Raw genomic sequence first — 57,671 nt, forward strand, 5'->3', positions numbered from 1 at the left:
CTCTCGGCGGGTTTGCTTGCGCTTGCCGGCGTACTCAAAGTCGGAAAAGCTCATCTGGCTCATGGGCGGCTCGGATCAGGTGTTGCGGGGATTCTCGCATAACTGAAGGCTTGTTCGGAGATTCCCTAGGACGAGTCGAACTGGGGGTCTACCAATAGTCATTTTCATGCTCCAAGGCTCCAATCGGCTGATGTGGCCGAACCTAACGCGGAACAGGCAAGACTGCGTCAACAGTGCATCCCTGCACACCAGACACCAGGCAGATCTTATGCCTCTCAATCTGGTGGTAGCCAACGATGTACTTCTGCCCTGCCCCTTTTGATCACGCCGAACCCTCAAAGACCTCCATGCCAAGCGATGGCATGCGCTCACTCATCCCGGGTTCGGCGATAGGCCCTAGCGCGTCATTGAGAGAGGTCTTAGAAAGAGCTCATCTCGGCCAATTCATCTTTGATTGTCTGAAAAAGACCCTCAACATCCAGGTCGGCGTCCCGCGTGACGTATGTGGCTACGAGGATGGTGAGCGGGTGCACGTCGAGCGTACCTGCTAGCTGATTGATTTTCTCCAGCGTAGGGCTTTTCAGGCCTCGTTCCAGCGAGCTGAGATACGTACGGCTGCTCACGGTAGAGAAATCCTCTTGGGTGAGATTTCTGCTGTTTCGAACCTTTTTGAGCGCAAGGCCGAACGCGATGCTGAGTTCCAATTTTACGTTCCCACAAAAGGAACGATGAAGCGCTATCGAATCCTATAGGGCTACAATCTATAGTGTTCATTTTAGGGAGGTTGCCATGTTCACTACCTATCCGCGCGCGGAAATTGCGTTCGACCTGCCAGATGAGCCCGCGTCACCCGCCGGACAAAGGGTGTGGAGCTTCGTTGAGCAGGAACTGATAATGCCGTGGTTTTATATGCAGGTTGTGCATAGGTCGGGGCGTGAAAATTTTGCCAGCATGCTAATGATGTACCATGCACATGAACTGAAACAGTTCATCGATGCGCAGTCGGATCGTGTGTGGGTTGAAGAGGTTCAACTGGTAACCCCTCCCCACGTCAATAAACAATCAAGCTGGCTCATGGAGCCACTGACGATGGCAGGGATCGCTACCGACCCCCAGGACGGATCAAACTTTCTCGTCTATCAAGTGGCAAGCGGGACCATTTATTCGCTGAGGGACGATCTTGATAAGAATCTGGCGCCCTATAGCATTCTGTTTTCGTCTGAGCGTGACCTCCAGCGCTAGTCAGCTCTTGGAGACGAGATAGGAAGGTCAAAGAGTATTCCATCATTTTGTGGAACCTGTGCCGGGATCGGCGATGACGGAGATATTATGAAAGGGCGCCGTAAGATCAAAACCTCGAAATGGAAGCTCCAAGCGCAATTTATTCAAGAGGCCAAATCTATCTTAGAATCTGAATCCTATGCGTGCCGGAGTGGAAGATTTCTCTCAAAAGCAGTAGCTGCTGGTCGGGATGCCGAACCAGTAGGGTTATTGGCAGGACCCACAGAAAAGATGCGGTGAGCTAAGCCTGGTAAATGCACAGAAGCGCTGTGACCGCATCTGTGGCTGATCATTCCCGTGAAAACCGGCCAATACCTTCCGCATCCAGTTGGGCATCTTGCAGGCCATGAGCTCGCTGTATTCTTTAGCGCTAAGCGAGCAAAGGATCTTACCGATGACTTGGTCAGTCATTCCTTCTTTCCCAAGATAAAACAGCGCAGTCAAGGCTAAACCCGCTTGGGTCCCAGCTTGCTGGAGACGTTGCCAAGACGAATGACGCAGCCGAACTACCGCGTTACCCATCTTGATTTCTCGTGTCGACCCGCTGGTGTAGTAAGTTGGTAGAACCTGCATCTGGGTGCTAAGTCCCAGTCTTCGTACAGCTTCCACGCCATGAATCTGAATTGTCTCGCCGCTGGCCTTTGCAACCGTTTCCATGACTGTAATCGGATTAGCTCGGACATTCCTACCAGTGTACTCACTTATCTTGGGCCGCATGTAAATGCCGCGAGCCACGCGCTCCAATAAGCCGCTGCGCGTCATCCGAGACAGTGCTTTATTAACCGAAGTGCGAGAGCCCTCCTCTGCAAAAAGAGCTTTGTTAAAGGGTTTTCCCTTCCTCATGTGCTTGACCCGTTTAGCAATAGACTCAGCGACAGACATGGATGGCTCCAACTCCCGAATTTCTGTATGGACACGCTAAGCGATATGCAGGCTACTGTTTGGGCTAGGCACTATTCCATCAGAACATTAACTGCAGTTTAGGTGCGCCTGCACATGGGCAAGCGACGAATCACCTTCTTCAAAGGTGATCTGGCATACGACCTTCGGTGCGGGACGTGATAACTGATTCACACCTCCTTTTCGCTAGTTGGTGCGCAGCTTATTATCCAATTGTAGAGGTCCTGAGCGCCGGCGCTGAGGCAGCGGCTGAAGCTGCTTTTGCGTGCTTTCAATTCCGTACTCAGCCAGCAGGCTCTTCACGGTGGCGCCCTTTATGAAAAGGGCATGCATCTCGCAAATCTGATCAATCGAGAGGTGCGAGAGTGCTGGATATGGCGCGGCGTATGATATCGATGCCGACATTTGACGCGTGATGAGAATACCTCCAATCCATCCCACCGGATGTTCTTTTTCGGGGGATCTCCATTGGTATCTCTTTACACCCCTGAGCGTGCAACGACATCGCGCTTGATATTGTGTATCCTGAAAAAGGTTGCTCCGAGATTTGTTGGCGATCAGCCTCCCCTTGGAGGCATTCGATAGCCCGCCTTTCAAGGCGGGCTTTATTTTTCAATCGCTGTGCAGGCCTAAGCTCTGGCGCGAGCTCATACAATGGGATTTAGGTGCTCAGCGCGTGAGCCCAAAGGCGCCTCGAAAAGGTGGCCTACTGCAGCTTAGAATCGCTCTCCCACGCAGCCAGCGAGAGATGAGCGTTGACCAAAGCATCGACCACAGCTCACCCTTCTACGAAAGATCGCCTATTCGCGCCACCATGCATAAATTGGAACTTGCTGTGCCGTCGCGGTCAACGGCATAACCTCCAGTCGGCCCTGATGCATCTCTGTTGCCTCCGGCCAGTTGGTCAGCCATGCGATACCCAAACCGCTGAGCGTGGCATCTAGCATGGCTTCCCCATGAGCCACCGTATGCCGCGGCTGAATTACGACCCTTTCAAACGAGCCTTATGAATCAGTGACCTGACACGTCAGTGCCCACTCAAGCGCCCATTTCGGCGCGTAAGGTCAAGAACCGGATCCTAGTTGGCTACTTGGAGTACATAAGCATCGTTCGCAACCTTCACTTTGAGCTGTTCCCCGATCTTGACGAATTCTCTCTGAGCGAAAGTATCGATGATGATCTCCCCCGCCAATGCTTGTATTTGCTCTAGACCAGCGGGAGTTAACCATATGAAACACCCTTCCCCCCAGGTTGCCACGCTGTTCAAATCGAGGGGGCCAGCGTCTTGCCACCATGCAACCCCAGCCATGAGTGCCGACGCGTTATCAACGTAAGTCCAAGGGGACTTTGACGAAGCCGACCATCCCAGGCGCAGCAACCAATTGGGGCACAGGGTCAAATTGTGTTCGAATTTATCTGGCGAGTGCGAAGAACTACAGTAGCGTCGAATGAAATTCGGCGAGCATTCATTGTCGAGCGCGACCTCCTCACCCAGCCAGACGACCCCAGGCAGAGAGGCGAACAGCTCCTCAAATCGTGGTTGACCGTCGAGTACTGCCGCGCGGAGCCGCAACTGACGGAGCCGGTACTGCCGCGGTTGCTGCGTTACGAACTTAGAAACTTCGGCGAGAACTAGCAGGTCCTGATCCGCGGGCCAAACTGCTACATCATGCTTTACTTGGTCCAACCACAATTGGTCTCTAACCCGCCAATCTAGGTGTTCAGCGCTAAGCTGTCGGGCAATTCCTCGTGGCCGAACGCCGATCGGTCTCATCGGCAGCACCGGCACCGAGGCATTGAGTTGCTCCAGTAAAGCGGGTACCCGAGATCCTGCTATCAACCCCGCCTGGTACAACTCCCCAGCCACGTATCGTAAGGCGGTTATGCCGGCCCACGCCTGCGGTTTGACATAGGGAATCCTCATTTCCAAATCTTGCAGGTGGCTACGCGAGGCGGTGTCTGCTGCTTGCCCAAAGCTGCCCAGGCCGCCCCACTCAGTAATAAACATCGCCGCCCGATGCCTAATATTAACCTCCTCAATCCCCGTGACTTTAGACAGCATTTTAACGACCGAGATAAATGGCAAGGTCCACCCCATCGGATCCTCAATCCGCATTGTTCCGGCCATCTTATCGATCAGCGTCAAGCTGTCGTCGGCATCATCGTCCAAGGTCAATTGATAAACCAGTGGAAGGGTGACCCGGGGCACGGATACCGACAGTCCCCATTGCAATGCCAACTGCCTGGCCGCAATAGCGACGCCTAGGTCACCGTGGTGCGCCAGCGCCGCGACTCTCGCACCCAGTGTGGCAGCTAATCTGGACTCGTTAGCCAACAGTAATGTCTGCATGGCTTGCCATGGCTCATCCAGCGTACCTGCCAGCAACCGATCCATTGTCAGGCAGAATGCTTGCTCACCACTTCCTGATTGCGCGGCCAGCCGCAACGCGCAAAGCTGAGCCTGACGCCTCACACAGGTGATGGGCAGTCGCAGCGCCTGATGCAACAGTTCGGCAAGCACTTGGGTGTCATCCAGTGCAGTTTGTGAAGGTTCAAAGGGCTGTCCGAGTTGGAATTCGCGGGTGCTTTGCAGTTGTTCAGCGACCAAGTCCCAAATAGCGGCCCAGTCGGGCTGCTCACTGATGATGGGCAGAATATCCTCGATTTCGGCGAGCAAGATCATGCTGCCATCCTCGCCCGTAATCAGTGAATCGACGAAGCTGGCAAACGCGACAGGGTGCGTGGAAACTCCATCCAAGGTGAGGCGCGCCTTGAAGTAATAATACTGCTCTCCGCCCATCCATTGACTCCACGAGCGACGCTGCGTCTCGACCGCCTCGTCACTATTCAGCAGGCGTCGAGCATGCCCAGTATTACCAGCTTGTACGAGGCGCTCTACCATCATGTAACGGCAGCGCTCCTTCGATCGAAGCAGTTCCCATTGCTCGAACATCGCGACAACCTGATCAAGCGGGGCAGCCTCGGCGAGCGCAAGGAACCGATACGGTGCTTCATAGCTGAGGTTTGCAGTTTCGGCCTCAAAGGCCTGTTGTAGTTCATCGAGACTGCATGCGTCATCGTATCGCTGCCGACTACTGTGATCGCGCGAAGGAGGCGCATCGGCTTCCCAGCGTTGAACCGCGAGATCCAGGATCTCACTCGCATAACCGTAGTGCTTAGCTCGCTCATGCAAGCGCTCGATCAAGGTAAGGCGCAAGTGAGCTGCGCTGTTCCGCTCGATCGCCTGTTGCAACTGGGCTACGGAGTCCGCAAGCAATCCCGTTCCGCCGGCCATCAACGCGACATCGAGAAACGCTCCGATTTTTGTGGCCGGACGATAATGCGGCTCTTCGTAGTAGGGTAAGACCAACTCACACCACGCGCTTATCGCTGCAGGCTGCAGCTCCGGCGAACGACGCAGCATTTCGGTCAAGAGCACGTCCATTCGATTCGGCCAGCCGATCAGGCTCCACGACCCAAGTGCCTGCGAGATCTCGTAACCCAATTGCGGACTGTCGCGCATACCCTCCTCAATCAGGGTATGAGCTATACGACAGGCGGCGCTGAACCCTTCGGTTTCACTCATACCTTGCACTTGCCGCATGAGCAGTTGAGTGCGTGCAGCGCGCTGCTCCGGCGCTGCCGCATTGGCGCGGGCCAGCACGGTGCTCCACAGCGCATACTGGGGATCCTTCCGCGCAGCGAGCGCATAACCCAGCGAATGTGCTGAAAGGTTCGCCAACAACTGGCGGGCGCTGTAGTCGTCATCAATCCTGGCGAAGGCTGCCACCAAATCAGCCAGTACATCCAATTGCTCGCTAGGTGTGTTCTCGACCAGTTCATTCACCAAGCGATGCAGGCGCTCTGATGCGCCTTGTCGATCGCCATCGACCGCGTAGGCGGCAACGGCAATCTCTCGCCTGAGCAGAGAGGTCGGATGCGTTGTTATGTCTGCAGCCAACTGATCGAGTGCGTCAAGCATCTCGCGAAACTCGCTTTCTCGGCAGACCGCCCCAATTCGGATCAGTTTTCGCGCCATCACCGGCGCCACGGTAATGGCTAGGTGAGTCAAGGAGTAGTCGGCGCCATCGCGTGACGGCAGACGCAGGACGTACTCCATGGCACGCCGGCACAAGTTCAGCGCCCGGCCCGGTGCAATCGGCGCGATGTTGCGTTGAACTTCACCTGACAACTCGCCCACCTGGGTTGCAAGACTCTGCAGGGGACGTAGCAAGGCGTGCCTGGAGGGGGCAACCGGAGACAGAGGTTTGCCTAATAAGCTTGCGAGCTCAGCATGCTCAAGCACAGCCTCCACTAGCCAGGAGGCGGCATGATTGTGCAGCTCATCATCGCCCATCGCCATGGCGGGGGGGACGAGACGCTCGAATAGAACGCTTGCTCGGGCGAGATCACCCGCTTGAGCCGCTAGCAGCGCCATGGTCCGTAAATGCGCATTGGGCAGCTCGGAAAAGTCACGTTGCAGCTCGGCCAGGCGGAAGAGCGTCAGGGCTGCACATTCATCCCCTTGCTGCAGACAGCTCAATCCCGCATCGACCATTAACGCCGCTGGCATCGACACGGTGAAATCCAATTGCTGTTGCAGCTCAACGAAATCGATGTCCGGTTGATGCTGCATTACCGCCTGTGCTAACTGCAGTTTTAGCCTGACACTGATCGACTCTTCGAGGGCAACGGATGCAACGTAAGTGGCGTCAGACTGACTTTCAGCCTCAAGGTGCGTAATTGCGTGGCGTATTTGCTCAAAATCGCGGAAATGAAAAACCCGCCGAGCCCACTTTTCGAATTCCGCCACATTGTGAGCATGCCCGTAGTGCTCGAATCGCGACGTATGCAGCTGCGACAAAGGCTCAAGGTGTTCAAAAAGATTTTTAGCCCGATCAACATCCCCCAGGGCGAGAAAGGCATCGACAACTTCGTACCCTTTGGCAGGGAAATCACGCACGAAGGCACATGCTGCATTGAGCTCTCCGGCGGCCAACATGGCCAGAGGCAGTTGCTCGGCATGCTCGAGCGCAGTGGCGCGGCGCCCCACCTCGTCTCGACACAATAGCAAGCGGGTTACATCGGTAGCGTCACCCGTGCGTGCAGCGAGCAGGCCCAAACGGATGTCGGCTTCAATCTCTGCAAAGCCACGTCCCTGGCCGACATGCTGTCGGAAATATATCGAAGTCTCGAGTGGTATGCTGCCATAGCAGCTGAAAACCTCGTACTGAAGGGCGACGTGGCTAAAGGGAGGAGCGCGTTTGGATCAAGGGCCCTGGCGGCTCCTTCGCCTGCTACGGATTAAATTCACTAGAACCACCTTCCTGGTGCAGGTTTCTGAAATAAATACGACTGAAGACCGCTGCGGTAGAAACAGTCTAGGCTGAGAAATATCAGGCTGCGCGTAGCCAGCAGAGAGATTCCAGAGTTCTCGTAAGAACTTGCCATCTGCGGGTAAGACCTTCGATCATTTGGTCTCGTGACCCTATCCGGTGACCGATCAGGCCAAGCGCTCGCGGCCAGGCCAATCCTATAGATGCAGGCCCCTCCTGTAATTATGGCACTCCTAGGTGGCCGGGCACATCAAGGCCGACCCTCTGCTGATCATGACCACATTGATCTTGCACACCATCATCATGATGCGCAGCCGCATGCAAACAAGCCTGAGCCAGGGGAAACGGCAACATGCGGTCGATACCATTCTGTAAATAGGTCGATAGACCCTGTTCGATGTATCTGACCAGTTTTTCCGCCACCTCGAGGCCGATGCTGGCCTGCGCCTCGACGGTGGAACCGCCGATATGGGGGGTAAGAATGACGTTGTCAAAGCCACGCAATGGCGTCGTGAACGCTTCGTCGCTCGAGCGAGGTTCCTCTGGGAAGACATCGACAGCAGCGCCCAGCAGATGCCCATCGGTCAACGCGGCGGCCAGTGCTTGCAGATCGACCAGGTTGCCGCGGGCGGCATTGAGCAGGATGCCGCCTTTCTTGATCGCACGGATCTCGCGTTCGCCCATCATCAGTCGGGTGGTGGGCGTTTCCGGCACATGCAACGTCACGATGTCGCTGGCAGCCAGCAGTTCGAGCAACGACGGAATCTGCCGTGCGTTACCCATAGGCAGCTTGGCGTGCACGTCGTGGAATAGCACCTGCATGCCCAGGCTCTCGGCCAAGACCGACAACTGAGCGCCGATCGAACCGTAGCCGATGATCCCCAGCTTCTTGCCACGGATCTCGAAAGCGTTGACCGAGTTCTTCAGCCAGGCACCTCTATGACAGGCTGCATTCTTGGCAGGAATGCCGCGCAGCAGCAGGATGGCTTCGGCCAGCACCAGCTCGGCCACTGAGCGGGTATTGGAAAAAGGCGCATTGAAGACGGCGATACCGCGCTGACGCGCAGTTTCGAGATCGACCTGGTTGGTGCCGATACAGAAGCAGCCGACAGCGACCAGACGCGGGGCACAGGCCAGCACGTCTGCGGTCAGTTGGGTCCGTGAGCGGATGCCGATAAAGTGCACATCGGCGATCTTCTGCTTGAGCTGGGCGTCGGACAGTGCGCCGGTGAGATACTCGATACTGTGGTAGCCCGACGACACCAGGCTATCCACGGCCGAGGGATGGACGCCCTCCAGCAGCAGGAAGCGGATCTGGTTTTTGTCGGCAAACTGTATAGTCATGGGTGTCGTCCCTGAAATATTCGAAATAGTGAAAGCAACAGGTGCCCTGCCTTTCGGGCTTAGGCCCGCTCAGCGATAGATCGCGTCGACGATCGAGTCCGCCAGCGCTCCCCAGGCGCCCGCCACCGCGGTGTTGGTCAGCGCCACCAGGCTCATTCGGGCCTGTGGGTCGACCCAGTAGTGACAGCCGTACAAGCCGCACCACCCCCAAGTGCCCGAAGCGTGTCGCTGTCCTGCTGCCTGCCGATCGGTCAGCACTGCAGGCCCCAGGCCGAAGCCCCAGCCCTGGCCACGGCTGGCCATGGGCAGGCCTTTCAGGGCATCGGTGGTCAACAGTGCAGTGCTCTGCGGAGTCAGCAGCGGACTGCCGCCAAGGCGCAGGCACTCAAGCAGGCGCAGGTAATCGTCGGCGGTGCCGAGCAGGCCTGCGCCTGCCGAAGGCCATGCGTCTGCACGCCGAGCCCTGCACGCCGAGACTTGGGCGCAGCCAGTATCGAGGACCAACTGGTCGTGATCGGAGATGGGAACCGGCCTGCCCTGCGCATCCTTGTAAGGACGCGCCAGTCCGGCGGCGTACGCGAAGCCGGTATGTCGCATGCCCAGCGGCTTGGTGACCCACCGCGCCACGGCCTGGGACAGGCATAGCCCACTGGCCTGCTCGATCACCGCCCCCAGCACTTCGGTGGCCAGTGAATAACGCCAGCGCGTGCCGGGTTCGAACAGCAACGGCACCTCGGCCAGCCGTCGCAGGTTTTCCGACAAGCTGAAAGACACGTCGTCCAGACCGTCGGATATGCCCGCTTGCGCGTAGTGGTTAGCCGTCGCCATCTCAAAGCCGTAGCCCAGCCCCGCGGTATGCGAAAGCAGATGGTGCAGACTGATATCCGGCCTGCGACCATCGGCCAGCCGTGGCCTGAAGTCCGGTAGCCAGGTATGCACCGGACCGTCCAGCTCGACGCATTGCAATTCCGCCAACCGCAGCGTGACCACCGAGGTCAGCAGCTTGGTCAGTGACGCCAGTCGAAAGACCGTGTCGCGCTGCGCCGCTTGACGTCCTTCACGGTCTGCCCAACCTCGGGCACTGGCATAGCGGACTTCGCCCTCCTCGGCCAGCAGGAGCACACCGCCGACGATGCGGCCGCTGTCGAGCTGGTGGCGCCATAACTCGTCCAACCGGTCCATTCTCACAGCCCCCGAAGGGCGTGGCAGAAGATGCGCTGATAGCCCTGTGCATCATGGCGGATCGGATTGGTGTGCGAGCAGCCGTCGGCGAACGCCATCCGGCCGATCAGCTCGGCATCCCGGTCGTCGATGCCCAGCATGCTCAGGTCTGGCGCGATGCCGCTTTCTTCGCGCAATGCCAGCAACCAGTCCAGTACGCCGGCGAAGCCCGCAGTCGGTAAGCGCAAATAATGCGCCAGGTCGCTCATCTGGCTCTGCAGCGACGATTGGTTGGCGAGCAGTACATAAGGCAGCAGGATCGCATTGAGCAGGCCATGGTGATGGTCATACAACGCGCCCAGCGACTGGGCGATGGCATGCACTCCCCCCAGGCCACGCTGGAAGGCCGCCGCACCGAGGCTGGAGGCTACCAGCATCTGCTCGCGCGCCTCCAGATCTTGACCGTCGGCCACCACCCGGGGCAAATGGCGATCGATCATCTGCATGCCTTTGACCGCCACCGCTTCGGCCATGGGATGCCACACGGGCGAACACCAGGCTTCCAGGCAATGAGTCAATGCGTCCATACCCGTGGCAGCAGTCAGGTGGCGCGGTAAGCTCAGCGTCAACCTGGCGTCGAGAATCGCCACCCTGGGCATCATGCGGATATGCAGCATCGTGCGCTTGACCCGCGCCTGCTCATCGGTGATCACTGCCGCGCGCCCGACTTCCGAGCCGGTGCCGGCGGTGGTCGGCACGGCGATCAGCGGTGCGATGCCGTTGGGGTCGGCGCGCAAATGGTTGTCACCAATGTCCTCGAAATCCCACAAGGGCCGGCGCTGCCCCGTCATAAGAGCCACAGCTTTGGCCGCATCCAGTGCCGAGCCGCCACCGAAGGCGATGACGCCGTCGTGCTGACCGGCCTTGTAGGCCTGCACACCCGCGGCAACGTTGTCGCCTGTGGGGTTACCCTTGACCTGGTCGAACAGGGCACAGTGACCTAGCGTGCGCTGGCAATCGTCAAGGGCCTTGAGGATCATGTCGCTGTGCCCCAGATCGCGGTCGGTGATCAGCAGCGGCCGTTTGATGCCGCTTGCGCGACAGGCATCGGGCAGTTCGCGCACGCGTCCGGCGCCGACGCGGATGGAGGTCGGGTAATGCCAATTGCTGGTATGCATCGTGGTTCCTTGATGAAAAGTGTTTGTGAAGGCCTGATCTGAGAGACCGGCGCAGCCACCCGCGCCTCTGCTGGAGGCGCAGGCGGTGATCGATTAATTGAGCCAGTAGGTCTGTATCAGGCCAATCAGCAGGCGCAGCCCGAACGCGACCATGAGCAGGCCGGTGATGATGTCGATCGGCTTTTTCATGCGCTGATAACGCACACGTACGGCCGGGACCGAAAACAGGGTCGCCAGCAGCACGAACCAGGAAATGGCCAGCACCGCGATCAGCGCGACTCCGGCGCCGCGCACCCACATCGGCAGTTCGGGTGCCGACACCGTGGTGAACACGCTGGTGTAGAACGCCAGGGCCTTGGGGTTGGTCATGTTGGTGAGCAGACCAAACCGGTAGGCACGGCTCAGGCCCCCGATGTCCAGCGCGTCGAGGTTGCGGGGGGCCGGCGGTTTTCCGGGGCTGCGTAGGCTCTTGCTACCCAGCCAGATCAGGTAGGTGCCACCGAGCACCTGCAGGGCCGGCTGCAGGAACGGCAGCCGCTGGAACACCAGCCCCAGGCCTGTGGCCGCGAGCAACGCCCAGACGATGCTGCCGGAGGCCACGCCCAGGCCGGCGCAGATGCCCTGCTGACGCGACTGGCCGATGGACAGTTGCGTGATGACTAGGAAGTTCGGACCTGGGCTGATGATCAATACGATGAATGCGCCGGCCAGGGCCAGCAACAGGGCAAATTCATGGGTCATGGGATACATGGCTGCTCCTAGAGGCAGTTGACGGAGGTTTGGAGCTGTGCGCGGGATTGCTGCATCAGCCGGGTCAGGCAGTCCTGCACGGCCCTGCGCGCCTGCAGTGGGGCCAGACAGTGGGGATCGGGCGTCGGGACGTAATGGTTGTAGAAGGTGCTGCCCTCCACCGCTGGGCCCAGTAACCAGAGTCGGTCATGGACGGTGCCATCGGGATAGCGCGCCCGCCCCATCGGGTCGACGTCGACGCCGTCGGCAGGCTCGGGGTGCGCCGCGCGAATCAGGCCCTGTTCGAGCAGATCGGCCAACAGCGGGTGATGGCTGGCGGACAGCCCGCTGGGCAGCGCCCGCGCCTCGATCAGATGGTCCACCGTCAAGGCAGGGGCCTGGTCGTCATGCAGTCCATGCAGGCTGAGGATGCCGTTTCGGCGGCGTACCCGCTGGGGGGGTAGCACCTGAAGCACACCGGCGTCTAGCAATGCCAGCAAGTCTTCGTAGCGCTCGCTTTGAGGGCCGCCGACCAGGCGATTGGAGACTCCGGCAAAGAAGCGGTAGAACGCTAGGGTCGAGTGCGCCTGGAGCCCGCCGTGGTCGACGACCTGGCGCAACAGATCGCGGTAGTCTCGCCAGACCTCCATCGCCTGAGTCAGCGGACTCTGGGCACGGCCCAGACGGCTGCGAATCAGGTCCTGCTCTATCCAGTGCCTGTACCAACTGACGTAGCCGTCAGCCCTTCCCTGCCAGTGACCAACGGCGTGCCAGCCGGCAGGATCGAATTCGCCCCAGTCAAGCGCCAGGCGCGCGAAGAGTGCCGAGCGGCGCTGATCGTTATCAGCCGCCTGCAAGTCTCGCTGCAACTCGGCCAACTGCTCGGGCGCCTGACACCTGACAGTGGCTTGGTAGAACACTGCGCGCATCTCGTCTTCGATCAACGGCAGCACCTGGGCGACGAAATCCAACTGGCACGACTGCCCTCGCAGTCGCTCGACGGCCGCAGCCGTGAAGAACAGCCGCGGCCACGGCTGATGGCTGTCCACCCCTGCCGCCGGGCGCGCATGGTAGGGCAGCCCGCTGCGCGAGAACAGGTAGAGGCTGGGCTCCCGACCGCTGGCCTCGTAGCGCCAGCCCGCCAGGTTATCGGCCGCCACGAAACGACCGCCCCGCCCTTCGGTCAAGGCGGCCAGTGTGTCCATTGCCGTGAGCCCCAACCCCTCGACGGCCACTCGCCCACCTGCCTCGGTGGGCAGAGACGGCGCCTGTGCATGACCGCAGGTGATGAACAGCGCGTCACAGCTTCGGGCCTCGCCAGAGGACGAATGGAGCGTCCAGCCCGCGCCATCGGGCAAAGGCGTGGCGCGGCTCACCCGTTCGGCAAAATGCCTGACCTGCAGGTTGTCAGGGCAGCGCTGCAACAGCCAGCGGTAGCTAGCCTGCAGGTATAGACCCAGCAGGCGACGCGGTACGAAATCACCGAACGCGACCGGTCGTCCCGTGGCATCGGGACTCAGATGCCCGCGTCCATCCAACCGGATATCCTGCTCGTGGCACCACTGCAGAAAAGTCGGTCCGGCCGTGGGGGCTAGCGGGTGGGCGCCGCAGAAGGCCGACAATTGACCCGCCATGGTGTTGAGCATCAGATAGTCCGGTTGCGTTTGCGCATGCAGGCCGGCCCCCGGTGTTTGCGGATCATGGAGTGAGAGCTGCATGACCTTGTCGGGATTCGCCTGCGCCAGCGCGATGAATTGCTCCAGAAGACTCAAGCCGCGTGACCCCATGCCGACGATGGCTGCGCGTAAGGCGACCGGTCCGGTAAAAATGCGAATGTCCATGGCGGTCACCAGCGGTTGGGTTCGAAGAAGAAATTCGGGACCGCTGTCGCCATCTGCCGGGAAAGTGCCTGCCGATACAATCGCTGACCTAGCGCCAGGTCGAGCACGCCCAGCCCGAAGGGCGAAAAGATAGTCGGCTTCTGCGGATCAAGCTCGACGAGCCCGCGCATGAGCTGAGCCAATGTCCCGGTAAGGAAGCTGCGGTCCTGATAATGCTCAACGGCTCTTTGCGGGGAGGTTCCCGCCTTCAGGCAGTGCTCGACGTCATCGAACAGGTTGTTGGCCTGGGCGATGACGGCAGGCCCGAGGTCGCGCAGCGAAATGTTCAGCACGACCTGGCCAGGCCGCAGAGCGGCGTCCAGCACATAAGGTTCGGACGCCGTGGTGGCGAACACCAGGATGTCGGCCTCCAAGGCCTGGTCCAACGTCACCGCCCGCGCCTGGCGACTGTGCTGTTGACACAGGTGGTCGAGCATCGCCTGGACTGAATCGCGATGCTGGTCATGCACGCCGATGTGCTCGAAGGACCACCCATCTGCGATGAACAGATCCATCAGGTTGCGCGCGATGAAGCCCGAACCGACGATCGCCAGACCATTGGCCCGTCTCGAACGGCCATTGGCCCAGTAGGCGCCGAGCACCGCCGAGGCGGCAGTACGCATCGCGCTGATGCGTGAGGACTCCAGACAGGCGTACGCATAACCGGTGCGCGGATCGTTCAGCAACAGCACAGCTGATGCGCGTTGCAGCCCCGTCTGCACATTCCCCGGGAAACTGGAGATCCATTTGATACCAGTGACCGGCGCCTCGTCGTCCAGGCTTGCCGGCAGGGCGATTATGCGGTTGGCCGGTTGCGAGGGGAAACGCAGGAAATAGCTGTCAGGGTTCACCGTGCAGCCGGATTCGTGCGCCAGGTAGGCCCGGCGCACGTCTTCGATGCAGGCCAGCGGATCCTCGGCCAGCAGGTGCGCTATGCACTGACCATCGACCACGTGAAAGGCTGCCGAGTGCCGAGGCGCGGGTACCACGGAGCGTGATGCTGGGGCTGGCGTCAGCCAAGTAGTGCGATCAGGATGGGTCGTCAGATCGTCCAGGGTCATCTCCAGCACCTGCCGCCCAAACCGTTGCTCCACCCAAGCGTCGTCGTACAGGGTGTCCAGGTAACGCTCGCCCCAATCTGGCGACAGCGCGACTACTACCGCGCCCGGCTCAATGCGCTCGCGCCAGGCGTGCACTGCGGCGACCACTGTTGCCGTGGAACCGCCCACCAGCAGGCCGCGGTCGCGTGCCAGCAAGCGCGCCATGGCCACCGTCTGTGTCTCGGTGACCATCTCCAGAGCATGGATACCCGTCGGATCGAAGATCGGAGGGCGTTGGCTGGTGCCTAGCCCGGGAACAAAGCGCCGCCCTGCGGGGGTGCCAAAGGTCACAGAACCGACGCTGTCCACGGCGATGATCCGAGTGTGCGGAAAATGTTTCTGGAAATACTTTGTGCAGCCCATCAATGTGCCGGTGGTGCCCGCGCCGACGAACAGGTAGTCGATATGCGGGAAGCGTTCCGCGATCGCAGGTGCCGTGGTACGTGCGTGCGCCTCAGGGTTGGCAGCGTTTTCGTATTGATTGAGCCATAGGTAGCGCGAATCGCCAGCGAGCAGTTGGTGAATCAGGGCGATTCGCGTGCCAAGAAAACCGCCGTTGGCGTCGGTGCGGTCGACCTCGATCACCTCGGCGCCATAGATGCGCATCAGTTTGAGGCTGTGCCGCGAACTGTTCGGATCCACGACGCAGGTGAAATGCAATCCTCTGGCGGCGCAGAGCATGGCCAGTGCCACGCCCAGATTGCCGGAAGATGACTCGATAAGCCGGCTTTCGGGCTTGATCAGGCCTCTGGCCTGCAGATCATCGATCATTCCGCGAGCGGTCTTGAGCTTGATCGAACCAGCGGGGTTGAAGCATTCCAGCTTCAGGTGGAAATCCGCACCGATCCCGCAGACGTGCAAGAAGGTGTGGTCGTGTACCAGGTCTTCGACAGACTGGCTCGACACGGGGCACAGAGACGATAGGCTCATGGTCGACCCCTCACTGTGCCAGCGCGGTGACGTGCACCGCCTGACGCTGGGGTTGATCGACCAGTCCTTGGGCGATTCGACCGGCACGCAACGCCATCATCGAAAACGACTGGCTGTCGCTGATGCCATGGCTGCGCTCGGACAGCCCATTGACCCACAGTCGCACCTGGCAATCGTCTCGCGTCTCAATGCGGTAGTCGCGATCGATGGACAGGCCACCGTCCTCGCCACTGGCTAGCCAGGGCTGCAAGCCGGCCAGCAGCGACGGCACCTTTTCCTGTGCGTAGCCGGTCGCCAGCACGATCGCATCGACCTCGATCTCCCGCTGACGCTGACTGAAGGTGTCGATCAGCGTGACTCGATAACCTTCCCCAACACGGGATACTGCGCTGACCTGGTGATAGCCATAGGTGAGCAGGCGCTGGCGGCCGGCAATCGCATCTTCGTACTGCAGCGAGAACAGCTTCTGGCTTTCGTCCGGGTCGATGCCGGCATAGTTGCTCGAGCGACTGTTGTCCAGGAAGCGTTTGCGCGAGGTGCTGTCCAGGCTGTGGAAGTAATCGACGTGATCGGGACCGAACACGCGGTTGGGGTATTGACCCAGCTGGGTGAGCTTGAAGCCAGCGCTACGGTGCAGCGAATGCACTACGGCCTGGGGATTGCGGGTGAGCAGTTCGAGCACAGACTCACTGGCACTCTGTCCCGAACCCACAACCAGCCAGCGTTTGGGCATCTGGTCGCCGAAAGCGGCCAGGCGACTCAGGAAATGCGATGTATGGAACACGCGTGCGCCGGTCATTGCCTGGAATTGGGCCGGGATGTTCGGCACGCTGCCGCTGGACAGCACCAGTCGGTTGGTGGTGAACGTGCCGCGTGTGGTTTCCACGCGGACCTCGCGCAACTCGCCGTCTTCGCAGACCGGAAGAATCTCGACGACGTGTGTGTCGTAGTGCGTGTGACCGTCAACCTGCCGCGCCACCCAGGTGATGTAGTCCGACCACTCGTGACGACTGGCCGGGCGTCCCAGCAGGCCAAAGTCGAACATCCGCCCCTTGTCCTTGAGGTACATGGCGAAGGAGAAGCGGCTACGTGGGTTGCGTGGTGTCACCAGGTCACGGAAGACGTGGTGGTTGATATCGGTGCCGTCAAGCAGCAACTCGCGATGCCATTGGCAATCGGTGGCAGCCTCCAGGAAAGCCAGATCAAGATCGCCCAGAGACTCGCGTTGCTCTCTCGCATCCTCCAGCACACATGAAAGAGCGACGCCTGCCGGTCCAAAGCCGATACACAGTGCGTCGCGTCTGATGGTATTGCGCCCCATATGAAAGATCCTTTTAGCAACGTGGGAAATAGCGAGCAGCACTGCCCAATCGCGAGCAGCTGACTGGTCGTGTGAGGGTTGGTTGACAAGGGGTCGGTTGCCCGTCGCAGAGCGCGGCCCCGATTGCGCTTGATCTACGTGGGTGGCGGTTCCAGCCCCCGCTGGCCCACCCGCCAGAGACGGGTGGCCGAACCGAGGTATTCACCGCGCTCGAACAGCAGCGGCTCATCGAACGTGGCCAGAAGCCCTTCTTGCAGCTTCTGCAGCAACGCCTTGCGACTGGGCCACGGCTCGGGAGCCAGACTGGCGACTAAACGCAGCAGGCGCAGGCTTTCCTGAAGATAAGTCTGCGTCGGGCCAGCGCCAGGGTCGGTGTCGAAACCGATCACCCAGGTCTGCTTATCGTCGAGTTGGGCAGCGCCAAGGTGAGCAGAGGCGGCATCGTCGGTCAGGACCAGAGGCCAGCGCTGGCCGGCACGACGGCGCGACTGCCAGTGCTCGCGGCTGGGTCGCAGACGCCCGGCGAACACCTCGACATCGGCATGGCCCGGATCATCGCTACGGGTCAGGGCGCAGCCAGGCATCGCACGTACGATGGCCGCCGCCAATGCCTGGCCATGGGCGCTGTCGTCGGCGGACACATATACCCGTCGCCAGCCTTGGCGATACACCCAGGTCGTCAGATCCGCCGCAATCTGTCGATCAGACGGGCACAGGCGCAGCACGTTGTCGTAGTCGGTCAGTCGATCCACCGTAGCTGCCGGCGTGATCAATGCGATATCCGCTGCCCGGTATAGCGGCGCAGCCGCCAGTGCAGCATCGGACGAGAAGTGCCCGATTACCAAATCCACTTGGCGATCGATCATGTAGCGTGCCACTTGCGCCCCCCTAGCAGGATCGGCGCCGTCGTCGCACCAGTGCCAGCACACCTGGTCCAGTGCAGCGAGCTGGTTGCGGCTCGTGGCGATGGCGTGCAAGAAGGTCCGCGCATGAGGCGTCACTTCTGGGTCGAAGACCGCACTGACCCCCACCTGCAGTCTGGGCTTGAGGATGTCAGGCGCCATGGCTGCCGCTCCTCTGCTCCGCACCCCTCGTCAACAGCGCACGGCGGACACTCAGGCCGCGCCATCTGGGCTCCGGTTCGCTGGTCACGCCGCTCAGGTAGCGGCCGATCTGCTCGGCGGCGATTTCAGCGACGGCAGGCGCGAACTTGAAACCTACCCCCGACATGCCCGTGGCCACGTACAGCGCCCGGGTATCGTCCACGAAACCGAGCACCGGTCGGCCATCGGCACTGTAGCAGTCGAAGCCCGGGAGGATGTCGAGCACGCGAGCCTTGGCCTGCGGGCGCAGATGGCTTATCCGCTGGCAGGCATCGAGCATATGGCGGGCATCGGGGCCTGCAAGCTCCTCAGGCAAACTCGCTCGGTCGCGAGGCTCGCAGCCACTCTGCACGATGTGTCCACTCAATGCGATGGCGTAGCTGGCCGTCGGGGCGTCGATCACTGGTAGCGACCAGTCCTGATCAGTGAGCACTCGAGCGAGCGGAATGGCGCGGGTCTGCAGGTCCAGTTGTGGCAGCAGACCAGTGGTCCATGCGCCGCAGGCGAGCACCAGCAGGCGACAGCGCAAGCGCTCACCGGTCAGGCTCAGGCACGCCGAACCATCGGCCTGCCAGTCGATGTCCTGCACCTGACAATGCTCCAGCACCAGGCCCTGCTGACGGACCAGGCCGCACAGGCGCGCGGTGATCTGACGCACATCTGCCGTACACGCCCGGGCCTCGAACAGGTCAGCCCGGTCTGCACGGGCTTTGTAGGGCCCGTAGCCCTGCACCCTGTGCATGGGGTAGTCGGCACTGGCGTAGCGCTCGATGGCCATGTCCAGTGCCAGCTGCTGCTCGAGCCCTGCGCGATAGAGCACACCGCTCTGGCGCAGCGCGCCGGCATAGGCGCTGGTGAAGACCGGCCCGGCCATCGCCTTCAGCGCACGGGCAGTCATTTCCATCAACAGCGGGTCGCGGTCATAGAGACGGATCAGCCCTCCCGAATAGGCACTGGCGCCACGGCTGGCCGGGCTACCCTGATCGATGAGCGCCACGTCCAGCCCCTGACTGGCGAGCTGAGCGGCGAGGCTGGCGCCGGTGATACCTGCGCCGATAACGGCCACCTGAAAGTCGATACTCATGTGTGTCGCGCCTCAGATCGAGTAGTCTTCGGTGGGGCCGGACAGCACCCTACTCGTCACGCGTGCTTCATCCAGGCCATAGACCTGAACGATCCGCGCCGCCATATCGGGGATGAGCGCCTTGCCCATGACTGCGATCAACGCAGCCCAATGCGACACCGTCCGTGCTTCCTCCAGCCTCGAGCGCGTAATAGCGATCACGTCATTGAGCACCTGTGCCATACGCCTGATGGAGAAGTGCTTCACCTGCGTCGCTCTGAGCCACTGTTTGCGCAGCACTTCGACCAGCTCGTCGTCGGCTGCATGACCTGTATCCGCGGCAGCGTCGCTGCTGCTCGCGCCCGCCGCGATCAGGGCGGGGAAGAAGGCTCCGAAGGTGTCTTGCCGCCAGCGCTGGAAATGCGCCAGACGAAAATCGCCTTCGCTGCACTCCGGAGAGATGCTAGCCAGGTACAGCCGGGCGCTGTCGGCACAGGCCTGATGAACCAGATCGCTGATCCAGATGGCATGGTTGCGGCTGGTGGACAGGTTCAAGCCATCGAGCTTCAGGAACTGGTTGGGCATGAAGTGCTGGCGTACGTGCAGACCGTCGAGCGTTGCCAGTTGCGCCGGGTACACCACGCAGTGACTGAATACGCAGTCGAAACCTAGGAAATTCACCAGGGTACCCTGACCCGAGCGCCAGTACCGATTGAACAGATCAGGATCCTCGACCCGTTCGGCATACTCACGAAACGCAGCCATGTATCCAGCCAGCCCCATGAACCAGGTATGCACCCGGCAACTGCCGTCTGCGCTCAGATCCAGGCCGCTTTCGCCTGGGCGGGTAACACCCCAGTCGTGCAGATGCTCGAAGGTCTCCTCCAGCCAGGCGTCGAGCGGCGCGCGCCAGTGACGACCGAGCAGGTTCTGACGCAAGTACGCTTCGAAGTCGCCGAGCTTGAGAAAAGCCCGAGGGGCGGTTTTGAACACCGGCGGTTTCTGGCACAGCTTGCAGTAAAGGCCGCCCATCTGCGCTGCATCCGGCGCCTGGGCACAGTTCTCGCACTGGCTGGGGTCGGAGTCGTGGCCACAGTAGTTGCAGGTACCGCGCGCAAACGCTTCATAACCCCAGGTGTCGCAACTGGCGCAGTAGGGCTCCAAGCTGTCGCGGAACGTGAGGGCACCCGCCTCGCGAAGCTGGCCGAACACCTCGCTCACCGCTTCACGGAAGTAGCGGTTGTCGTAAGGCCTCATCCAGTTGTCCGGACAGATGGCGATCGCCGCCAGCGAAGCGGTAATGCGATCAGTGTTACGTCGAGCTAACTCAACAGGATCGATACCTGTTTCCAGGCCTTTGCGCAGCATGTATGACTGATAATCGTCCGAATAGGACACCAGTACACATTCGTGACCTTGCTGGCGCTGCACGCGAGTGAAGACATCGGCGCCAAGGAAAGGGCCGGCGATGTGACCAATGTGCAAGTCGCCATTGGGCGTCGGCGGTGTGACGGTGACAATGTATTTGGCCATTACCAGCACCCCGTGCTGTCGTCGTGATGCGCGACGAAATCATTCACGTAATTCATGTCCCACCAAATCACGTAGAAGTGGAAGTCGGCATCCGAATCATTGATCACGTAGTGGTGGGTATGCTTCGGGATCGCTGCGATGTCACCTCTGGCGAAGGGCAACTCGCGATCGCCGATGACCAGGCGGGCCTCGCCTTCCATGGCGATGAAGATTTCCTGGTCGATTTGCGTATGAGTGGCGCTGCGGGTGCCAGCACGTACGACGCACCAGCCGCCTGCGAACGGCATCGGGTAACCCTCCCAAGGCAGCAGACGACTACCGTCCAGGCCGAACTCCGGAACTAGCGCGTTGAAATCGATCCTGCGATGAATATCGAACTTTTCCATGCTCAGACTCGTGTGTGGGTGTTGGAGCCGAGCATGGATCCAATGATGGCAATCCGCTATCTGATGCCTCGATAGCTCAGGGGTGACGCATCGGATTCTCGAATGCGGTGAGCTGAGCGCAATGGCAACGAGCGGCCCTGGCCAGCTTGCCTGAAAACGCGGCCGGCCCCGGGAGGCGTTGATCAGTACGCAGACTGTGCGCGGGGAAAGAAAATGCTGGAACATCAATGGATCGTGGCCGGCTGCGAGAAGGCCAATGGTGTGGCTGCACATTGCATGCAACCACTTCGGCCCCTTCTGATGGCGATCTGGATAAGCCTACGGGCCTCAGACACGGTGATGGTCAGGCGAGCTTCAACGCCTCCAGCACCGCAATGGCCGCGTTTGAGAGCAGAGAGATCGGTCGAGCGATCACACTGATGCGTCGGGCGACCGGTGCCGGGAGGGGCAGGTACTGCACCCTCGGATCGAGATCAGGTAACAGGGCGCTGGGCAGTACCGAGAGATAATGGCCGTCGATCACCAGCTCGAGCAAGGTTTCCAGGCAGCTGAGCTCGCCGCGATGACGCAAGCGCAGTTGGTCTGTGAACAGTTGGCTGTGCAGTCGATCGATGCCGGCGTGACGCCAGGCGACGTAGGGCACCGTCTGCGCGATCTCGATGAGGGTACGGCCCGCCTGGCTTGCGCTCGGAACGATTAACCGGTAATCGTCGCACCAGTGATGGTGCTCGACATAACGTTCGTCCAGAATGGTACTGGGTTGAATCAGGATATCCGCCGTACCGCGCCGCAGTGCCTCGAGGCTGGGCTGCAGATCGTCGTCATGGCGCACGCTCAGTTGCAGGTCAGGGTATCGCTGGGCCAGATACTCCATGGCCGGCTTCAAATTGGTTTCCTGCATATGGGCGCTGTAGCAGATGTTCACACAGCCGCTGACTTCTTTTTTTTAGCTGCGCAAGTGTGGCAAGCATGACGCTCAACGACTGCGCGATGATCTTGCCTTCTGGTGTCAGTACGCAGCCGGTGCGACTGCGGATGAACAGGCGTTGCTCGAAATGATCCTCGACCTCTTTGATCGCGTAACTGATGTTGGATTGACTGCATCCCAGGATAGCGGCGGCTTCAGAAAACGACCCATGCTGGGCAACCGTTTGAACAACCTTGAAGAATTGAGTTTTCATGTCTTGCTGAACTCTGGCTCGGGCTCAAGCCTGCACGGAAGGTGTTTGCGTAGCCTCAGCGAGCGAATGCCGGCCTTGCACAGCACCCCTGACTGCGACTGTTCTTTTGGGTGGACGATCGAATGCTTCGCCTTGTGCGAGGCTTGATATCAAACGTTACGACGTCGATAGACAGCCGGATCGTGCTCAGCGAAGCGGGTATGTCGTGGACGAGAGGCTCAGTTGTTTTCAGTCCAGTCGAAGTCCATCTGCAGTGCGGTGCGTTCGGCCAGGACTCGGCTGTGAAGGCGTTCGACCAGATGCAGGCTCATGTCGATGCCAGCTGAAATACCGGCCGAGGTAACGAAGGCGCCCTGATCGACCCAGCGCAGAGTGCTCAGCACTTCCAGCGCCGGGAACATCTCCTTGAGATCGCCGATGTCCTCCCAGTGCGTGGTGACCTGCAGTCCGTCAAGCTTGCCAGTGCGTGCAATCAAGAACGCACCCGTGCAGACCGCCGCCACAACGCGGCAGGGGTGCGATTGTTCGCCGATCCACTGGATCACGTCGTCCTTCTCGAGCTCGGCGTTCACCACCCCACCTGGCACGATCAGGCAATCCAGGTGAGGGTGATCTTGGAGGGTGAAGTCCGGTTCGATCTTCAAACCTGCCCGGGCACACACAGGTTCGCGGTTGCGGCCGATGGTGAAGACATTGAACAGCGGCTGATCGCCGCCGTTGTTTCGTCCGTGCATGCGAGTCGCCGTGGTAAAGACCTCGTAGGGGCCGGCGAAGTCCAGCACTTCGACGTCGTCGAATACATAGATACCAATGTTTAGGGACATACCGGGAAACTCCTGAAGTGTGGGTTTGGCGTGATGACAACGGCCACATTACTCAGTAGGATCCTGGGCAACCACTGTCGGTAATGCCAATATACGGTCACATCCCGCCATGCGAAATCATCTTGTCGTTGCGCTCATCTACAACCAGCTCTGCACTTTCGAGTTCGGCTGCACGGTGGAGGTGTTCGCCCTGCAGCGTGCAGAGCTCGGCGTGCCCTGGTACGACTTCGGGACGCACGCAGTCGACGACGGGCCCATCGCCGCAGCGGGCGGCATCACCATCACGCCCAGCGCTAGCGCGGACCTGCTGGAACGTGCCGATACCATCATCGTGCCGGGCTGGCGCGGTGTGGAAAGCGCCGTACCGGACTCGCTCATCCAGGACCTTCGAGCCGCCCATGCGCGTGGCGCACGCCTGTGCTCGATTTGTACCGGGGCCTTCGTGCTCGCCGCCGCCGGCTTGCTCGATGGCCACAAGGTCACGACTCACTGGCGCTTCGCCGACCTTCTGGCCAGCAGGTATCCGCAGCTGACGGTATTGCCCAATGAACTTTACGTCGACGAGGGCAGCCTCGTGACCGCCGCCGGCTCGGCGGCTGGCCTGGACATGATGCTGCACCTGGTGCGCAAGGATCACGGTTCCCGGGTCGCCAATATGGTCGCTCAGCGCATGGTGGTACCACCGCATCGCGAAGGCGGCCAGTCGCAATACGCCACCCGACAGCTGGTCAGCAGCAGTGATGCGCCCATCTCCAGGGTGATGGAGTGGGTGCGCAACGATCTGCAGCGCCGCATCACTGTCAAGGACATGGCCGACAAGGCCGGGGTCAGTACCCGCACCCTGCACCGGAGCTTCATGCACTCGACAGGGCTGACGCCCTGTGACTGGTTACTGGGCGAACGCGTGGCCTATGCCAGGGAATTGCTGGAGTCTCCCAAGATACGATTAACCGAGGTGGTGGAGAAAAGCGGGTTCGGCTCTGAAGAGTCCTTCAGACGTCACTTCCGCAATTTGGTGGGGGTCAATCCCACGCGTTACCGTCGTCAGTTCGTGCAGCGGCTATAGTCGCTCTGCTTCGCCGCTAGATAGCGGTCGATGCTTTGCTCGATCTGCTGCATCAGCGCAATTGACCTGGGTCCGTGACAGCGTAAGCTATTACCGCACCTGACACCTTACCGATGGAGCCCGGATGGCTAATGAGGTGTCTTCTGAAGCGATGCGGCTCGTATTGCTTCTATACGCAAACATTTCCTGACTTAGTACCACCTGCACTTGAACCTACTCAATGAAGGCAACCGACAACTGGGAAGTACGGGCCGCAGCGTGAGTAAGGCGCGTACCTTCAAAAAGTAGTCCATCCTCCCATGTCCCTTGGCGGAAGGCCTGTTTCGCGCCCTTTGGGTGGCTGTCATTCCTTGCCTTTCCTCCTGCCTCCTCATTACCCGCGGGCGGAGCTTCGTGTAGTGGTCTACTAACCCCGGACACCCATTTAGGCGAGAATGCTCGCCACAGAGAGGTGTCCGATGACCAAGCAACGCCGTACCTTTACCCCTGAGTTCAAGCGCGAAGCTGCCTGCCTGGTGCTCGATCAAGGCTACAGCCATGCCGAAGCGGCCCGTTCGCTCGGCTTGGTCGAGTCGGCCCTGCGTCGGTGGGTTAATCAGCTTCAGCAGGAGCGCGGCGGCATCACGCCGGCCAGCAAAGCGCTGACGCCAGAGCAGCAAAAAATCCAAGAGTTGGAAGCCCGGATCACGCGCCTTGAACGCGAGAAATCGATACTAAAAAAAGCTACCGCGCTCTTGATGTCGGAAGATCTCGAGCGTACGCGCTGATCCGCCAGCTCAGCGATCATGAGCCCGTTGATTGTTTGTGCGAAGTGTTTGAAGTCACTCGCTCAAGTTACTACGCACATCGTCACAGAAGGCGAACTCCGGACGTTGAACGACAGCGGTTGCGCAGTCGAGTAAATGAGTTGTTCACGCGAGGGCGAAGTGCGCCCGGCAGCCGTAGTATCAAGGCAATGCTGCAAGAAGAGGGTGAACAAATCGGGCGGTTCAAGGTACGCAGCCTGATGCGTGAGCTGGCGTTGATCAGCAAGCAGCCAGGATCACATGCGTACAAAAAGGCCACAGTGGAGCGGCCAGATATTCCGAATATCTTGAACCGAGCGTTTGATGTCGAAGCGCCAAATCAGGTTTGGTGTGGCGACATCACCTATGTCTGGGCACAGGGCAAATGGCACTATCTGGCAGTTGTCCTGGATCTCTATGCACGCAGAGTAGTGGGCTGGGCCTTATCAGAAAAGCCGAACGCAGACCTCGTGGTCAAAGCGCTGGACGTGGCTTACGAACAACGCGGAAAGCCTCAAGGACTACTGTTTCACTCCGACCAGGGATCGCAATATGGCAGTCGTCAGTTCCGCCAGAGACTGTGGCGCTACCGCATGCGCCAGAGCATGAGCCGCCGAGGCAACTGCTGGGATAATGCACCGATGGAGCGAGTATTTCGCAGCTTGAAATCAGAGTGGATACCGACCACGGGCTACCTGACCGGGCAGCAAGCTCAACGAGACATTAGCCAGTACCTAATGGGCCACTACAACTGGATCCGACCCCATCACTTCAACGATGGACTGGCTCCGGCGAAAGCTGAAGAAAAACTCAAAACCGTGTCCGGGATGAGTTGACCACTACATGTTTTGGACATCATTGAGAGCTACGGAGGCAGAAGTGTTCTCCAAGAGGACGCTGATAGCTACCGCAGGATCTGGAAAATCAAGGCACGCCTCAGGGAAAAACTTGAAGGTACTTATGGAGGGGTTCCTTCCTCCAAGCCTGAGGTGGAGTCGCCGGTGATGACGATGGACTGGTCGACCTTCTACGTTGCGATTCAGAAGGACAAGATACACGGTTTCGAAGATCGCCTGGCCATGCTGGATCAGGTCGCCAGCCACTTCACCAGTGCGCAGCACTTCAATGACATCCCACTGCAGGCGCGGCTTGGAATTGCAGGCCTCAGGAGCACGGACATCGACCATCCAGAATGGTTTGGATCAATGACTGGAGCGGGCAAGTTCTACAGCTTGATGAACGCTAGCGCACCAGCCTTCTCAATAGCGCTGGACGCTATTCCTCTCAAAGGGGCGGTGACCAAAGATCAGTACGACACCTTCATCAGGGAGTTCATCAAGGGGTTTCCAGCCGGCAGGCATGGACTGGGTACGGCTACTCGCCTGCTTTCCATGAAGCGCCCCGATGTTTTCTTGTGTGTCGATGCACAGAATAGAGGTCAATTGGCACGAGATGTAGGCATGGTACGAGCTGACAAGCTCGACTATGACCGCTACTGGCCAGAAGTCGTGGAGCGTATTCAGGAAGCACCATGGTGGAAGTCACCTATGCCCAGCGGCGGTAACGAAGCTAAAGCTTGGCGTGCACGGGCAGCCATGCTGGATGCAATCTTCTATCAAGAAAAGAAAAAATGAATGCGCCTTGTTGAGCCGGACGTAGGGCCCATCCCCATTGCGGAGAATCGGAAACCTGGCTGCCGGCGCCACCCTCTGCGCTGATTACGCGTAGACGGGAGGGGGCGCCCACACCCAGTTGAAATGCAGCGCTGGAACGCCCCAATCCCTTCTATCCTAATGCTCATCGGGTATTTAGAATTCACGACCCTGCGCCCTATAGTCTGGTTTTTTCAACTAAACGTTCGGATCTTTACTGTGGCCAAATCCACTTCGCTTTTTGAATCGTTACGTCAGGAAATTGATGAGTTGGCCTTGCAACTCGGTGTGAGCTCTATCCTTGTCATGCGTTCTCTGCCCCAGCACATGCAGGTTTTGGCTTCGGGTGGGCGTCATGAAGACACCTATCCCATTGGTGCCGAGGGCAAGAAAAGCACTTTGGCCCACAACGGCCAGGCGCTGTATTGTGAACGCGTGGTGGATACCGACCAGCCGCTCTATGTCAAAGACTCCCGCCTGGAAGCGGACTGGGCGGGCAATGAAGATGAAGTGGAGTTCGGCTTGAGCAACTATCTGGGCTATCCGGTACACGGGCCGGATGGTGAGGTGTATGGCACCGTGTGCGCTTTGCACGAAGAGGCCAAGGAATATACCGCCGAAGAACAGGCCGCCCTGGATGGGTTGCGCAAGAAGGTTGAAGCACTGTTGGCGCTGGAGTCCAAATAATCCCGGTAGGGCGAAACCTAGGCAGAGGCTTGCCAACAACGTTCCTCCACCTGCACTAAAACTCCACCTTGCCCCGCCCCGCCTTCACGGTGCTGCGCCTGGCTTTTCCTTCGAGGCGGCGGGTCTTCGAGCCGAGGGTTGGCTTGGTTGGGTGGCGTTTTTTCTGGGTCTTGCCGGCAGTGATGATCAACTCGGCAAGACGCGCCAGTACATCAGCACGGTTCTGCTCCTGGGTACGGTACTGCTGGCCCTTGATGATCAACACACCGTCGCCAGTGATACGGCTGTCACGCAGCGCCAACAGCCGCTCCTTGTAAAACTCGGGCAGCGATGAGGCCGGGATGTCGAAGCGCAGGTGCACGGCGCTGGACACCTTGTTGACATTCTGCCCACCCGCGCCTTGAGCGCGAATGTAGGTTAGTTCGATGTCGGCATCCGGCAGATGCACGTTATTGGAGATGCTCAGCATGACATGGCCCTTGTAATCACCCGCATTATCACAGGCTCCGCTGCTCTCCCATAGAACAACACACAATTTCTTGTCCGCAGGCTACCAGGTAACATTGCTCGAGGTGCGTTCCTGCGCCAGGTGTTCACGATGTTGGGACTTTTCTTTCACTCAATTTTCACGCCGTCTGAGAGAAATTCAAGCTATCCCTACGTGATAGACCTTGCCCGCCTAGCAGCGGGCTTTCTTTTGCCCGCATTTCTTGCTTCGCCAGGCCATTCGTCTGCTGGACTGTCTGCTTGCAAGCCTGGGGTTGTCCTCTAAGGACACCAGCCAGAGCCTTTCTCATGCGACAGTTCCTGCCATCCATATCCCTTCCGCTAGCCTGCAGCCTGCTGTGGGCTTGCACTGCTGCTGACACCAACTCGCCGGTCGAGACACCCGGCAGGCCAGCGTCGGCGACTACCCAGCTGCTGGAAGCCGGCGCAGCGGCGCTGCAGGTCAAGCCTCCCATTGATGCCATCAACGCGTACCTGGATGGTTTCCACTTCTACAACGGTCATCCCGACGTGCAGATGGAGGCTCATCACTACTGCTCCATCCTCAATGAAGATGTTATCCAATGCGTCATCTTCGACGGCAATACAAAGGATGCGAAGATCATGGGCATTGAATACATCATCGACGAGAAACTGTTTGCTGGGTTGCCGATCAAGGAAAAGGCGATGTGGCATAGCCATGGGTATGAGGTTTCTTCCGGCCAGTTGGTTGCCCCAGGGATTCCTGCGCCTGCCGAACATTCGCTCATGCAGCGACTGGCACATACCTACGGTAAAACCTGGCACACCTGGCATACCGACCAGGACAAGACGCTCCCTGTGGGTGTTCCGCAGTTGATGATGGGCTTCACTGCCGACGGCCAGGCAGACCCGAAGATGGTTGAGCAACGCAACCGGCGCCTGGGAATAGATCCAGCCAAAACCAAAGCTCAGCGGGCCGACATTCGAAAACCCGCGGCCGATCCCGATGCCGATGGCTGGCAACGGGGCAATATCATCCAACTCGAAGACCCAACAGGCTCACATCTGCATCGTCCTGCTCGCGCGACGCCGACGACGACCAACAGCCGTGCGAGCGAATGACACATCTCAGTAATCAGTGGAGAGTAACCGCATGACAGATCAGATTACTCAGCTCGACGAGGACCTCAAGGTGCTCGACCAGATCGCCGATGAACTCGAACGCCAAGTAGCACCGTGCCCGGTTACGCGTCTTTTACTGCTCGCCTGGCTAACCGAGTGGGTGCGAGGCCGGGAAAGCCAGGCAGGCTTGGCGCAAGATCGGTCTTCCCTCCCCCAACCCTTGAAAACGGCCTATGCGGCGTGGATTCACCAAGGCGGCGGTCGCTAGCGATGGTCTTATCAGGCGCGTCCAAGCACGCTATAGATCTCGCAAACCACCTGCATCGTCGCGGCTTCAATCGTTCCTTCATTGCGGCATAAAAACCACCCCTGCTCCGCAACCGCCTGCTCGAACGCCTGGGTAGACGCTACCTGTTCTTCAAGCCTGAACATCACCGTACTGCTCAACCCCCGCCGGCGTGCCATTGCCCTCGCCCATGAAATCTCAGGGTCGGTGACAACACCGACGTGCAGGTCTGGCACCCGCACGTTACGCGACAGGTTCAACTGGAGAATCTGCGTAAACGGAACGATCCGGCGAAAGGCGGCTTCAGACGGGTACCAGCGGTCAATCAGGATGATGCTGTCCGGCGGCTGCTTAGGCAGCACTTGCTGGGAAATCCAATGGCGGCTGTCAGCGAAGCGTTCACAGACTTCCACTTCCAATTCGCGAGAGGGGTGGCGCACCAGCGCATTGACCAGCGCCATGGTATCCCCCCTGAAAGGATCGCTTTTACTCTCGCTCAGGCGGATCACCTTCCTGTTGTCTGCCCTCAATGCTTGGGTGATGGCCTCCAACAGCGTGGTTTTGCCAGCCCCTTTGGGCCCATCTAGTGACACAAACAGCGGACGATTCATTTTCAGGCAACGCGTGGAATAGGCAGTGCTGACCACTCTACCCCATCCTTACATCAAGCAATAAAACTCACTGACCTGCGCCACGATTTCACCCCTCGCATCATACAAGCGCGCTTCGGGCGTCAACGCGATCGACCGCGCCTGAAGCACATAACGTTGCCCCGCCGCAAAATGATCGTAATTCACCGTCAAGTAGCACTCCCGCACGGATAGCCCGCCCATGATGCTCATCCCACCGCCGCCGGTGGCGTCGTAGTCGAACCTGACAATCAGCTCATGCCTGCCAGGGGTGACCTGAAAAAAACGCCCATCACTCAGCCGTTGCTCGTCCAGCCGCTCAGCCATCAGCACCCTGTCGTTGGGGAACGGTATGGACAGATCGACCCAGGCCATCCCTGGATCGGCGGCTGGCAATGGCGACTGGCACGCCGCCAGGACGCTGGCGGCGACTGATAACACTATCCGGCGCATGATCGATGCCCTATGCATTACTACGTCAAGCGTAGCCTTGGCAAAACATAACATTGTCAGGCCCTACGCGATTGCAACACCGCCCTCAGGAAAAAAAAGCAGGATGTTGTGCGCAGAATTCGTTTGAGATGCACGCCCACTTTGTCCATGGTTGCCACCCTGATAGCCATTGCCTGAAAAAAGGCTACAGGGCGTGGACCCAGGCACATGACGATGCCTGTGTGGGGGGCGACAGGTGCTGCCGGCGTTGAGTCAACGCATGCGGCGCAACCGTTGCCAACTCCTCCCAATAATAAGAGAGAACAAGGAAATGCAATCCAACAGTCTCAAGCAAAGCCTGAAACAACGGCATATCACCATGATTGCCCTAGGTGGTGTGATCGGTGCAGGGCTTTTCATGGGCTCCGGCAAATTGATCGCCGCTGCCGGGCCTGCGGCAATCCTGTCGTACTTCATCGGCGGCCTGGTGGTCACCCTGGTGATGTTCATGCTGGGCGAGATGGCCTGCCGCAACCCAGATGCAGGCTCGTTTTCAACCTACGCCAATACCTACCTGGGGGACTGGGCGGGCTTTGCCGTCGGCTGGCTGTACTGGTTCAAGTCGATGATGACCATTACCCTGGAAGCCGTGCTGCTGGGCGCCATCCTGCATGATTTTCTGCCGTGGCTGCCGATCTGGGCCGGCGCCTTCTTCATGCTGGTGACCTTGATGGCGAGCAACGCCTATTCGGTCAAATCCTTTGCGGAAATGGAGTATTGGCTGGCGGCGATGAAGGTTGCCACCATCGTCATCTTCATGGCGCTGGGCATCTCGATCCTGCTCGGCATGCACAGTGACATCCCCTCCCCTGGTTGGGTCAACCTGACCGCTCACGACGGGTTCATGCCCAACGGGCTGTCGCCCGTGATGGCGGGCGTCGTCGTGGTGATCTTCTCGTTGGGTGGCAGCGAAATTGCCGCCGTTGCGGCCGGTGAGTCGGAAAACCCTCGCAAGAACGTCATTCGCGCCATCAAGAGTGTGATTGTGCGGGTGATGCTGTTTTACGTCGGTTCCGTCTCGATTCTGATCCTTTGCCTGCCCTGGACGGACACGGACAACCTGGCCTCCCCGTATGTTTCGCTGTTCAGCCTGGCTGGGTTCAGTGGCGCCGCGGTGGCGATGAAGATCGTGCTGTTCATCTCGTTCATGTCGGTGATGAACTCGTTCATGTTCTCCAACTCACGCATGCTGTTTTCCCTCAGCCAACGTGGGCATGCGCCAAAGCTGTTCTCGCGCACCACGTCCAAAGGAGTGCCGCTCAATGCGCTGTTGCTCAGCCTGAGCATTTGCTTGTTGATTCTGACGGTACACTTTGTCAGTGGCGGCGACTTGTTCATGACCCTGGCCAAAAGCAGCGGAACATTCGTGATGATCGTGTGGGTCTTCATCATCATCGCCCACTTCGCCATGCGCTGGAAAACCCGGCATGAAGCGGTTGATCCGACAGCCTTCCGGGCGTGGTTCTTCCCCTATGCCAATCTCGTTGCCTTGCTGGCACTGCTGGGGGTGATCGTTACCCAAGCGTTCGATCCGGCATCGCGGTTCCAGTTCTGGTTCACCACCGTCACAGCACTGGTTGTGGTCGCCGCGTATTTCGTGATGCGCAGTCGATTGGGGGAGAAGTCGGTGGGCTATGCAGGCTAGCGCCAGCCACACAAGACGCTCGTTCGGCCAAAGCAGATGGAAAGAGTGCCACACCGCCATGACAAAGCTGCACCCACCGCCCTTGGGCGCTATGGTAGGTGTCATCTCGCACCATCTGCCACGGAGGCGGCCATGACACTTTTTTGCCGGCTTAGCTTGTTGATCCTGATCGCCGGTACGCTGCTGGGCAACATCGTCATTGCCAGTATCGGGCTGGTTGGCCTGTGTGGCGCCGCCGTTTATATCGACATCCGTAAGGATGCTGCCGTACCCACGCCCCGCGAGCCGGAGTTCCTGGCCTAGCCTACCCCTGACTCAACCAGGGTTGGCACAGGCCAGGGCTAGCCCGGCCTGTGCTGGCTTGGCTCAATTGTCCAGTTCATCCTTGGTAATGGCACCGCTTTGCGGGTCGACGTGGAATTCGTAACGCTTGCCGTCCGCTTTCAGGCCTTCACCCTCCCAATGGCCGTCATCGGCCTCGATCTTGGTGATCTGGGTGTAACCGGCGCCTTTGAGTGCCGCTTCGGCCTGGTCCTTGGTTACCTTCCAGTCTGCGCCAGGCTGGTCGGCCCAAGCAGAGGAAGCACCCAAGGCACCTGCCAGTGCCAGGCCAGTGAACAGTCGAGTCATCGCTTTCATTGATTACCTTCCTTTTATGGACACACTGTGAAGTTGTGACCCAAGCACCGCCGCTGCAGTTCAGCCGGCTTTCAACCATCGCAGTGGTAACAGATGCCTCCCTGCTAAATATTGGGCCGAGGTTCCTTAAAGCGTCTCGTCCGGAAAGCTGAAATTCTTTGCAGAGGGCAGACTGTGCGCTGTGTCACAACTGAACACAGAGCATCCTGTGTTCGACATGAGGTAAACGATCATGGCTAACAATCAAGACAGGGGCGCGAATCAGGGAGGCAGCGCCAGCAGCAACCAGGGCCAGACCGGTGGGCAGCCAGCGGGGGGCAATGTCGCCGGTGACCCGGGGCGTGGCGCCGACGCCGAGCAAGGCGGACAAAAAGGCGGCAAGATGCCAGATGACCAACGCAACAAGGACTGGCAGCGTTCCTCGGACGCTGGGCAGAAAGGCGGCCAGAGGACCGATGAAGGCAACATGGGCCAAGGCGCCGATGAAACGTCCGAACCTGGCAGCATGGGTGGTCAGGGCCAGCGAGGAGGCACTCAGAAGCCGGACGACCAACGCTGATACGCCATGAACAGTGCCAGGGCGGCCATGCCGCTCTGGCACGCTGGTTATACCCCCCCACCCTCGCCTATCCTGTCCCCAACGCCTGGCGCGCCGCGCCGTCGAAGGGGGCCTGCATTTTTCATGTTCGATCAACGCTCACCCTGGCATAGCCTGGCGAATTTCTGCCTGGGCATCCGTTCGGAATTCGTCGCGCCAGAACGCTTGCCCCAGCGTTTGCTGGATGAAGCCGAGACACTGCTCTCGGTGTTACTGGCCATCGCCATGGCGCATTACCTGAGGGTGGAGAACGTCGGTTGGGCGGCCTTCAGCGGTTACATGGTCATGCGCTCTAGCCTGCACGACAGTGTCTATCGCGGCGGGCTCAGGATCATCGGTACCGCCGCCGGGGCCATGGCAGCAGCCGTGCTGGCCACGCAGGTGGGGCTCGCGGGCCATTGGCTTGGCCCGGTGATCGGCCTGGTGGGTGCTTGCACCCTGTTCTGCGCCATTCGCTATACCCATGGCTATGCGTGGCTGTTTACCGGCCTGACCTTCGCCATGGTCGCACTGGCCTCCCTGGGTACCGACAACACCGATACCGTGCTGTATTTTGCCAGGACGCGGGTCGAGGAAGTGGCGTGCGGGACGGTCGCCTGCTGGTTCGTCGCCCTGCTTTCAGGGCAGACCGTGCGCCGTGCGTTACCCCGCGGCACCGTACCCACACAACCTGCGACGCCCGGCGACCCGGTCAAGGTCGACGCCAGGATGGTAATGCACGTGGTAGAGGCCGGCGTTGCCTTGGCGCTGATCCCGCTGCTGGGGCGGTGGCTCGGGGTTGATGGCCTGAGTCAGGCCGCGATCACCGTCATGGCGGTCATGATGGTGCCACCTGCGGCGCTGGCGGCTGGCGGCAAGGCTGTCACCCTGCGCAATATCCACCGCCTGGTGGGCTGCGCCGCCGGGGCTGCCTGCGCGGGTATCGCCTTGTGGTTGATGGGTTCGAACTGGCTCGCCATGACCGTGATGATGAGTATCGGGGTGATGCTGGGCAGGCACATCGAGAACAGCAACCGCTCCTTCGCTTATGCAGGGACGCAGTTTTCGCTGGTGTACCTGGTGGTGATGGTCCCGGACGCTTACCTCAATGTAAGCCCCGAGCCTGGCATCGTACGCCTGGAGGGCATCGTTGCCGGTTTCCTGCTGATTGGCCTGGTACGGCTGGCGAACCTGTTGGTCCGCCAGCGCGCTGTAGCCGATTAGCCCAGGTCAGCCGCGCAACTGGAACCACGTGGTCTTCAGGTGCGAATACTTGTCGAACGAATGCAGGGACAGGTCCCGCCCAAAGCCTGACTGCTTGCCACCTCCGAAAGGCACTGTCACATCCAGCGCATCCACAGTATTCACCGACACCGTACCGGCCTTCAGTGCACGGGCAACGCGGTGGGCACGGTTGAGGTCATCGCTCCAGACCGAGGCCGCCAGGCCGTAAATGCTGTCATTGGCCAGGCTGATGGCCTGCGCCTCGCTATCGAACGCACTCACGGCCAACACGGGGCCGAACACTTCCTCACGGGCCAGGCTCATCTCGGCGCCCACGTCGGCAAAAATCGTCGGTTCGATGAAGTTGTCGGAGCCGCCCATCGTCAGCCGTTGCCCACCGCAAACCAGGTGTGCACCTTGCGCTTGCGCCTGGGCGATGGCACGAGCGACCCGGCCGGTCTGCTCGGCATCGACAATCGCGCCCGCACGGCTGGCCGGGTCCAGCGGATTGCCCGGCCGCCAGTGGCGCGCCTTGGCTTGCAGGCGCTCGAGGAACTCATCATGGATCGAGCGCTGCACATACAGCCGGGCGTTGGCAGAGCACACCTCGCCCTGGTTGAAGAAGATACCGAACGCCGCCTTTTCCGCGGCCAGGTCCAGGTCCTGGCAGTCGGCGAACACCAGGTTCGGACTTTTACCGCCGCACTCCAGCCATACCTGCTTGAGGTTGGACTGCGCCGAGTACTGCATGAAGTACTTGCCCACCTGCGTGGAGCCGGTGAACACCAGGCAATCGACATCCGGGTGCAGCCCCAAGGCGCGGCCAGCGGTTTCGCCAAGCCCTGGCACCACGTTGAGCACACCCTCGGGCAGCCCGGCTTCCAGCGCCAGTTCGGCCAGGCGCAATGCCGAGAACGGTGATTGCTCGGCGGGCTTGAGCACCACGCTGTTGCCGGCTGCAAGCGCCGGGGCGAGTTTCCAGGCGGCCATGTCGAGGGGGAAGTTCCAAGGCACCACCGCGGCGATCACCCCCAAGGCCTCGCGGGTGATGGTAGCCAGGACATTGCCGGCAGTCGGCGCCACCTGATCGTAGAGCTTGTCGAGCGCCTCGCCATACCAGGCAAACACATGGGCCGAGCCTGGCACGTCGATGTTGTAGGCATCCATGATCGGCTTGCCCATGTTCAGCGTGTCCAGCAAGGCGAGCTCCTCGCGGTGGGCCATGATCAGCTCGGCCAGGCGCTGCAGCACCTTCTTGCGCTCGGCAGGGGCCATCCGCGGCCAGGGGCCCTGCTCGAACGCCTTGCGCGCCACGCTCACGGCCAGGTCGACCTGCGCCTGGCCGCAGCAAGCAACGCGGGCCAGCACCTGGTTGGTGGCCGGGTTGATGGCATCGAACGTCGCACCATCGGTTGCACTGACCTGGCGGCCGCCAATCAGGGCCTTGTCCGGCAAGCCGAGACCTGCCGCACGCTGCTGCCAGTATTGAAGATCGTTCATGCACACTCCTGACGACCGTTCTGCGGTCCGTTGTTGTTGTCTGGCTGGCATTCTTGTCGTAGCCGGGCGGGTGGCGAAACGAGCTTTTTCCTGCCTTCTGGCGAGGAAAAAATTAGCCCTGGATAGGCACCAGGCCCCGTGGGACCTGGGCGTCAAGCTCCCCCGAAAGGGTGATTTCGACCGCCCCCGGAGTATGGGAGCATTCGACCCGCCCCACCTCCAGGCCCTGCCTCTGAACAACTCCCTAACCAGTATCGAGCCCGCTCGCGTACTGCGGCGCCCTGCATCCCCTTTCAGGAGTTAGCAATGCATACAACAACAAATACAGCCCCTGCCCTTGCCCCTCACACCACCGGACACAGCGCTGCACCTGGCCGCTTCCGAAAATCCATGAGCATGACCGCGCTGGTGCTTTTCGGCCTTGCGTACATGGTCCCGTTGGCCGTCTTCACCACCTACGGGCTGGTCACCCAGATGACCAAGGGCCACCTGCCCACCGCCTATATGCTGACCCTCGCCGCGATGCTGCTGACCGCCTACAGCTATGGCCGCATGGTGCAGGCGCACCCTTACTCCGGCTCCGTCTACACCTATACCCGCAAGGCCTTCGGCAGCCACTTCGGCTTCATTGCGGGGTGGACGCTGTTGCTCGACTACATCTTCCTGCCGCTGCTCAGCTACCTGCTGATCGGCATCTACATGTCCGAGTACTTCCCTGCGGTGCATGCCTGGGTGTGGGTCGCCGGGGCGATTGCCCTGGTGACGTTTCTGAACTTGATCGGCATCGAGTCCATCACCCGGGTCAACTGGATCCTGGTGGTGGTGCAATTGCTGTTCATCGTCGTCTTCGTTGCCTTGTCGGTGCGCAACCTGACCACGCAGGCCGCGCCGGTTTCACTGCTCGCGCCTTTCCATCATGACGGGTTCAGCGTACCGCTGATCATGACCGGCGCCGCCGTCCTGTGCCTGTCGTTCCTGGGTTTCGACGCGGTCTCTACAATGGCGGAAGAAACCACCAACCCGACCTCGCGCATACCCATGGCAATCCTGGCGGTGTCGGTAATCGGTGGGCTGCTGTTTCTGCTGGTGTCGTACTTCGCCCAGCTGGTTTTCCCGGAGTGGGCCAGTTTTGCCGACCCGGACTCCGCATCGGTGGATGTCATGCGCCGGGTGGGGGGCGAGTTCATGGTAACGGCCTTCACCGCCACTTATGTCGCCGGCTGCTTCGCCTCGGCGATGGTCTCCCAGGCCAGTGTTTCGCGGGTACTGTTCGCCATGGGGCGCGACGGCGCCTTGCCTAAGGTGTTTGGCCAGCTGGTGACGCCCAAACGTGTGCCGGCAGCGGCGATCATGCTGGTCAGCCTGCTGTCGCTGGTCGCCTTGTTCATCACCCTGGACACGGTTGCCAACATGATCAGCTTCGGCGCGCTGTTCGCGTTCTCGGCGGTCAACCTGGCCGTGGTCAAGCACTACCTGGTGGACAGCAGGCTGCGCGGCACACGCAACTGCCTGCTGTATGGCGCCGTACCGGCACTCGGGTTTCTGAGCACGATCTGGCTGTGGACCAGCCTGTCGAGCCTGTCGTTCACCATCGGCCTGTGCTGGATGGGCGTGGGGTTCGTCTGCCTGCTTGGCCTGACCCGTGCGTTCCGCGTGAAGCTGCCGGAGTTGCAGATGGCCGAGTAAGCCGCCTTGCATTGATAGGCCCGCCACATCAATGCATGCGAACTATGCACTTATCATATCAATGACCCTGCCGCACCATGCTCCCCCAATAAGAACCGTGCGCCGTGTCCCTCCGGCGCACGTCACAAAAGCGGTGTGGAGTACAGGCAATGACAGCAACAACACCCTCCGGACGCTCGCGGGCCAGTGCGATTTTCCGGGTAACCTCGGGTAACTTCCTCGAGCAGTTCGACTTCTTTCTCTTCGGCTTCTACGCAACACAGATCGCCGCGGTGTTCTTCCCTGCCAGCAGTGAATTCGCGTCCTTGATGATGACCTTCGCCGTATTCGGCGCAGGCTTTTTGATGCGCCCGCTGGGTGCCGTACTGCTCGGTGCCTACATTGATGAAGTAGGCCGGCGTAAAGGCCTGATCGTCACGTTGTCGATCATGGCCAGTGGCACCATCCTGATCGTGCTGGTCCCCGGCTACGACACCATTGGCCTGCTTGCACCGGCGCTGGTGCTGCTCGGGCGCCTGTTGCAAGGCTTCTCGGCGGGTGCCGAACTAGGGGGCGTTTCGGTCTACCTGGCTGAAATCGCCACGCCCGGCAACAAAGGCTTTTTCACCAGTTGGCAGTCGGCCAGCCAGCAAGTGGCAATCATCGTCGCCGCCGCCTTGGGCTATGCCCTGAATCAATGGATGGCGCCCGCCATGATTGCCGATTGGGGCTGGCGTATCCCGTTCTTCGTCGGCTGCATGATCGTGCCGTTCATCTTCCTGCTGCGCCGCAACCTGGAAGAGTCCGAAGAGTACGCCGCGCGCAAGCATCGCCCAGCCATGCGCGAGGTGTTCCGCACCCTGCTGCAACATTGGACCACCGTGCTCGCCGGCATGCTGATGGTGGCGCTGACCACCACCGCTTTCTACCTGATCACCGTGTATGCCCCAACCTTCGGCAAGACCGTGCTGCACCTGAGCACCGCTGACGCCCTGCTGGTAACGCTGCTGGTGGGTGTGTCGAACTTCATCTGGTTGCCGCTGGGCGGCGCGTTGTCCGACCGCATCGGGCGCCGCCCGGTCCTGATTGCCATGACCCTGCTGGCCCTGTCGACCGCTTACCCGGCACTCACCTACCTGGTCAATGCACCAAGCTTCGGCCACATGTTGCTGGTGCTGCTGTGGCTGTCGTTCATCTACGGCCTTTACAACGGTGCGATGATTCCTGCGCTGACCGAAATCATGCCGATCGAGGTCCGGGTTGCCGGCTTCTCGCTGGCCTATAGCCTGGCCACCGCAGTATTTGGCGGCTTCACCCCGGCGATTTCGACCTTCCTGATTCAATACACCGCAGACAAGGCCGCCCCCGGCTACTGGATGACCTTCGCGGCGCTTTGCGCGCTGTGCGCGACACTGTTCCTCTACCGCCGCTCAAGCGGTCGCCTGCAACCTGTCATGCCTTGAGCGGGAGCACGAACATGCGCACGTTATTGCAAAGCCTTGCGCTACTGGCCGGTGCAGGCCTGGCCACGCTGGCCCAGGCGGAACAGATCAAGGTGATGACCTCTGGGGGCTTCACGGCCGCGTACCAGGCGCTAGGCCCCCGCTTCGCCCAGGCCAGCGGCAACACGCTGGAAACCACGCTTGGCCCCTCGATGGGCCAGGCCCCCGAGGCCATCCCCAACCGCCTGGCGCGCGGCGAGCATGCCGACGTGGTGATCATGGTGGGGTATGCGCTCGATGAGCTGATCAGGCAAGGCAAGGTCGACCCCGCATCGCGGGTGGAGCTGGCAGACTCCCGCATTGGCGTGGTAGTACGCGCCGGCGCGCCGAAGCCGGATATCAGCTCCGTGGAGGGGCTGAAACAGGCGCTGCTTGCGGCCAGGTCGGTGGCGTATTCGGACAGCGCCAGCGGCGTGTATGTGCAGAACCAGTTGTTCAAGCGCCTGGGCGTCGATGCGCCACTCAAGCACACCGCCACAATGGTGCCTAAAGTGCCGATCGCCTCTGTGGTTGCAAACGGTGAGTACCAACTGGGCCTGCAGCAGGTCAGCGAGCTGCTGCCAGTGCCGGGTGTGAGCTTTGTGGGCAAGCTGCCTGAAGCGGTGCAATCGGTGACCCGCTTTGCTGCGGGCATCCCGGTCGATGCACAGCACCCGGGCCAGGCCCGTGCCTTGCTCGATTACCTGGCCTCGCCTGCGGCCCAGGCCACGGTGCAGGCCACAGGGCTGGACTCGGTCAGTCGCTGACGGCGGTCTTCATCTCCACCACCAGTCGCTCCAATGCCATCGCCGCCGGGGTCAGTGTCCGCCCCCGGCGTTTGATCAAGCCAACACTGCGCATCACCTCGGGGTCAGTCAGTGGCACCCGGGTGAGGATCGGGTGCTCCGCCGCCGGCATCGCCATCAACGGCACGGCCGCCACCCCAAGGCCGGCCTCCACCAGGCCGATCATGGTGGTCACGTGGCGCGTTTCGCAGATGCTCTGGCGCTCGGGCACGATGCCACTGAGCGCCTGGTCGAGCAGGAAGCGGTTGCCCGAGGTCTTGCCCAACGAAATGTAGTCCTGCCGGTAGAACTCCTCCCAACTGACGCTGCTGCGCCCGGCCAACGGGTGATCGCGCCTGCAGGCCACCACGTAGGCCTCCTGCACCAGGGGCTCGAACTCCACGTCGGCTTCCAGGGTGCCCATGAAGCTCAGCCCGAAGTCCGCTTCGCCATCGACCACCGCGCTCAGCACATCGTGGGCGCTGGCGTCCAGCACCCGCACCTTGATACGCGGAAACTGCCGATGGTAATGGGCGATCACCCGCGGCATGAAGTAGTACGCTGCCGAGGGTACGCAGGCGACGGTGACCTGGCCCAGCCGGGTCGAAGCGACTTCGCTGATGCCCAGCAGTGCACTGTCCAGGTCATCCAGCAACCGCTCGACACTGGGCATGAAACCACGCCCGGCCTGGGTCAGGCTGACCTTACGGGTGGTGCGCTCGAACAGCCGGACGCCCAGCGCATCCTCAAGCTTTTCGATGCGCCGGCTCAACGCCGGCTGCGAGATCCGAACGGCTTCGGCGGCCTTGCGAAAGCTGCCGTGATCCACCACTGCACGAAACGCCTGCAGGTCGTTGAGATCGAAGTTGATGGCCATGGCGCGCACACAAATACCAGCGGATTGATGCACGCATTTTATGAGTCCGCACAATTAATGCAAAATGTTACAGCACCCCCGAAGAGGATCCGCTGCCATGTGCCGGCCTTCCTCGACGGACCTGTCGCGGATTGTCTATGATCCGGACTTGAACGTTTCAGCATGTTTCAGTAAGGATCCAGATGTCTGTTCAGGAATTACCACCGGTAGCCGTTTCCAAAGGCGCTATCGGCAAGATGGAAGCGGCCATGGCGTTGGGCAGCTTCGCCATTGGCACCGGCGAGTTCGCAATCATGGGGCTGATGCCGGATATCGCCAGCAACCTGCAATTGAGCGAGCCGCAGGTAGGCCACGCGATCAGCGCCTATGCACTGGGCGTGGTGGTCGGCGCCCCAGCGCTGGCCATACTCGGCGCCAAGCTGCTGCGCAAGCACATGCTGCTGCTGTTGATGGCGTTGTATGCAATCGGCAACCTGGCCACGGCATTCGCCCCTTCGTTCAGCGGCCTGGTGGCCTTCCGCTTCATCAGCGGTTTGCCCCACGGCGCCTACTTCGGCATTGCTGCCGTGGTGGCCTCGAGCATGGTGCCCAACAATCAGCGTGCGGGGGCTGTGGCCCGGGTGATGATGGGGCTGACCCTGGCGATGCTACTGGGCAACCCGGTGGCCACCTTCCTGGGGCAGCATTTCGGCTGGCGCTCGGCCTTCGTGCTGGTTGGGTTGATTGCCCTGTGCACCATTGCGCTGGTGTGGCGCTTCGTGCCGCAGCGCCGTGATGAAGCGCGCAGTGACCCGCGCAAGGAGCTGCAGGCCTTTACCCTGCCCCAAGTGTGGATGGCGCTGGCCATCGCCGCCATCGGTTTCGCTGGGATGTTCTGCGTCTTCAGCTACCTGGCGCCGACCATGCTGCAGGTGACCCAGGTTTCCCCGCAATGGATCCCCTTTGGCCTGGCTGCCTTCGGTGTGGGCGGCATCATTGGCAACATTGCCGGAGGCAAGCTGTTTGACCGCCTGCAGTTCCGCGCCGTTGGCATTGTGCTGGTGTGGTCGACAGCGGTGCTGCTGTTCTTCACGTTTGCCGCGCATTCGCTGTGGAGCATTCTGCTGGGGATCGGCCTGGTGGGCACCATGATCGCGTTGGCCGCACCGTTGCAGATCCGCCTGATGGACATTGCCCACGAGGCACCAAGCCTGGCGGCCGCATCCAACCACGCCGCGTTCAACCTGGCCAATGCGCTGGGGCCGTGGTTTGGCGGCATGGCCATCAGCGCCGGGCTAGGCTGGACCAGCACCGGCTACATCGGCGCAGCAGCGGCATTGGCCGGCCTGGGTATCTACCTGGTGGCGCGGCGCATGAAAGGCGGCCACTAGACGCCTTTCGCTGGCTGGGGCGCCGCTGGCGCCTTGGCTACCGACCAGTGTTCAGCGCATTGTGCACTGTTCATCGCCCGCTCAATAACAGGGCATATTTTTCACAATTTCCTCACTCGCTTACTACCATGTCTGCGGTAGAATCGTCTCGCACTTCTATTGCCGCGTTTAAATAAACACTTCAATTCAACATGAGATAATTTTAATAAAGGCATGCCCATAGCCTCATTAACTTTGTTTCATATGAAATCTGCCTCCCACCAATTGTAAGTTCCCTCTAAAGGCGTGGACAATCGCCCTCGCTCAACGCTGCAAGCCAGGGTTTCCATGCCTTGGCGCGATCCCATAGGGTTTTGCACCAGGCGCTTTGAGCTTTTTGAAAAATATACCGGGCAACCTCAAAGGTTTGCTCCGCCTGTGCCTTCGTCTCGAAGACAAGTCCGATAAACTTTTAGAGGAAGTTTATGAACGCGCCAGCCCCACTGATCACCTTTGATCAAGAACATATTCTGCTTACCGGCGCTACCGGCTTTCTTGGCGGCTCGGTGGCCGCACAGTTGATCGCCAATGGCCGAGGGGCCGACCTGCGGTTTCTGGTGCGCGCCGACAGCCGCGAACAAGGGCTCATGCGCCTTCGCGACAACTTGCGCCAGCACGGTGTGGCCGACAGCGACTGCCAGGCGCTGAGCGCTGAGCAGATCATCTGCGGCGATTTCCTCGACACGGGCTGGATCGCCCAGGAGCTGCCGCGCCTGATGCAGATCGATCGGGTCATCAACTGCGCTGCGGTGGCGTCATTCTCGAAAAACCCAACGATCTGGCCGGTAAACGTCGAAGGCACCTATGCCTTCGCGGAGGCCATGAGCCGCTCCCCACGCCTAAAGCGCTTCCTGCATGTTGGCACGGCGATGAGCTGTGGCCCGCAGCAGCAGTCGCCGATCAGCGAGTCGTGGGAGTTTCCGGCCGCCGAGCAGCAACTGGTGGACTACACCGCTTCAAAAGCCGAAATCGAGCGGCGCATGAGCGACCAGTTGCCGCACCTGCCGTTGGTGGTGGCGCGCCCGTCCATTGTCGTGGGCCATCGCACCCTTGGCTGCCAGGCTTCGGCGAGCATTTTCTGGGTCTTCCGCATGGGCTTCGCCCTGGAAAGCTTCACCTGCGAACTGGACGAGCAGATCGACGTCATCCCCGTCGACTACTGTGCCGAGGCGCTGATTGGCCTGACGCTCAAACCACAGCTTGAACACAACCTCTACCACATCTCTGCCGGCCACCAGGCGGCCTGCACCTTTGCCGAGATCGACCGGGCATTCGCCCAGGCCAATGGCGCAGCGCCTGTGGGCGAGCGTTACCGCAAGGTCAACGTCGATGACCTCAAGGCCCTGGCCCAGGATTTCGAAGCCCGCATCGGCCCCGCCAACCCGCGCCTGGTACTGCGTGCCCTGCGCCTGTACAGCGGCTTTGCCGACCTCAACTACCTGTTCGACAACAGCCGCCTGCTGGAGGAAGGTATCGCCGTGCCACCGCGGTTCACCGATTACCTGGATGTGTGCGTGAAATCTTCCACCGGTGTCAGCATCGCCACCCAGATGCAGTGGGACTTCAAGTAGCGATCGTGTTATTGGGTTGGCCGTTCCCCCAGGCCTGCTCATTCACAAGATTCGCCGGCCGCTGTCCGGCCAGCGCGCTCAACAGGTTCTCCACCGCACACCGTGCCATGGCCTCGCGTGTTTCCTGCGTGGCTGAGCCAATGTGCGGTGTGGCCACCACATTGGCCAAGTGCAGCAGCGGCGAGTCCACTGGCAAAGGCTCCTGCACGAACACATCCAGCCCGGCGGCACGGATGCGCTGTTCACGCAGGGCGTCGATCAGCGCCCGTTCATTCACCACACGCCCGCGCGCGATGTTCACCAGGATCGCCTCGGGCTTCATCAGCGCCAACTCTCGCGCCCCAATCAACTCTTCAGTGCTACTGCTCAGCGGCACGGTCAGGCAAACGAAGTCCGCCTCACTCAACAATGCATCGAGGCTGCAGTACTGTGCGCCATGGCGGGCGTCGACCTCAGGCTTGGGCCGCGAACTGTGATAGAGCACCCGCATACCGAAGCCCGCCGCGCCGCGCCGTGCCAGCGCCTCGCCAATGCGGCCCATACCGACGATGCCCAACGTCTTGCCATGCACATCACACCCAAAGTGCGACGGCCCCAGGTTGGCTTGCCAATGCCCATCGCGTACCCAGTTGGCCAACTCCACCACCCGCCGTGCACTCGCCAAAATCAGGGCAAAACCCGTATCGGCCGTGGTCTCGGTCAGTACATCGGGCGTGTTGGTCAGCAGCACGCCACGGCGCGTCAACTCGGCGATGTCGTAGTTATCGACCCCGACCGACACGCTCGACACCACCTGCAGCTGCGGCGCCAGGTCCAGCAGGCTGTGGTCCAGCCGCAGGCTTGCGCCCAACAGCCCGTGGGCGCCGGGCAGCGCATCGCGCAGCCGTGCCAGCCCGTCTTTACCGGTGGTGTCGACGTAGGTCACCTCAACGTGCTGGTGCAGCCGCGCCAGCAACGCGTCGGACAAACGCTTGTAAAGGACGATCCGCTTTTTCATGGCCAGTTTCCTATGGGTTCATTGCCAGGCGCTGGCGGCGGCGCTTGGCCTGGCCAGGTGCCTGAGCGGTTTTCAGAATGGCCGTGAGCGCCACTGCCGTCAGCAGCGCCCCCGACATGAACAGGTACGAAGCACCGGGCCCGCCGGTTGCCCCATTGAGGTAACCGACCAGCCACGAACCGCCGAACGAGCCCAGCGCGCCCATGCTGTTGATCAACGCCATGGCCCCGCCAGCAACGTTGCTCGGCAGAATCTCCGGCACGATGGCGAAAAACGGCCCGTAAGGGGCGTACATGCAGGCCCCGGCCACGACCAGCAGCGCGTAGGACCACCCGAAGTGCTCGCTGCCCAGCGCATACGAGCCATAAAAGGCCAGCGCGGCCACCAGCAACGGCGGCCAGACGAAGCGCTTGCGTTTTTGCAGCCGGTCCGAGGCCCAGGACACGCCGATCATCGCCAGCACTGCCGCCATGTAAGGCACCGACGCCAGCCAGCCGGCCTGGACGATATCGACGTTGGCCGCCTGTTTGAGAATCGACGGTAGCCACAGCACGAAGCCATACACACCGATGCTCCAGCAAAAGTACTGCAGCGACAGGACGATGACCTGCGGTGAGCGAAACGCCTCGCGGTAATTCTTCACCGGTTTGATGCCTTGTTGTTCAGCGGCAAGCGCCTGTTCCAGCCGGGCTTTTTCCTGTTCGCTCAACCAGCTCACCTGGGCTGGGCGATCGTCCACCAGACGCCACCAGATGAACGCCCACAACACCGCAGGCAGGCCCTCGATGATGAACATCCAGCGCCAGTCGAATTGCTTGATCAGGTAACCGGATACCACCGACATCCAAAGGATGGTCACCGGGTTGCCAAGCATCAGGAAGGTATTGGCGCGCGAGCGTTCGGCACGGGTAAACCAATGGCACAGGTACACCAGCATCGCCGGCATCACAGCGGCCTCGACCACGCCCAGCAGGAAACGGATACCGATCAACACGTACACATTGCTGATCATCCCGGTCAGGGTGGCCAGGCCACCCCAGAGGATCAGGCTGGCGAAAATCAGCCTCTTCACACTGCGCTTTTCGGCGTAGATCGCCCCCGGTACCTGAAAGAAGAAATAACCGAGGAAAAACAGCGCCCCGAGCAGCGAGGACAGCGCGGGGGTGATCTTGAGGTCATCAGCCATGCCCGAGGCAGCGGCAAAGCCATAATTGGCACGGTCCAGGTAGGCCAGGCTGTAGGTGACGAACACGATCGGGATGATGTACCACCAACGGCGTGGCGCGAGGCTTGTCGATTGCATGACTGTTTCTCCTGAGCTTGTTGTTTTTGTCGCAACAGGGCCGGCGTACCGGCGATCAGACGTTCAGGCACTTCTGCGCAGTTCGTGCGCCTCCAGCTCGTGGCGCAGCGGCAAGCCTTCCATGTCGCCCGGCGACTGCACGGCGCGGCTGCCGCACCAGTTGCCACGCACCACCGCCTCCGCCAACGGGCGGCCTTCGAGCAACGCGCTGACGACGCCAACGGCAAAGGCATCGCCTGCACCTACGGTATCCACAACGTTCACCACCGGTACCGGCGCCATCTGCCCTTCGCCACGGGCATTGCGGTAGTAGGCGCCCTCGCCGCCCAGCTTGATCACCACATGTTCCACGCCACGGTCGAGGTAGAACGCCGCAATGTCAGCCGGGGTTTTCTGGCCGCTCAGCAGGCGGCCTTCGTCAAGGCCGGGCAGCAGCCAGTGTGCCTTTAGCGCCAGCGCGTTCACTTCACGCACCATGCTCCGGTGGTCAGGCCACAGCGACGGGCGTAGGTTGGGGTCGAAAGAAATGCTGCGCCCGGCTGCGCGCATGCCCTCCACCAGCGCGTGGGACAGCGCTCTGCAGCCAGGCGACAGCGCCAGCGGAATGCCGGTAGCGTGCAGGTGGCGGGCCTTGAGCAACGCCGGGGTGAGCTGCGCCACTGAAAGGTGGCTGGCCGCGGAGTGGCGGCGGAAATACTCCACCACCGGGTCACTGCCATCGTCGCAACGGCCCTTGAGCTGAAACCCCGTGGGATGGCGGCCATCGACCTCGACGCTGCTGCAGTCCACCCCTTCCTGGCGCAGGCTGGCCAGTACGAAGCGGCCCAGCGAGTCATCGCCCACCCGGCTCAACCACCGTACCCGAAAGCCCAACCGGGCAAGGCCGATGGCCACATTGCTGTCGGCACCGGCAATGCGCTTGGTGAATCCGCCCACGCTGGCCAGATCGCCCACCTGCTCGGCTACGAACATGGCCATGGTCTCGCCGAAACACAGCACATCATGCTCAGGCATGGCTCACCTCCTTGCTCAGGCCAAGCCTGGCCAGATGCGCGACCTGGTCGCGGGTCAACGCCAGCAAGTCATCGCTGACCAGCGGATATTCCACGGCGCGCACCAGCCCAGGGGCAAACGCTTTGAACATTTCGCCCCAGGCTGCCAGGTCCGCAGCACGGGGCGCCACGGCGACCAGGCGCCCCGACGCTTCGCACTGCACTGCCTTGCAGTGCACGTAGCGTACCCAGCGGCCGAGCTGCCGGGCGGCCGCAGCAGCCGACTCGCACTGCCAGTGCCAGTTGCCGATGTCGAAGGTCATGCCCAGCGCCAGCGCCAGCGCCAGCGCCTGTGCGTCAACCTGTTGGAAAAAGTGCAACAGCGGCGCGATGCGGCCGCCATGCCGAGTCTGGTCGTTCTCGACCAACAGCACCGGGCCGTCGGCGTTGAGCCATGGCTTCAGGGAGGCGACGTCGCAATGGGGTTGGTAGTGCCCCAAGGACACCTTTAGCGCCACGGCGCCCAGCGCCTTGGCCAGCGCCAGCTTGGCAGGCAGGCGTGGGTCTGGCTGGCCCGCTGGGGTCCAGAGCTCCAGGGGGGATGAATACAGGCATTCCAGGCCAGACGCCTGAATTGCCGCAGACAGTGCGGCGGCGTCCGGGGCCTCGTCGAACAGCTCCTCGCGCAATTCGACACGCGCCACCCCAGCGGCTGCGAGCAGCCCCAGGAAACTTGCCTGGCCACGTTGCCGGACCACGCTGGCACCGTAACTGGAAAGGCTGATGGAAACGGGGTTCTTGTGCATTGTTATTGTCCTGATGAAACCGGTTTCATTTTTGTGCGCAGCAACGACCCGCGATGCTGCACGCCGTTTATTCACGTAAGTGGGTAGAACCTCGGATGATCAATTCGGCCTTGAAATCGATGCGCCGCGCTGCCCCGTGCTCGCCACGCAACCGGCCGAGCAAGCACTCGAAGGCTGCCGCGCCGATGCGTTCGGTCGGCTGTGCCAGTGCCGTGATGCCGCCACCGACCAGCGGGTACCAGTCCAGCTCATCCAGGGCGATCAGACCAACGTCCTGGAACAGGTTGCAGCCTGCGTCATGCAACAACCGGGTGACCGCAAGCGTAGCGACGCCGTTGAAGGTGAAGATGGCTTGAGGGCCGTGGCCGTTGCTGTCGAGAAAGGTACCGAGCCTGGCTGGCAGGTCGGCATCGATTTCGAGCAGTTGCTGGCGCATGCCGGCACGGCGGCTGATCGAGGTGGTGAATGCCTGTACCCGCGCCAGCCGGGAACTGGTGCCATCGAGCAGTTCGGTGACGGCAAGGATGTCGCGGTAGCCACGCGCCTGCAGGTGGTCCAGGGCCTGCTCGATGGCATCGGCGTTGTCCAGCCCGACCAGGTCGGCCTGAAGCTCCGGCAGTTGCCGGTCCACCAATACCATGGGAATGTCGCGTTGCAGGTTGAGCAGTTCGCCAGGGTGACGACCGAGGGTATTCACGATCAGGCCCTCGACGTTGTACGACTGCAAGGCCGCCAGGTGATGGCGTTCCTGCTCGTCGTCGCGGTTGGTGTTGCACACCACCAGGCTGTAGCCGTGCTGGCGACAGGCGGTTTCGACACCGTGCATCACCGCCACTGAATAGGGGTTGAGGATGTCCGCCACCAGCATGCCGATCAGGCGTGTCTGGCCGCGCTTGAGGCCTCTGGCCATCTGGTTGGGTCGATAACCCAGGCGTTGAATGACCGCCTCCAGGCGCTTGGCGGTCGCCTCGGCGAGCAACTGGCGGTCGCCGCCGATGTAGCGGGACACCGTGGCCTTGGACACGCCAGCGACGCGTGCCACTTCGCTGATGGTCACCCGCTCGCGGGGATGGGCAGGCACGTCGGTCATGGCGGATCCCTTGTGATTGTTATCGGTGCCGATGAATGAAACCGGTTTCAATACACCAAAACCCAAGCCTTTCGTCATCTACCGTTCGTCGCCATTTTTACAACCCCCGGCTGCAGGCGCGACTCAAGGCCGCGCCTACAAGGGTCGCATTGCCGTCAGCGCAATGCTTTCACATCCCCCGCCGATACCGCACTGCCCTGGTTACCCCAGCTCGTGCGAATGAAATTCACCACTTCAGCCACCTCCTGGTCACTCAAGCGCCAGCCGAATGCGGGCATGGTGAAGTTCGACGGCGCCGTATGCGTCGCCGGCACCGTGCCGCCGGCCAGCACCACATGAATCAGCGAAGTGGCATCGGCCGTCTGCACCACCGGGTTGCCCGCAAGGGCCGGGAACACGCGGGTGTAGCCCTGGCCATCGGTACGGTGACAGGCCGCGCAGTTGTCGATGTATACCGCCGCGCCGGGCTTGCTGTCGTCCCCCTGCCACAATGCATCGGCGACCTGCTTGTCATAAACGTGCGGCTGGTCGTCCGGGTTGCTTGGCGGCAACGTCTTGAGGTACCGGGCGATGGCCGTGAGGTCGGCATCGCTCAAGTGTTGCATGCTGTGCTCGACCACATCACTCATGCCACCGAACACGGCGCTGCGGTCACTGCGCCCGGTCTTGAGAAACTGCACCAGTTGCGCTTCGCTCCAGCTGCCCAGCCCGTCCTTGTGGTCACCGCGCAGGTTCTTGGCAATCCAGCCTTCCAGCGGTGCACTGCCCGCCAGGAACTGTTCGCCCTCGGCGGGGCTCAAGGCCTTTTCCTGCATGGTCAAGGCACGGGGGGTATGGCATGCGCCACAATGCCCCAGGCCCTCGACCAGGTACGCACCGCGGCTTACCACCGGGTCGGCCGCCACTGGCGCTACCCAGGCCTTCGCCTCAGGGGCGAACAGGCCGCGCCAGATCGCCAACGGCCAGCGCATGCTCAATGGCCAGGGGATATCAGTCGGTTTGTTCGGCTGGGCTACGGGCTCGACACCCTTCATGAAGTAGGCATACAAGGCACGCATGTCATCCTCATTGACCCGCGCGTAGGACGGGTACGGCATGGCGGGATACAACGTGCTCCCATCCTTGGCGACCCCCTGGCGCACCGCCAGGTCAAAGTCCTCGAAACTGTAATGGCCTATGCCGCTGGCATCAGGGGTGATATTGGTGGAGTACACGGTGCCGATCGGGGTTTGCATCGGCAGCCCGCCCGCGAAGGGTTTGCCGCCCTTGGCGGTATGGCAGGCGACGCAGTCGCCGGCCCGGGCCAGATACTCGCCCTGCTTCACCTGCGCATCGCTGGCTTCTTGCCCTTGCGCCGCCACGCTGGCGCCCAGCAGCAGGGTGGCGATCAACCAATTATTCATGTTCATCGCTCCTCAAGCCTGGACCAGCGGGCCGGGGTTTTTCAGGTATTGCTCGCGGATCGCCCGGGCCGACCAATAGGTCAGCGCCGCCACCAGGCCGGTGGGGTTGTAGCCCAACCCCTGGGGGAATGCAGAGGCGCCGGGGACAAAGACGTTGTGCACGTCCCAGCTTTGCAGGTAGCGGTTCAGCGCACTGGTGCTGGGGTCAGTGCCCATGATCGCGCCACCGTTGAGGTGGGTGGTCTGGTAGCTGGCGGTGTTGAAGTGTTCTTTGACCTTCTTGCCGAGCATGGCAATGGCCTTGGGGTTCATCGCCTGGGCAATCTTGCTGAGCTTGTCGACCATGAACTGGTTCATCTTGATGTCGTTTTCCTGCCAGTCGAAGGTCATGCGCAGCAGCGGCTGGCCATAGGCATCGCGGTAGGTCGGGTCAAGGTCCAGGTAATTGCCACGGTACGACTGATGCGCGCCATGGGCGTCCATCGACACCTGGTGGGTGTAGTAATCTGCCGTGGCCTTTTTCCAGGCGCTGCCCCAGGCGGGGGTGCCGGGTGGGTTGGCGACACCGGCAATCGGCCGGCTGCCGGCCTGGTTGACCCACATCGGTGAGCCACCGACGAAGCCATGGGGCCCATGGTCGAAGTTGTCGGCATTGAAGTCGTCGATGGCCACACCATTGCCGCCAGCGCCAATGAAGTTGTTGGTGTAGGTGTCCTTGTCGAAGAACGCCTTGACCGTGCCCATGTTCTGGTAGGCAAAGTTGCGCCCGACCACCCCTTCGTTCTTGACCGGGTCATAGGGCTTGCCGATGCCGGACAGCAGCATCAGGCGCACGTTGTTGAACTGGAAGGCTGCGAGGATGACAAGGTCTGCCGGCTGCTCGACTTCACGCCCTTGGGCGTCGATGTAGGTCACGCCGGTAGCCTTGCGCTTGCTGTCGTCCAGGTTCACCCGCAGCACATGAGCGTTGGCGCGCAGCTCGAAGTTCGGCACCTGGCGCAGGGCTGGCAGAATGTTCACGTTGGGCGAAGCCTTGGAGTACATGTAGCACACATACCCGCTGCAGAAGCCACAGAAGTTGCACGGCCCCATCTGCGCGCCATAGGGGTTGGTGTAGGGCCCGGAGGTGTTGGCCGAGGGCAGATTGTAGGGCTTGTAGCCCAGGCTGGCGGTGGCTTTCTCGAACAGCTTGGCCGAGACCACGTTCTTCTGCGATGCCAGCGGGAACGGGTTGGAACGGTCCGGCGCATAGGGGTTACCGCCCTTCCCTTCGCCGACCACCTTGCCGTTGACAGTCCAGGCCTGGCCCGAAGTGCCGAAGACCTTCTCGGCGAAGTCGAAATACGGTTCGAGCTCTTCGTAGCTCACGCCAAAGTCCTGGATGGTCATGTCTTCAGGGATGAAGCGCTTGCCGTAGCGCTCTTCGTAATGGCTGCGCATGCGCAACTCCATCGGGTCCACCCTAAAGTGCACGCCAGACCAGTGCAGGCCCGCCCCCCCGACACCCTTGCCGGGCAGGAAGGCACCCAACTGGCGGTTGGGCAGCGCGACATCGTTGACATTGTGGCGGATGGTGACGGTCTCTTTCGACACATCCACGAACAGCTTCTTGCGCACGCTGTAGGTCAGCTCATCGATCACCTGTGGGTAGCTGCCTTCGGGGTAGGTGTCCTGCATGGGCCCACGCTCCAGGGCAACCACCTGCAGCCCAGCTTCGGTCAGCTCCTTGGCCATGATGGCGCCGGCCCAGCCAAACCCGACGATCACCGCATCGACCTTCTTCATTGCATTGGCCATGCCTTACGCCCTCTCGCCACGGATCGAAACTGCTGGGAACGGATAAGGCTCGTTGCGCTCGACCCAGTCCATGAAGTCTGCCCGGGCACCGGGGAAGCCGATCTGCGTCCAGCCAACCATGCCCTTGTTGCCGCCGTGAATCGGGTCACAGAAGAACCCTTCGCGGGTGTTCTGCACCAGCAAGCTGAAGAACACCTTGGCGGGGAGTTCCTCGAATACCGCTTCACCGGCTTCGATTTTGCTGAGGAGGTTGTCTCGGGTAGCGCTATCTTGCGCGGCAAAGGTTTTGCCACTGACCTGTTTGCACCACGCGTCCGCCGCAGCAATGCCCAGGCGGTAGATCTGTTGTGGGTTGAGTTGGAGCTGGTAACCAAACTCTGGAGCGGCGTCGGCCTTGAATGGGCCTTGCATGTACCACTGCGCGCCGGTGGCGTAAGGAGTGCTCATCTGGCGATCGATGAACTCGGCAGCACCGGCCTCCAGTGCGCCCGGGCCAAGTTCGTCAGCCGGGATGATGCGCGACACCGCAGCCTGCAGGAAAGCCCATTCCTCGGCAGTGAAGAACGTGGGCTGGTATGTGCTTGCCGGTGGTGTGGCGGGCACCTTCGGTTCGTGTACCGGCTCGGCCAGCAGTTGGCCAGCACCAAGGCCGGTGCCGGCCACGGTGACGACCGGAATCAGCGTCAAGGTCTTGCGCAAGAAGTCTCTGCGCGGATTGTCGGGGGCATGTCCAGACATAGGGTTCCTCATCAGCGTAGGTGGCCTCTGGTTGCGCCATCTGGTATTCGATCAGGGGCAAAAACCCCCAGGAAGGCCACAATCTAGCTGGATCGGAAATGTTTTGAAACCGGTTTCGCCCTTTTTGGCAGTTGACAACGGGTTCGGCATGGGAGCCTTTTTTCCGCCTTATCGTCTACAAAATCACCTGTGCTGCCAGGGAGTACATTTGTACTCCTCCCTGCTTTACGGCCCTAGTAGCCAGTCATCTCCAAGTAGCCGCGCCCCTCTTCACCCACCCGTACCGGCCCCTCCCAGTACGCAAACCGCGTGCCCATCCAGGCATTTGGTTCCAGGGCATCCACTTCAACATCCACCTGCACTGAAGGCACCCGCACCCGCCAGCGTGTAGGGACCTGTTTGCCATTGTCCTGCCGTGTCCAAGCCAAGGGGGTCAACTCGATCTGCCCATTTTGCAGCCGCCGCGACTGCCCCTGGGCATCGACCCAAGTCCCGGCGCGATATGGCGAAGCTTGGTCTTCACGCACCTGGAACACCATCAACTTGGCCCCGCCCTGCAGGTGCAGCGAGAACCAGTCCCAGCCACGTTGCCCCGCGGCCAACGGCTGGCTGCTCCATTCCCGGTCGAGCCACGCCTGCCCTGTAACAGGGATGCGCTGCCCATCGCGCTGCACCTCGCCCGTCACCTGGTAAAACGGTTGGCTGTAATAGTACGAAGCCTGGCCTTGGCCAGATTTCTCGCTATAGCCTTGCGCGCCATGCAACACCAACGGACGGTCGCTGGTCAGGTGCAGGTCATAACCAAAGCCCTGGCCGCGGGCGCTCATGCGCAAGTGGTCCACACCCGCGCTGCCTTGCAACGACCAGTCGTTGATCCAGGCGTGAAAAGGTTGCGCCTCGACGCCCGCCTGGCCAACCCCACCTCTGGCCAGCGTCTCGCTGAACTGGTGGCCGCCCGGCCCGGTCAGCGCTGCGTGGCCCATCCACAGGTTGGGGCTGCTCCAGCCCGGGCGCTCGGCCCCTGGCCGCAGTGCCGATCGGAACAGGGTCCATTGCGCCCCCCAGTCACGGCCCTGGGCATCGCGCAGGTTGGCGGTGACGTACCACCATTCGATACGAAAGCCATCGTGTGCCCCGTGGTCACGGGGGAACACCAGCGCCACGTCAGGCGTCACCGGTTTAAACGCGCCCGCTTCGGCGCCCAGGCCGGCATAACCCTTGGGCGCTGGCGCAGGGTCACAACCCGCCAGCAGTAGGCTGGCAAGCAGCAGCCAGGCTTCAGCTTTCATCGGCGAACTGCCGCAACAGAGCGCCTGGCTGGCTGCGGGCCAACTGCCAGAGCGGCCAGGCACTGGCCAACAGGCTGGTCACCAGGCCCAGCATGGCCAGTTGTACCAGTTGCCCGGCAAACACATGCCAAGGCAGGCGCCAACCGAACGCCTGTACGTTCACAACCGCCACCAGGCACCAGGCCAGCAACAAGCCCAAAGGCATCGCCAACAGCACCGTGAAGCAACCCAGCATCAGCGTCTGCCCCAGGCACAACCAGGCCAGCCAGCCGCGTGGCACGCCTAGCGCCCACAGCGGTGCCAGCTGGCCCAGGCGGCGCTGGCCCAAGGTCAGTTGGCTGATGAACAGCGCCACCCCAGCCACACCCAAGGTCAAACTATTCAATGCCGCAGTAACGGCGAACGTGCGGCTGAACACGTCGGTCGACCAGGCTTTGAGGCGGGCTTGCTCGAGCACCTGGTTGTCATCCAGGGCAAAGCGTTGCTGCAGGTCGTCCTTGAGCGCCGCCCCCTGGCCGGCGTGTACCAGCACGCTCAGGCCGGCCAGGCTGGCCGCCGGCGCATGACGGCGCAACCAGTCGGCGTTGACCAGCACATGGCCCTTGGGGTTGCCATAGTCGGCGTAAATGCCGACCACCGCCATGGCCTGCGCAGGCTCACCAGGCAGCACGACGCTATCCCCGACTGCCCGCCCCAGGCGCCGTGCCAATTGCTCGCTGAGCATTGCCCCATGACCGGCCGCCAGTTGCTCCCAGGCCCCGGGAGATTGGGCCAGCAACGGCCAATGGCGGCGGTAGAACCCATGATCGGCGACGCCTTGCACCTGCACCGGCCATTGCTGCAGGCGCCACTGCGTTCGCCAACTTGGCAACACCACCTCGACCGCCGGGCTTTGCCGCAGGTGGTGGTAGAGCTGCTGTGCCTGAGCGTCGTCCCGTGGCGTGACATACAGGTCCGCCGCCAAACGCTGGTCGAGCCAGCCAATGAAGGTGCGCCGAAAACCTTCGGTCATGCCGCCGACTCCAACGCTGGCGGCCAGCGCCAGCAACAGGGCCATCAACGCCAGGCTCAAGGCCGGCAACTGCTGACGGCTGTCGGCAACGAACCATTGCGCCAACGGCCGGCGACAGTACCGTGCAAGGCTGCCAAGCATTACCGCCAGCAGCCCTGGCAACAGCAGCGCCGCTGCCAGCAACAGGGCCGCCAGCATGCCGAACGCGCTGGGCAGCGACGTGCCGAAGTAACCGCACCCCAGGGCAACCACCAACAACCCCGCGCCTGCCGCGGCTTGGCGTTGCAGCCAGGGTACCTGCGCCAAACGCCATGCCTGGGGCTGCGCCAGGGTCAGCAGCGGCAACCGTGCTGCCCGCAACACGCTGTCCAACCCTGCCAACAGCGCGCCGAGCAGGCTGACCGCAATCCCTGCCAGCCACCACTGCACCGGCAGGTGCAATTGCCCGGCTACCTGGGCACCGTACAAGCCGCGCAGGCTGGCGGCAAAATCAGGCAGCATCGATGCCGCCAGCACATAGCCCGCCGCCACACCGGCCACGCCACCGGTCAGGGCGAACACCCCCAGTTCCAGCGCAAGTGCGGCGAGCATCGTCTGCAAACTGATGCCACAGGCGCGCAAGGTGCGGATCAGCCCACGGCGTTGCTCCAGCGCCAGGCCAATGGCCGCATGGGCAATGAACAGCCCGACCACGAAGGCCAGCAAGCCGAGCGCGGTGAGGTTAAGGTGGAAGCTCTCGGTCAGGCGCTGCAGGTCACCGTCATCCGAAGGGGGCTGCAGTGTCAGGTGGCCCGCGACCTGCGCTGGCAGCGGCACGTCACTGCTGCCGAGCAACCGCGATACCAGCCCCGGGGCCTTGAGCAACCGCTGAGCCTGGCCGATATCGACCACGATCACCCCTGGGGCCAAGTGTGCGCTGGGGGTGAGCGGCGGCAGCAGTTGCCCATCGGTCGTAGCGGCTCGCTCCCCCGGCTTGCGGCCTAGTTGGCGCAGGGTGTCCGGGGCGATCCATGCCTGCCCGGGAGGGCCTATGAACACTTGCAGGTCGAAGCCTTGCGGATCAGCCCCCGCGACCCGCATGCCTGGCAGCAGGCTAAGCGGCTCGATGCCAATCAGCCTGAGCGTGAACTGAGGCTCACTGGCCAGGCGCACTTGCCCTTCCAGCAGCGGTGTCACCTGCCAACCCTGCCTGCGCAATTGCACATAGAGCGCCTGGTCGAAACGTTGCCCATCGCGCGCCACCCATTGCGCCTGGGCGGGCCCGGCCAGCACGGCACTGGCCTGGGCATAATCGCTGCGCGCCTGGGCGTTGAGTGCCTGTACCCCGGTCCACAGGGCGGTGGCCAGCCATAAGCCGGTAAAGATGCTGAGGCACTGCAGGCGATGGCGCCACCAGTGGCTGGCCAATGCCTGCAACGCGATCACCAGGCTGTTCATGGCGCCTGCACCCGTCCCTGGTGCAGTACACAACGGCGTTGCAGGCGCGCCGCGAGGCGCTGGCTATGCGTGACCATCAGCACGCTGCTGCCCGCCTCTTCCACCAGTTGCAACAACAACGCCAGCACCTCATCACTGCTGGCTTCGTCGAGGCTGCCCGTGGGCTCGTCGGCCAGCAGCAAACCCGGCCGGCTCGCGAGTGCCCGGCCGATGGCAACCCGCTGCTGCTGGCCACCGGACAACTGCTCGGGGTAGCGTTGCAGCAACGTCGTCAGCCCCAGCCGCGCGGCCAGGTGCGTCAACCACGCCGGATCGAGTCGCCCCGCCAGGCGGGCCTGGAACGCCAGGTTGGCGGCAACATCGAGGCTGCTGATGAGGTTGTACTGCTGGAACACCAGGCCAATGCCCTCGCGCCGCCAGCGCGCCAGGGCGGTTTCGTTGCGGCTGTCGAGCGGCTCACCGTCGATGAAGATACGCCCGCCGTCGGCGCGGTCGAGACCGGCCAGCAGGTGCAGCAAGGTACTTTTGCCGCTGCCGGACTCCCCCATCAGGGCCAGGCTGCTGCCACGCGCCAGGGTCAGGTCGACCCCGCGTAGCACCTCCAGTGTGCCCTGGGCAGTGGCGAACGACTTGCGCAGTTGCTCGACGACCAGCATCGAGGGGTTACCTTTTCCGACGGGTTCACAGTAGGCATAGCTGCAATCACCGCTTTGGGGCAACTACCTTTTGCTGCAGGTCTTGAGCATGACCAGAGCCTGAACGCGCTTGCACCGCGATAGAACGGGAAACAGGCCTAGTTCAGCAGGGCATGCTGCACCTCACCCACCGTTGCCGCCAGGCTGTTCAGGTGCAGGCTGAGCACCCGCTCCACAGGCGCCTGGTCAAGCGGCCAGTGCAGCGCAATGCTCCCTGCCAGCCGCCCCTCCACCCGCACCGGCAACGCAATCGCACGGATCAGGAACGGCAAGCGCACCGGGTACTCCCAAAACCCTTCAGT

The 57,671-nt window shown here is 61.4% G+C and carries 51 protein-coding genes and 1 pseudogene (1 of these 52 running past the window's edge); 16 read left to right on the forward strand and 36 right to left on the reverse strand.

Going from position 1 to position 57,671, the window contains the following annotated elements; genetic code table 11:
• Positions 1–419: 419 nt before the first annotated feature.
• On the reverse strand, positions 420–704 hold the full coding sequence (locus L6D80_RS21515) for a helix-turn-helix domain-containing protein (RefSeq protein WP_176515370.1): 285 nt from the start codon (positions 702–704) through the stop codon (positions 420–422).
• Between the two features lie 85 nt (positions 705–789).
• Between L6D80_RS21515 and L6D80_RS21520 the strand changes: the two genes are divergently transcribed.
• Positions 790–1,242 (forward strand): hypothetical protein, encoded by a 453-nt coding sequence (locus tag L6D80_RS21520; protein ID WP_223849153.1) that lies wholly within the window; start codon positions 790–792, stop codon positions 1,240–1,242.
• 246 nt (positions 1,243–1,488) lie between these two features.
• Here the strand turns inward: L6D80_RS21520 and L6D80_RS21525 are convergent, their stop codons facing one another.
• The 17 genes and pseudogenes from L6D80_RS21525 to L6D80_RS21600 form a co-directional block, all read right to left on the reverse strand.
• The gene (locus L6D80_RS21525; RefSeq protein ID WP_176515372.1) at positions 1,489–2,163 is read right to left on the reverse strand and encodes a DUF6088 family protein; all 675 of its coding nucleotides are present in this window, start codon (positions 2,161–2,163) and stop codon (positions 1,489–1,491) included.
• A gap of 818 nt (positions 2,164–2,981) precedes the next feature.
• Positions 2,982–3,164, reverse strand: a complete 183-nt coding sequence (locus tag L6D80_RS30390; RefSeq protein WP_223849238.1) for a LysR substrate-binding domain-containing protein — start codon at positions 3,162–3,164, stop codon at positions 2,982–2,984.
• A 95-nt stretch (positions 3,165–3,259) separates the two neighbouring features.
• Entirely contained in the window at positions 3,260–7,234 is a 3,975-nt protein-coding gene (locus L6D80_RS21530) for a hypothetical protein (protein ID WP_176515376.1), read from the reverse strand.
• Between the two features lie 628 nt (positions 7,235–7,862).
• Positions 7,863–8,861 (reverse strand): annotated as a pseudogene (gene serA, locus L6D80_RS21535) (phosphoglycerate dehydrogenase); the annotation flags it as partial.
• A gap of 69 nt (positions 8,862–8,930) precedes the next feature.
• Positions 8,931–10,043 carry a serine hydrolase domain-containing protein gene (locus L6D80_RS21540; protein ID WP_176515380.1) on the reverse strand — a complete coding sequence of 371 codons (1,113 nt, stop codon included), beginning with the start codon at positions 10,041–10,043 and terminating at the stop codon, positions 8,931–8,933.
• Positions 10,044–10,045: 2 nt separating this feature from the next.
• Positions 10,046–11,200, reverse strand: coding sequence for an iron-containing alcohol dehydrogenase (locus tag L6D80_RS21545; RefSeq protein ID WP_176515382.1), 1,155 nt, complete (start codon positions 11,198–11,200; stop codon positions 10,046–10,048).
• 93 nt (positions 11,201–11,293) lie between these two features.
• Positions 11,294–11,941 carry a LysE family transporter gene (locus L6D80_RS21550; RefSeq protein ID WP_176515384.1) on the reverse strand — a complete coding sequence of 216 codons (648 nt, stop codon included), beginning with the start codon at positions 11,939–11,941 and terminating at the stop codon, positions 11,294–11,296.
• A gap of 17 nt (positions 11,942–11,958) precedes the next feature.
• Positions 11,959–13,770 (reverse strand): FAD/NAD(P)-binding protein, encoded by a 1,812-nt coding sequence (locus L6D80_RS21555; protein ID WP_176515386.1) that lies wholly within the window; start codon positions 13,768–13,770, stop codon positions 11,959–11,961.
• A gap of 5 nt (positions 13,771–13,775) precedes the next feature.
• Positions 13,776–15,839, reverse strand: a complete 2,064-nt coding sequence (gene sbnA / locus L6D80_RS21560; RefSeq protein ID WP_176515388.1) for a 2,3-diaminopropionate biosynthesis protein SbnA — start codon at positions 15,837–15,839, stop codon at positions 13,776–13,778.
• Between the two features lie 10 nt (positions 15,840–15,849).
• Positions 15,850–17,160, reverse strand: coding sequence for a SidA/IucD/PvdA family monooxygenase (locus L6D80_RS21565; RefSeq protein ID WP_176515390.1), 1,311 nt, complete (start codon positions 17,158–17,160; stop codon positions 15,850–15,852).
• A 134-nt stretch (positions 17,161–17,294) separates the two neighbouring features.
• Positions 17,295–18,224 (reverse strand): ABC transporter substrate-binding protein, encoded by a 930-nt coding sequence (locus L6D80_RS21570; RefSeq protein ID WP_176515392.1) that lies wholly within the window; start codon positions 18,222–18,224, stop codon positions 17,295–17,297.
• Entirely contained in the window at positions 18,214–19,347 is a 1,134-nt protein-coding gene (locus L6D80_RS21575; RefSeq protein ID WP_176515394.1) for an NAD(P)/FAD-dependent oxidoreductase, read from the reverse strand. The genes L6D80_RS21570 and L6D80_RS21575 overlap by 11 nt, the downstream gene beginning before the upstream one ends.
• Positions 19,348–19,359: 12 nt before the next feature.
• Positions 19,360–20,859 (reverse strand): methionine--tRNA ligase, encoded by a 1,500-nt coding sequence (locus L6D80_RS21580; protein WP_176515396.1) that lies wholly within the window; start codon positions 20,857–20,859, stop codon positions 19,360–19,362.
• Positions 20,859–21,245 (reverse strand): cupin domain-containing protein, encoded by a 387-nt coding sequence (locus L6D80_RS21585; RefSeq protein ID WP_176515398.1) that lies wholly within the window; start codon positions 21,243–21,245, stop codon positions 20,859–20,861. Before L6D80_RS21585 ends, L6D80_RS21580 begins: the two co-directional genes overlap by 1 nt.
• 343 nt (positions 21,246–21,588) lie before the next feature.
• Positions 21,589–22,146 carry a LysR family transcriptional regulator substrate-binding protein gene (locus L6D80_RS21590; RefSeq protein WP_176515399.1) on the reverse strand — a complete coding sequence of 186 codons (558 nt, stop codon included), beginning with the start codon at positions 22,144–22,146 and terminating at the stop codon, positions 21,589–21,591.
• Positions 22,091–22,426: a LysR family transcriptional regulator gene (locus tag L6D80_RS21595; protein ID WP_176515401.1), complete on the reverse strand. Its 336-nt coding sequence runs from the start codon at positions 22,424–22,426 to the stop codon at positions 22,091–22,093. The genes L6D80_RS21590 and L6D80_RS21595 overlap by 56 nt, the downstream gene beginning before the upstream one ends.
• Before the next feature lie 218 nt (positions 22,427–22,644).
• Positions 22,645–23,250 (reverse strand): DJ-1/PfpI family protein, encoded by a 606-nt coding sequence (locus tag L6D80_RS21600; protein ID WP_176515403.1) that lies wholly within the window; start codon positions 23,248–23,250, stop codon positions 22,645–22,647.
• Between the two features lie 109 nt (positions 23,251–23,359).
• Here L6D80_RS21600 and ftrA point away from each other — a divergent pair, with 109 nt between their 5' ends.
• The 4 genes from ftrA to L6D80_RS21620 all read left to right on the forward strand — a co-directional run bounded on the left by ftrA (position 23,360) and on the right by L6D80_RS21620 (position 27,440).
• Positions 23,360–24,316 (forward strand): transcriptional regulator FtrA, encoded by a 957-nt coding sequence (ftrA, locus tag L6D80_RS21605; protein ID WP_176515405.1) that lies wholly within the window; start codon positions 23,360–23,362, stop codon positions 24,314–24,316.
• 458 nt (positions 24,317–24,774) lie between these two features.
• A protein-coding gene (locus L6D80_RS21610; RefSeq protein ID WP_176515407.1) for an IS3 family transposase occupies positions 24,775–25,937 on the forward strand; the annotation gives its coding sequence in 2 pieces (ribosomal slippage) (positions 24,775–25,039 and positions 25,039–25,937; 1,164 coding nt in all).
• A 12-nt stretch (positions 25,938–25,949) separates the two neighbouring features.
• Positions 25,950–26,735, forward strand: a complete 786-nt coding sequence (locus L6D80_RS21615) for a hypothetical protein (RefSeq protein ID WP_176515409.1) — start codon at positions 25,950–25,952, stop codon at positions 26,733–26,735.
• Between the two features lie 237 nt (positions 26,736–26,972).
• Positions 26,973–27,440: a GAF domain-containing protein gene (locus L6D80_RS21620; RefSeq protein ID WP_176515411.1), complete on the forward strand. Its 468-nt coding sequence runs from the start codon at positions 26,973–26,975 to the stop codon at positions 27,438–27,440.
• Between the two features lie 55 nt (positions 27,441–27,495).
• Here L6D80_RS21620 and arfB read toward each other — a convergent pair whose 3' ends face one another.
• A complete protein-coding gene (gene arfB, locus L6D80_RS21625) occupies positions 27,496–27,909 on the reverse strand; it encodes an alternative ribosome rescue aminoacyl-tRNA hydrolase ArfB (protein WP_176515413.1) in 414 nt (137 codons plus the stop codon).
• Positions 27,910–28,235: 326 nt separating this feature from the next.
• Here arfB and L6D80_RS21630 point away from each other — a divergent pair, with 326 nt between their 5' ends.
• Together L6D80_RS21630 and L6D80_RS21635 are read left to right on the forward strand one after the other, a co-directional pair.
• Entirely contained in the window at positions 28,236–29,030 is a 795-nt protein-coding gene (locus L6D80_RS21630; protein ID WP_176515415.1) for an OBAP family protein, read from the forward strand.
• Between the two features lie 31 nt (positions 29,031–29,061).
• A complete protein-coding gene (locus tag L6D80_RS21635; RefSeq protein ID WP_054901358.1) occupies positions 29,062–29,298 on the forward strand; it encodes a hypothetical protein in 237 nt (78 codons plus the stop codon).
• A gap of 11 nt (positions 29,299–29,309) precedes the next feature.
• Here the strand turns inward: L6D80_RS21635 and L6D80_RS21640 are convergent, their stop codons facing one another.
• Together L6D80_RS21640 and L6D80_RS21645 are read right to left on the reverse strand one after the other, a co-directional pair.
• Positions 29,310–29,927 (reverse strand): dTMP kinase, encoded by a 618-nt coding sequence (locus L6D80_RS21640; RefSeq protein WP_176515490.1) that lies wholly within the window; start codon positions 29,925–29,927, stop codon positions 29,310–29,312.
• Positions 29,928–29,975: 48 nt separating this feature from the next.
• Entirely contained in the window at positions 29,976–30,398 is a 423-nt protein-coding gene (locus tag L6D80_RS21645; protein ID WP_176515417.1) for a PA0061/PA0062 family lipoprotein, read from the reverse strand.
• A gap of 310 nt (positions 30,399–30,708) precedes the next feature.
• Between L6D80_RS21645 and L6D80_RS21650 the strand changes: the two genes are divergently transcribed.
• Entirely contained in the window at positions 30,709–32,082 is a 1,374-nt protein-coding gene (locus L6D80_RS21650; protein WP_176515418.1) for an amino acid permease, read from the forward strand.
• Between the two features lie 132 nt (positions 32,083–32,214).
• On the forward strand, positions 32,215–32,385 hold the full coding sequence (locus L6D80_RS21655) for a hypothetical protein (protein WP_176515420.1): 171 nt from the start codon (positions 32,215–32,217) through the stop codon (positions 32,383–32,385).
• A 63-nt stretch (positions 32,386–32,448) separates the two neighbouring features.
• On the opposite strand, the gene L6D80_RS21660 is transcribed toward L6D80_RS21655, so the two are convergent.
• Positions 32,449–32,721 (reverse strand): PepSY domain-containing protein, encoded by a 273-nt coding sequence (locus L6D80_RS21660; protein WP_176515422.1) that lies wholly within the window; start codon positions 32,719–32,721, stop codon positions 32,449–32,451.
• A gap of 232 nt (positions 32,722–32,953) precedes the next feature.
• Between L6D80_RS21660 and L6D80_RS21665 the strand changes: the two genes are divergently transcribed.
• Together L6D80_RS21665 and L6D80_RS21670 are read left to right on the forward strand one after the other, a co-directional pair.
• The gene (locus L6D80_RS21665) at positions 32,954–33,280 is read left to right on the forward strand and encodes a hypothetical protein (protein ID WP_176515424.1); all 327 of its coding nucleotides are present in this window, start codon (positions 32,954–32,956) and stop codon (positions 33,278–33,280) included.
• Positions 33,281–33,403: 123 nt separating this feature from the next.
• Entirely contained in the window at positions 33,404–34,522 is a 1,119-nt protein-coding gene (locus L6D80_RS21670; protein ID WP_176515426.1) for an FUSC family protein, read from the forward strand.
• Between the two features lie 6 nt (positions 34,523–34,528).
• On the opposite strand, the gene L6D80_RS21675 is transcribed toward L6D80_RS21670, so the two are convergent.
• Positions 34,529–36,022 (reverse strand): aldehyde dehydrogenase, encoded by a 1,494-nt coding sequence (locus L6D80_RS21675; RefSeq protein ID WP_176515428.1) that lies wholly within the window; start codon positions 36,020–36,022, stop codon positions 34,529–34,531.
• Positions 36,023–36,328: 306 nt separating this feature from the next.
• Between L6D80_RS21675 and L6D80_RS21680 the strand changes: the two genes are divergently transcribed.
• The 3 genes from L6D80_RS21680 to L6D80_RS21690 all read left to right on the forward strand — a co-directional run bounded on the left by L6D80_RS21680 (position 36,329) and on the right by L6D80_RS21690 (position 39,935).
• Positions 36,329–37,708 carry an APC family permease gene (locus L6D80_RS21680; protein ID WP_176515430.1) on the forward strand — a complete coding sequence of 460 codons (1,380 nt, stop codon included), beginning with the start codon at positions 36,329–36,331 and terminating at the stop codon, positions 37,706–37,708.
• Between the two features lie 149 nt (positions 37,709–37,857).
• On the forward strand, positions 37,858–39,150 hold the full coding sequence (tcuC, locus tag L6D80_RS21685) for an MFS transporter (protein ID WP_054901365.1): 1,293 nt from the start codon (positions 37,858–37,860) through the stop codon (positions 39,148–39,150).
• Between the two features lie 14 nt (positions 39,151–39,164).
• A complete protein-coding gene (locus tag L6D80_RS21690) occupies positions 39,165–39,935 on the forward strand; it encodes a substrate-binding domain-containing protein (protein ID WP_054901366.1) in 771 nt (256 codons plus the stop codon).
• On the opposite strand, the gene L6D80_RS21695 is transcribed toward L6D80_RS21690, so the two are convergent.
• Positions 39,925–40,830 (reverse strand): LysR family transcriptional regulator, encoded by a 906-nt coding sequence (locus L6D80_RS21695; RefSeq protein ID WP_176515432.1) that lies wholly within the window; start codon positions 40,828–40,830, stop codon positions 39,925–39,927. The two genes, L6D80_RS21690 and L6D80_RS21695, sit on opposite strands and share 11 nt — an antisense overlap.
• A 182-nt stretch (positions 40,831–41,012) precedes the next feature.
• Between L6D80_RS21695 and L6D80_RS21700 the strand changes: the two genes are divergently transcribed.
• On the forward strand, positions 41,013–42,200 hold the full coding sequence (locus L6D80_RS21700; RefSeq protein WP_176515434.1) for an MFS transporter: 1,188 nt from the start codon (positions 41,013–41,015) through the stop codon (positions 42,198–42,200).
• 464 nt (positions 42,201–42,664) lie between these two features.
• Positions 42,665–43,810, forward strand: a complete 1,146-nt coding sequence (gene cprA / locus L6D80_RS21705) for a cationic peptide resistance protein CprA (RefSeq protein ID WP_054901369.1) — start codon at positions 42,665–42,667, stop codon at positions 43,808–43,810.
• On the opposite strand, the gene L6D80_RS21710 is transcribed toward cprA, so the two are convergent.
• From L6D80_RS21710 to L6D80_RS21765, 12 genes are all read right to left on the reverse strand, one after another.
• A complete protein-coding gene (locus L6D80_RS21710; RefSeq protein ID WP_176515436.1) occupies positions 43,803–44,807 on the reverse strand; it encodes a 2-hydroxyacid dehydrogenase in 1,005 nt (334 codons plus the stop codon). The genes cprA and L6D80_RS21710 overlap by 8 nt on opposite strands.
• Before the next feature lie 10 nt (positions 44,808–44,817).
• On the reverse strand, positions 44,818–46,110 hold the full coding sequence (locus L6D80_RS21715) for an MFS transporter (RefSeq protein ID WP_176515438.1): 1,293 nt from the start codon (positions 46,108–46,110) through the stop codon (positions 44,818–44,820).
• Positions 46,111–46,173: 63 nt separating this feature from the next.
• On the reverse strand, positions 46,174–47,124 hold the full coding sequence (locus tag L6D80_RS21720) for a sugar kinase (RefSeq protein WP_176515440.1): 951 nt from the start codon (positions 47,122–47,124) through the stop codon (positions 46,174–46,176).
• On the reverse strand, positions 47,117–47,908 hold the full coding sequence (locus L6D80_RS21725; RefSeq protein WP_176515442.1) for an AP endonuclease: 792 nt from the start codon (positions 47,906–47,908) through the stop codon (positions 47,117–47,119). The genes L6D80_RS21720 and L6D80_RS21725 overlap by 8 nt, the downstream gene beginning before the upstream one ends.
• A 67-nt stretch (positions 47,909–47,975) precedes the next feature.
• Positions 47,976–48,998 (reverse strand): LacI family DNA-binding transcriptional regulator, encoded by a 1,023-nt coding sequence (locus L6D80_RS21730; RefSeq protein ID WP_176515444.1) that lies wholly within the window; start codon positions 48,996–48,998, stop codon positions 47,976–47,978.
• 155 nt (positions 48,999–49,153) lie between these two features.
• Positions 49,154–50,401, reverse strand: coding sequence for a cytochrome c (locus L6D80_RS21735; RefSeq protein ID WP_176515446.1), 1,248 nt, complete (start codon positions 50,399–50,401; stop codon positions 49,154–49,156).
• A gap of 12 nt (positions 50,402–50,413) precedes the next feature.
• A complete protein-coding gene (locus L6D80_RS21740; protein WP_176515448.1) occupies positions 50,414–52,198 on the reverse strand; it encodes a GMC family oxidoreductase in 1,785 nt (594 codons plus the stop codon).
• A 3-nt stretch (positions 52,199–52,201) separates the two neighbouring features.
• Positions 52,202–52,936, reverse strand: a complete 735-nt coding sequence (locus tag L6D80_RS21745; protein ID WP_176515450.1) for a gluconate 2-dehydrogenase subunit 3 family protein — start codon at positions 52,934–52,936, stop codon at positions 52,202–52,204.
• Between the two features lie 233 nt (positions 52,937–53,169).
• Positions 53,170–54,225: a lipocalin-like domain-containing protein gene (locus L6D80_RS21750; protein WP_176515452.1), complete on the reverse strand. Its 1,056-nt coding sequence runs from the start codon at positions 54,223–54,225 to the stop codon at positions 53,170–53,172.
• Positions 54,215–56,674 (reverse strand): ABC transporter permease, encoded by a 2,460-nt coding sequence (locus L6D80_RS21755; RefSeq protein ID WP_176515454.1) that lies wholly within the window; start codon positions 56,672–56,674, stop codon positions 54,215–54,217. The genes L6D80_RS21750 and L6D80_RS21755 overlap by 11 nt, the downstream gene beginning before the upstream one ends.
• Positions 56,671–57,330, reverse strand: coding sequence for an ABC transporter ATP-binding protein (locus L6D80_RS21760; RefSeq protein ID WP_176515456.1), 660 nt, complete (start codon positions 57,328–57,330; stop codon positions 56,671–56,673). The genes L6D80_RS21755 and L6D80_RS21760 overlap by 4 nt, the downstream gene beginning before the upstream one ends.
• A 137-nt stretch (positions 57,331–57,467) precedes the next feature.
• Positions 57,468–57,671 carry the 3' end of an IclR family transcriptional regulator gene (locus L6D80_RS21765; RefSeq protein ID WP_176515458.1) on the reverse strand. The gene runs 570 nt beyond the window's last position, so the window shows 204 of its 774 coding nt (coding positions 571–774); the start codon falls outside the window, past its right edge — the gene reads right to left on this strand; its stop codon occupies positions 57,468–57,470.

This window comes from Pseudomonas ceruminis, assembly GCF_021602025.1.
Lineage (GTDB): Bacteria > Pseudomonadota > Gammaproteobacteria > Pseudomonadales > Pseudomonadaceae > Aquipseudomonas > Aquipseudomonas ceruminis.

Excerpts from the sequence above, each read along its gene's own strand:
- L6D80_RS21520 (WP_223849153.1), top strand. The coding sequence starts at position 790 with ATGTTCACTACCTATCCGCGCGCGGAAATTGCGTTCGACCTGCCAGAT.
- L6D80_RS21525 (WP_176515372.1), bottom strand. The coding sequence starts at position 2,163 with ATGTCTGTCGCTGAGTCTATTGCTAAACGGGTCAAGCACATGAGGAAG.
- L6D80_RS21540 (WP_176515380.1), bottom strand. The coding sequence starts at position 10,043 with ATGGACCGGTTGGACGAGTTATGGCGCCACCAGCTCGACAGCGGCCGC.
- L6D80_RS21545 (WP_176515382.1), bottom strand. The coding sequence starts at position 11,200 with ATGCATACCAGCAATTGGCATTACCCGACCTCCATCCGCGTCGGCGCC.
- L6D80_RS21550 (WP_176515384.1), bottom strand. The coding sequence starts at position 11,941 with ATGACCCATGAATTTGCCCTGTTGCTGGCCCTGGCCGGCGCATTCATC.
- L6D80_RS21555 (WP_176515386.1), bottom strand. The coding sequence starts at position 13,770 with ATGGACATTCGCATTTTTACCGGACCGGTCGCCTTACGCGCAGCCATC.
- sbnA (WP_176515388.1), bottom strand. The coding sequence starts at position 15,839 with ATGAGCCTATCGTCTCTGTGCCCCGTGTCGAGCCAGTCTGTCGAAGAC.
- L6D80_RS21565 (WP_176515390.1), bottom strand. The coding sequence starts at position 17,160 with ATGGGGCGCAATACCATCAGACGCGACGCACTGTGTATCGGCTTTGGA.
- L6D80_RS21570 (WP_176515392.1), bottom strand. The coding sequence starts at position 18,224 with ATGGCGCCTGACATCCTCAAGCCCAGACTGCAGGTGGGGGTCAGTGCG.
- L6D80_RS21575 (WP_176515394.1), bottom strand. The coding sequence starts at position 19,347 with ATGAGTATCGACTTTCAGGTGGCCGTTATCGGCGCAGGTATCACCGGC.
- L6D80_RS21580 (WP_176515396.1), bottom strand. The coding sequence starts at position 20,859 with ATGGCCAAATACATTGTCACCGTCACACCGCCGACGCCCAATGGCGAC.
- L6D80_RS21585 (WP_176515398.1), bottom strand. The coding sequence starts at position 21,245 with ATGGAAAAGTTCGATATTCATCGCAGGATCGATTTCAACGCGCTAGTT.
- L6D80_RS21590 (WP_176515399.1), bottom strand. The coding sequence starts at position 22,146 with ATGCAGGAAACCAATTTGAAGCCGGCCATGGAGTATCTGGCCCAGCGA.
- L6D80_RS21595 (WP_176515401.1), bottom strand. The coding sequence starts at position 22,426 with ATGAAAACTCAATTCTTCAAGGTTGTTCAAACGGTTGCCCAGCATGGG.
- L6D80_RS21600 (WP_176515403.1), bottom strand. The coding sequence starts at position 23,250 with ATGTCCCTAAACATTGGTATCTATGTATTCGACGACGTCGAAGTGCTG.
- ftrA (WP_176515405.1), top strand. The coding sequence starts at position 23,360 with ATGCGAAATCATCTTGTCGTTGCGCTCATCTACAACCAGCTCTGCACT.
- arfB (WP_176515413.1), bottom strand. The coding sequence starts at position 27,909 with ATGCTGAGCATCTCCAATAACGTGCATCTGCCGGATGCCGACATCGAA.
- L6D80_RS21630 (WP_176515415.1), top strand. The coding sequence starts at position 28,236 with ATGCGACAGTTCCTGCCATCCATATCCCTTCCGCTAGCCTGCAGCCTG.
- L6D80_RS21635 (WP_054901358.1), top strand. The coding sequence starts at position 29,062 with ATGACAGATCAGATTACTCAGCTCGACGAGGACCTCAAGGTGCTCGAC.
- L6D80_RS21640 (WP_176515490.1), bottom strand. The coding sequence starts at position 29,927 with ATGAATCGTCCGCTGTTTGTGTCACTAGATGGGCCCAAAGGGGCTGGC.
- L6D80_RS21645 (WP_176515417.1), bottom strand. The coding sequence starts at position 30,398 with ATGCGCCGGATAGTGTTATCAGTCGCCGCCAGCGTCCTGGCGGCGTGC.
- L6D80_RS21650 (WP_176515418.1), top strand. The coding sequence starts at position 30,709 with ATGCAATCCAACAGTCTCAAGCAAAGCCTGAAACAACGGCATATCACC.
- L6D80_RS21655 (WP_176515420.1), top strand. The coding sequence starts at position 32,215 with ATGACACTTTTTTGCCGGCTTAGCTTGTTGATCCTGATCGCCGGTACG.
- L6D80_RS21660 (WP_176515422.1), bottom strand. The coding sequence starts at position 32,721 with ATGAAAGCGATGACTCGACTGTTCACTGGCCTGGCACTGGCAGGTGCC.
- L6D80_RS21665 (WP_176515424.1), top strand. The coding sequence starts at position 32,954 with ATGGCTAACAATCAAGACAGGGGCGCGAATCAGGGAGGCAGCGCCAGC.
- L6D80_RS21670 (WP_176515426.1), top strand. The coding sequence starts at position 33,404 with ATGTTCGATCAACGCTCACCCTGGCATAGCCTGGCGAATTTCTGCCTG.
- L6D80_RS21675 (WP_176515428.1), bottom strand. The coding sequence starts at position 36,022 with ATGAACGATCTTCAATACTGGCAGCAGCGTGCGGCAGGTCTCGGCTTG.
- L6D80_RS21680 (WP_176515430.1), top strand. The coding sequence starts at position 36,329 with ATGCATACAACAACAAATACAGCCCCTGCCCTTGCCCCTCACACCACC.
- tcuC (WP_054901365.1), top strand. The coding sequence starts at position 37,858 with ATGACAGCAACAACACCCTCCGGACGCTCGCGGGCCAGTGCGATTTTC.
- L6D80_RS21690 (WP_054901366.1), top strand. The coding sequence starts at position 39,165 with ATGCGCACGTTATTGCAAAGCCTTGCGCTACTGGCCGGTGCAGGCCTG.
- L6D80_RS21695 (WP_176515432.1), bottom strand. The coding sequence starts at position 40,830 with ATGGCCATCAACTTCGATCTCAACGACCTGCAGGCGTTTCGTGCAGTG.
- L6D80_RS21700 (WP_176515434.1), top strand. The coding sequence starts at position 41,013 with ATGTCTGTTCAGGAATTACCACCGGTAGCCGTTTCCAAAGGCGCTATC.
- cprA (WP_054901369.1), top strand. The coding sequence starts at position 42,665 with ATGAACGCGCCAGCCCCACTGATCACCTTTGATCAAGAACATATTCTG.
- L6D80_RS21710 (WP_176515436.1), bottom strand. The coding sequence starts at position 44,807 with ATGAAAAAGCGGATCGTCCTTTACAAGCGTTTGTCCGACGCGTTGCTG.
- L6D80_RS21715 (WP_176515438.1), bottom strand. The coding sequence starts at position 46,110 with ATGCAATCGACAAGCCTCGCGCCACGCCGTTGGTGGTACATCATCCCG.
- L6D80_RS21720 (WP_176515440.1), bottom strand. The coding sequence starts at position 47,124 with ATGCCTGAGCATGATGTGCTGTGTTTCGGCGAGACCATGGCCATGTTC.
- L6D80_RS21725 (WP_176515442.1), bottom strand. The coding sequence starts at position 47,908 with ATGCACAAGAACCCCGTTTCCATCAGCCTTTCCAGTTACGGTGCCAGC.
- L6D80_RS21730 (WP_176515444.1), bottom strand. The coding sequence starts at position 48,998 with ATGACCGACGTGCCTGCCCATCCCCGCGAGCGGGTGACCATCAGCGAA.
- L6D80_RS21735 (WP_176515446.1), bottom strand. The coding sequence starts at position 50,401 with ATGAATAATTGGTTGATCGCCACCCTGCTGCTGGGCGCCAGCGTGGCG.
- L6D80_RS21740 (WP_176515448.1), bottom strand. The coding sequence starts at position 52,198 with ATGGCCAATGCAATGAAGAAGGTCGATGCGGTGATCGTCGGGTTTGGC.
- L6D80_RS21745 (WP_176515450.1), bottom strand. The coding sequence starts at position 52,936 with ATGTCTGGACATGCCCCCGACAATCCGCGCAGAGACTTCTTGCGCAAG.
- L6D80_RS21750 (WP_176515452.1), bottom strand. The coding sequence starts at position 54,225 with ATGAAAGCTGAAGCCTGGCTGCTGCTTGCCAGCCTACTGCTGGCGGGT.
- L6D80_RS21755 (WP_176515454.1), bottom strand. The coding sequence starts at position 56,674 with ATGAACAGCCTGGTGATCGCGTTGCAGGCATTGGCCAGCCACTGGTGG.
- L6D80_RS21760 (WP_176515456.1), bottom strand. The coding sequence starts at position 57,330 with ATGCTGGTCGTCGAGCAACTGCGCAAGTCGTTCGCCACTGCCCAGGGC.